The sequence below is a fragment of the Arthrobacter sp. FW306-2-2C-D06B genome, assembly GCF_021789175.1.
Taxonomy (GTDB): Bacteria; Actinomycetota; Actinomycetes; order Actinomycetales; family Micrococcaceae; genus Arthrobacter.
On sequence record NZ_CP084560.1, the window covers coordinates 2625045 to 2682715 of the forward strand.

48 protein-coding genes (2 of these 48 cut by a window edge) are annotated in these 57671 nt (G+C 64.3%); 20 read left to right on the forward strand and 28 right to left on the reverse strand.

Annotated elements, in window-relative coordinates; translation table 11 throughout:
• The 10 genes from LFT47_RS12285 to LFT47_RS12330 all read right to left on the reverse strand — a co-directional run.
• On the reverse strand, positions 1-988 hold the 5' portion of the coding sequence (locus LFT47_RS12285; protein ID WP_236811140.1) for a gluconeogenesis factor YvcK family protein. 29 nt of this gene lie to the left of the window's left edge; the window shows 988 of its 1017 coding nt (coding positions 1-988); the start codon lies at positions 986-988; its stop codon lies off the left edge, out of view.
• On the reverse strand, positions 988-1911 hold the full coding sequence (gene rapZ / locus LFT47_RS12290) for an RNase adapter RapZ (RefSeq protein WP_234749478.1): 924 nt from the start codon (positions 1909-1911) through the stop codon (positions 988-990). The genes LFT47_RS12285 and rapZ overlap by 1 nt, the downstream gene beginning before the upstream one ends.
• Positions 1912-1998: 87 nt before the next feature.
• The gene (uvrC, locus tag LFT47_RS12295; protein WP_236811141.1) at positions 1999-3996 is read right to left on the reverse strand and encodes an excinuclease ABC subunit UvrC; all 1998 of its coding nucleotides are present in this window, start codon (positions 3994-3996) and stop codon (positions 1999-2001) included.
• Positions 3997-4054: 58 nt separating this feature from the next.
• Entirely contained in the window at positions 4055-4723 is a 669-nt protein-coding gene (locus LFT47_RS12300; protein ID WP_059389285.1) for a lysophospholipid acyltransferase family protein, read from the reverse strand.
• Complete coding sequence (locus LFT47_RS12305; RefSeq protein ID WP_236811142.1) at positions 4710-5414, reverse strand: HAD hydrolase-like protein; 705 nt, start codon at positions 5412-5414, stop codon at positions 4710-4712. The genes LFT47_RS12300 and LFT47_RS12305 overlap by 14 nt, the downstream gene beginning before the upstream one ends.
• Positions 5415-5526: 112 nt before the next feature.
• Entirely contained in the window at positions 5527-8454 is a 2928-nt protein-coding gene (gene uvrA, locus LFT47_RS12310) for an excinuclease ABC subunit UvrA (RefSeq protein WP_236811143.1), read from the reverse strand.
• A gap of 65 nt (positions 8455-8519) precedes the next feature.
• The gene (locus tag LFT47_RS12315) at positions 8520-8897 is read right to left on the reverse strand and encodes a GntR family transcriptional regulator (RefSeq protein ID WP_236811144.1); all 378 of its coding nucleotides are present in this window, start codon (positions 8895-8897) and stop codon (positions 8520-8522) included.
• Positions 8894-10681 (reverse strand): ABC transporter ATP-binding protein, encoded by a 1788-nt coding sequence (locus LFT47_RS12320; protein WP_442863469.1) that lies wholly within the window; start codon positions 10679-10681, stop codon positions 8894-8896. The genes LFT47_RS12315 and LFT47_RS12320 overlap by 4 nt, the downstream gene beginning before the upstream one ends.
• A gap of 89 nt (positions 10682-10770) precedes the next feature.
• The gene (locus tag LFT47_RS12325; RefSeq protein ID WP_236811146.1) at positions 10771-12513 is read right to left on the reverse strand and encodes an ABC transporter ATP-binding protein; all 1743 of its coding nucleotides are present in this window, start codon (positions 12511-12513) and stop codon (positions 10771-10773) included.
• Between the two features lie 138 nt (positions 12514-12651).
• The gene (locus LFT47_RS12330) at positions 12652-13431 is read right to left on the reverse strand and encodes a trans-aconitate 2-methyltransferase (RefSeq protein ID WP_236811147.1); all 780 of its coding nucleotides are present in this window, start codon (positions 13429-13431) and stop codon (positions 12652-12654) included.
• Positions 13432-13488: 57 nt separating this feature from the next.
• On the opposite strand from LFT47_RS12330, the gene LFT47_RS12335 reads away from it, so the two are divergent.
• The 3 genes from LFT47_RS12335 to LFT47_RS12345 are packed head-to-tail and all read left to right on the forward strand — an operon-like array spanning position 13489 to position 17925.
• On the forward strand, positions 13489-16065 hold the full coding sequence (locus tag LFT47_RS12335; protein ID WP_236811148.1) for a DEAD/DEAH box helicase: 2577 nt from the start codon (positions 13489-13491) through the stop codon (positions 16063-16065).
• Between the two features lie 20 nt (positions 16066-16085).
• On the forward strand, positions 16086-16586 hold the full coding sequence (locus tag LFT47_RS12340) for a GNAT family N-acetyltransferase (RefSeq protein WP_236811149.1): 501 nt from the start codon (positions 16086-16088) through the stop codon (positions 16584-16586).
• Positions 16579-17925, forward strand: coding sequence for an alpha/beta fold hydrolase (locus LFT47_RS12345; protein WP_236811150.1), 1347 nt, complete (start codon positions 16579-16581; stop codon positions 17923-17925). Before LFT47_RS12340 ends, LFT47_RS12345 begins: the two co-directional genes overlap by 8 nt.
• Before the next feature lie 24 nt (positions 17926-17949).
• Here LFT47_RS12345 and LFT47_RS12350 read toward each other — a convergent pair whose 3' ends face one another.
• From LFT47_RS12350 to coaE, 5 genes are all read right to left on the reverse strand, one after another.
• Positions 17950-19317 carry an MFS transporter gene (locus tag LFT47_RS12350; RefSeq protein WP_236811151.1) on the reverse strand — a complete coding sequence of 456 codons (1368 nt, stop codon included), beginning with the start codon at positions 19315-19317 and terminating at the stop codon, positions 17950-17952.
• A 73-nt stretch (positions 19318-19390) separates the two neighbouring features.
• Positions 19391-20425 (reverse strand): TerC family protein, encoded by a 1035-nt coding sequence (locus tag LFT47_RS12355; protein WP_236811152.1) that lies wholly within the window; start codon positions 20423-20425, stop codon positions 19391-19393.
• A gap of 179 nt (positions 20426-20604) precedes the next feature.
• The gene (uvrB, locus tag LFT47_RS12360; protein ID WP_236811153.1) at positions 20605-22692 is read right to left on the reverse strand and encodes an excinuclease ABC subunit UvrB; all 2088 of its coding nucleotides are present in this window, start codon (positions 22690-22692) and stop codon (positions 20605-20607) included.
• A gap of 29 nt (positions 22693-22721) precedes the next feature.
• Positions 22722-23051 (reverse strand): hypothetical protein, encoded by a 330-nt coding sequence (locus LFT47_RS12365; protein WP_236811154.1) that lies wholly within the window; start codon positions 23049-23051, stop codon positions 22722-22724.
• A gap of 9 nt (positions 23052-23060) precedes the next feature.
• The gene (gene coaE, locus LFT47_RS12370) at positions 23061-24281 is read right to left on the reverse strand and encodes a dephospho-CoA kinase (RefSeq protein WP_236811156.1); all 1221 of its coding nucleotides are present in this window, start codon (positions 24279-24281) and stop codon (positions 23061-23063) included.
• 22 nt (positions 24282-24303) lie between these two features.
• On the opposite strand from coaE, the gene LFT47_RS12375 reads away from it, so the two are divergent.
• Positions 24304-24993, forward strand: coding sequence for an IMPACT family protein (locus tag LFT47_RS12375; RefSeq protein WP_236811158.1), 690 nt, complete (start codon positions 24304-24306; stop codon positions 24991-24993).
• 324 nt (positions 24994-25317) lie between these two features.
• Here the strand turns inward: LFT47_RS12375 and rpsA are convergent, their stop codons facing one another.
• From rpsA to polA, 4 genes are all read right to left on the reverse strand, one after another.
• The gene (rpsA, locus tag LFT47_RS12380) at positions 25318-26793 is read right to left on the reverse strand and encodes a 30S ribosomal protein S1 (RefSeq protein WP_236811160.1); all 1476 of its coding nucleotides are present in this window, start codon (positions 26791-26793) and stop codon (positions 25318-25320) included.
• 166 nt (positions 26794-26959) lie between these two features.
• The gene (locus LFT47_RS12385) at positions 26960-27886 is read right to left on the reverse strand and encodes a polysaccharide deacetylase family protein (RefSeq protein ID WP_236811162.1); all 927 of its coding nucleotides are present in this window, start codon (positions 27884-27886) and stop codon (positions 26960-26962) included.
• 45 nt (positions 27887-27931) lie between these two features.
• Positions 27932-29236 carry a GNAT family N-acetyltransferase gene (locus LFT47_RS12390; RefSeq protein WP_236811170.1) on the reverse strand — a complete coding sequence of 435 codons (1305 nt, stop codon included), beginning with the start codon at positions 29234-29236 and terminating at the stop codon, positions 27932-27934.
• A gap of 81 nt (positions 29237-29317) precedes the next feature.
• Positions 29318-31960, reverse strand: a complete 2643-nt coding sequence (polA, locus tag LFT47_RS12395) for a DNA polymerase I (protein ID WP_236811172.1) — start codon at positions 31958-31960, stop codon at positions 29318-29320.
• Positions 31961-32141: 181 nt separating this feature from the next.
• Between polA and LFT47_RS12400 the strand changes: the two genes are divergently transcribed.
• Complete coding sequence (locus tag LFT47_RS12400; protein WP_236811174.1) at positions 32142-32609, forward strand: hotdog fold thioesterase; 468 nt, start codon at positions 32142-32144, stop codon at positions 32607-32609.
• Here LFT47_RS12400 and LFT47_RS12405 read toward each other — a convergent pair.
• The 4 genes from LFT47_RS12405 to LFT47_RS12420 form a co-directional block, all read right to left on the reverse strand.
• Positions 32562-33158: a dihydrofolate reductase family protein gene (locus LFT47_RS12405; RefSeq protein WP_236811176.1), complete on the reverse strand. Its 597-nt coding sequence runs from the start codon at positions 33156-33158 to the stop codon at positions 32562-32564. The genes LFT47_RS12400 and LFT47_RS12405 overlap by 48 nt on opposite strands.
• A 36-nt stretch (positions 33159-33194) precedes the next feature.
• Positions 33195-33416 carry a hypothetical protein gene (locus LFT47_RS12410; RefSeq protein WP_236811178.1) on the reverse strand — a complete coding sequence of 74 codons (222 nt, stop codon included), beginning with the start codon at positions 33414-33416 and terminating at the stop codon, positions 33195-33197.
• Positions 33413-34627 carry an inorganic phosphate transporter gene (locus LFT47_RS12415; RefSeq protein ID WP_236811180.1) on the reverse strand — a complete coding sequence of 405 codons (1215 nt, stop codon included), beginning with the start codon at positions 34625-34627 and terminating at the stop codon, positions 33413-33415. Before LFT47_RS12415 ends, LFT47_RS12410 begins: the two co-directional genes overlap by 4 nt.
• A gap of 167 nt (positions 34628-34794) precedes the next feature.
• Positions 34795-35292, reverse strand: a complete 498-nt coding sequence (locus LFT47_RS12420; RefSeq protein ID WP_236811182.1) for an HAD domain-containing protein — start codon at positions 35290-35292, stop codon at positions 34795-34797.
• Between the two features lie 121 nt (positions 35293-35413).
• On the opposite strand from LFT47_RS12420, the gene kynA reads away from it, so the two are divergent.
• From kynA to LFT47_RS12435, 3 genes are read left to right on the forward strand one after another with little or no spacing between them, the layout of a single operon-like run.
• Complete coding sequence (gene kynA, locus LFT47_RS12425) at positions 35414-36298, forward strand: tryptophan 2,3-dioxygenase (RefSeq protein ID WP_236811184.1); 885 nt, start codon at positions 35414-35416, stop codon at positions 36296-36298.
• A gap of 46 nt (positions 36299-36344) precedes the next feature.
• Positions 36345-37583 (forward strand): kynureninase, encoded by a 1239-nt coding sequence (gene kynU, locus LFT47_RS12430; RefSeq protein WP_236811186.1) that lies wholly within the window; start codon positions 36345-36347, stop codon positions 37581-37583.
• Positions 37580-38431, forward strand: a complete 852-nt coding sequence (locus LFT47_RS12435; protein ID WP_236811188.1) for a PaaX family transcriptional regulator — start codon at positions 37580-37582, stop codon at positions 38429-38431. Before kynU ends, LFT47_RS12435 begins: the two co-directional genes overlap by 4 nt.
• A gap of 16 nt (positions 38432-38447) precedes the next feature.
• Here LFT47_RS12435 and LFT47_RS12440 read toward each other — a convergent pair whose 3' ends face one another.
• Positions 38448-40238 carry a S8 family serine peptidase gene (locus LFT47_RS12440; protein WP_236811190.1) on the reverse strand — a complete coding sequence of 597 codons (1791 nt, stop codon included), beginning with the start codon at positions 40236-40238 and terminating at the stop codon, positions 38448-38450.
• A 309-nt stretch (positions 40239-40547) separates the two neighbouring features.
• Here LFT47_RS12440 and LFT47_RS12445 point away from each other — a divergent pair, with 309 nt between their 5' ends.
• The 5 genes from LFT47_RS12445 to LFT47_RS12465 are packed head-to-tail and all read left to right on the forward strand — an operon-like array spanning position 40548 to position 44809.
• Positions 40548-41633: a LolA family protein gene (locus LFT47_RS12445; protein ID WP_236811192.1), complete on the forward strand. Its 1086-nt coding sequence runs from the start codon at positions 40548-40550 to the stop codon at positions 41631-41633.
• Positions 41630-42616, forward strand: a complete 987-nt coding sequence (locus tag LFT47_RS12450) for an ABC transporter ATP-binding protein (protein WP_236811194.1) — start codon at positions 41630-41632, stop codon at positions 42614-42616. The genes LFT47_RS12445 and LFT47_RS12450 overlap by 4 nt, the downstream gene beginning before the upstream one ends.
• 16 nt (positions 42617-42632) lie before the next feature.
• Positions 42633-43493 (forward strand): ABC transporter permease, encoded by an 861-nt coding sequence (locus tag LFT47_RS12455; protein WP_236811196.1) that lies wholly within the window; start codon positions 42633-42635, stop codon positions 43491-43493.
• A gap of 27 nt (positions 43494-43520) precedes the next feature.
• Positions 43521-44141 carry an L-threonylcarbamoyladenylate synthase gene (locus LFT47_RS12460; protein ID WP_059389303.1) on the forward strand — a complete coding sequence of 207 codons (621 nt, stop codon included), beginning with the start codon at positions 43521-43523 and terminating at the stop codon, positions 44139-44141.
• 2 nt (positions 44142-44143) lie between these two features.
• Positions 44144-44809 carry an alpha/beta hydrolase family protein gene (locus LFT47_RS12465; protein WP_236811198.1) on the forward strand — a complete coding sequence of 222 codons (666 nt, stop codon included), beginning with the start codon at positions 44144-44146 and terminating at the stop codon, positions 44807-44809.
• Between the two features lie 3 nt (positions 44810-44812).
• Here the strand turns inward: LFT47_RS12465 and LFT47_RS12470 are convergent, their stop codons facing one another.
• From LFT47_RS12470 to hrpB, 3 genes are all read right to left on the reverse strand, one after another.
• A complete protein-coding gene (locus tag LFT47_RS12470; protein WP_236811200.1) occupies positions 44813-46990 on the reverse strand; it encodes an elongation factor G-like protein EF-G2 in 2178 nt (725 codons plus the stop codon).
• 112 nt (positions 46991-47102) lie between these two features.
• Positions 47103-47855: a M50 family metallopeptidase gene (locus LFT47_RS12475; protein ID WP_236811202.1), complete on the reverse strand. Its 753-nt coding sequence runs from the start codon at positions 47853-47855 to the stop codon at positions 47103-47105.
• Between the two features lie 70 nt (positions 47856-47925).
• Positions 47926-50622, reverse strand: a complete 2697-nt coding sequence (gene hrpB, locus LFT47_RS12480) for an ATP-dependent helicase HrpB (protein ID WP_236811204.1) — start codon at positions 50620-50622, stop codon at positions 47926-47928.
• 113 nt (positions 50623-50735) lie between these two features.
• Between hrpB and LFT47_RS12485 the strand changes: the two genes are divergently transcribed.
• The 4 genes from LFT47_RS12485 (at position 50736) to LFT47_RS12500 (ending at position 53210) form a co-directional block, all read left to right on the forward strand.
• A complete protein-coding gene (locus LFT47_RS12485) occupies positions 50736-50921 on the forward strand; it encodes a hypothetical protein (RefSeq protein ID WP_236811205.1) in 186 nt (61 codons plus the stop codon).
• Positions 50922-51129: 208 nt separating this feature from the next.
• The gene (locus LFT47_RS12490) at positions 51130-51960 is read left to right on the forward strand and encodes a slipin family protein (RefSeq protein ID WP_236811206.1); all 831 of its coding nucleotides are present in this window, start codon (positions 51130-51132) and stop codon (positions 51958-51960) included.
• 91 nt (positions 51961-52051) lie between these two features.
• Positions 52052-52462: a hypothetical protein gene (locus LFT47_RS12495; protein ID WP_236811207.1), complete on the forward strand. Its 411-nt coding sequence runs from the start codon at positions 52052-52054 to the stop codon at positions 52460-52462.
• Positions 52463-52598: 136 nt separating this feature from the next.
• Positions 52599-53210, forward strand: coding sequence for a DUF305 domain-containing protein (locus LFT47_RS12500; RefSeq protein WP_236811208.1), 612 nt, complete (start codon positions 52599-52601; stop codon positions 53208-53210).
• Between the two features lie 90 nt (positions 53211-53300).
• Here LFT47_RS12500 and LFT47_RS12505 read toward each other — a convergent pair whose 3' ends face one another.
• Positions 53301-53543 (reverse strand): hypothetical protein, encoded by a 243-nt coding sequence (locus LFT47_RS12505; protein ID WP_236811209.1) that lies wholly within the window; start codon positions 53541-53543, stop codon positions 53301-53303.
• A gap of 234 nt (positions 53544-53777) precedes the next feature.
• On the opposite strand from LFT47_RS12505, the gene LFT47_RS12510 reads away from it, so the two are divergent.
• The 3 genes from LFT47_RS12510 to LFT47_RS12520 all read left to right on the forward strand — a co-directional run.
• On the forward strand, positions 53778-55343 hold the full coding sequence (locus LFT47_RS12510) for a CehA/McbA family metallohydrolase (RefSeq protein WP_236811210.1): 1566 nt from the start codon (positions 53778-53780) through the stop codon (positions 55341-55343).
• A 125-nt stretch (positions 55344-55468) separates the two neighbouring features.
• Positions 55469-56512: an NAD(P)-dependent alcohol dehydrogenase gene (locus LFT47_RS12515; RefSeq protein ID WP_236811211.1), complete on the forward strand. Its 1044-nt coding sequence runs from the start codon at positions 55469-55471 to the stop codon at positions 56510-56512.
• A gap of 236 nt (positions 56513-56748) precedes the next feature.
• Positions 56749-57671, forward strand: the 5' portion of a protein-coding gene (locus LFT47_RS12520) for an MFS transporter (protein WP_236811214.1). 439 nt of this gene lie beyond the right edge of the window; only the first 923 of its 1362 coding nucleotides appear in the window; it begins with the start codon at positions 56749-56751; its stop codon lies beyond the right edge, outside the window.

Below are 57671 nucleotides of genomic sequence, written 5' to 3' on the forward strand. Positions count from 1 at the left end.
CCGATGCCAGACGCAGCGGGTCGTGGACTGGACGGCGGCTCGACGCCCCCACTTTACCCAAGACCACCTCTGCACCAATCATCCCGGCAGCGCGTTCGAAGTCCTTGAGGTCCGATATCGAGGTCGGATCGGCCAGGACGACGTCCACGCTGAACTCCGGCGCGTAGTGGCGCAGGGCATCCAGATGATCCGAGGCGGACATCCCGGAGGTTTCCTTGGTGTCCATGGCCAGGTTCATGGTGAGGCAGCGTTTGGCGGGAGTGTCGCACAAAGCCTGGCGCATTTCGGGCAACAGCAAATGCGGCAACACCGAGGTGTACCAGGAGCCGGGACCCAGAATGATCCAGTCCGCAAGCTCGATTGCAGTCAGCGCTTCGATGCACGCGCGCGCGTCCTCCGGGAGGAGCCTCACGTTTTCGAGCGATCCGGCAACGGCGCACTTGGCCTGGCCTTTGACGACCTGGAACTCGTACCCGCCCCCTGGCAAGGGCACACGGACGTCGCCCTCGATGTTCAGCGGCTGGGTGGACATCGGGAGGACCTGGCCACGGGCACCCAGAAGGGCGCCTGCCCATTTCAATCCCGCCACTGCGTCGCCCAGAAGCTCCCAAAGAGTGACGATGAGCAAGTTCCCCATGGCGTGATCGTCCAAGGAGCCTTGGCGTCCGCTCGGAGTCTTGAAGCGATGCTGCATGACGTCCCGCCAGGTGCGTCCCCAATCGGTGTCGTCACACAGGGCGCTCAGCGCCATCCGAAGGTCGCCGGGCGGAAGGACGCCGTACTCTTCGCGCAGCCGCCCGGAGGATCCGCCGTCGTCGGCAACGGTGACAATCGCGGTGAGCTCGGAGGTCAGGAGCCGCAACGCCGACAAGGACGCGGAAAGCCCGTGTCCGCCGCCGAGTGCCACAACCGAGGGGCCCTTGGCGGGCTGGCTGCCCGGGGCGCCCTTCGGCGGAACCAGCGGCAGGGGTCCGGTCAGGACCCCCATTATTCGCGACCCAGATCGCGGTGGCTTGTGGTGACGGTGACCCGCGGATACTGCGCGAGCCGCTTGGAAAGTTCGACGGCGACCGCGACCGAACGGTGCTTCCCGCCCGTGCAACCAACAGCGATGGTGGCGTAGTGCTTGTTTTCTGTCCGATAGCCGTCCAGGACGGGCTCCAAGGCAAGGACATAGCGGTCAACGAAGTCCTTCACACCCGCGGCACCCAGCACGTAATCGCTGACATCGGCGTCGAGCCCCGTATGCGGACGCAATTTCGGGACCCAGTGCGGATTGGGGATGAAACGTGCATCCGCCACGAAGTTGGCGTCCACGGGCAGTCCGTATTTGAAGCCGAAGCTCATGACGTTCAAGCGCAACGCCACAGGGCCCGTGTCGGTGAAAAGCTCGGTGATGGCGGTAGCCAGGCCGTGGACGTTGTACGTACTCGTGTCCAGGACCACGTCAGCCGATTCCCGGAGTTCCTTCAGGACGTCGCGTTCCGCCGCGATGCCGTCCAGGATCCGGCCGCCACCCTGGAGCGGATGCGGACGGCGGCCCTGCTCGAAGCGCCGCACCAGGACGTTGTCGCTGGCATCAAGGAAGAGGACGCGGAAGGTGATTCCGCTGGCGCTGAGGGCGCCGAGCGCCGTCCTGATATCGGTGAAGAGTCCTTTGCTGCGCACGTCCACGACGACGGCGAGCTTGGGAATGGACTGGGGCGCGTGCGAGACGATTTCGGCAAGCGTCCCCAGCATCTGCGGCGGGAGGTTTTCGACGACGTACCAGCCGTGGTCTTCCAGGGCGTCCGAGGCGGTGCTGCGGCCTGCTCCGGACATGCCAGTCACCACCAGCAGTTCCGCTTCGACAGGCTTGACGGGGATGAGACCGTCCTGCTCCGCGCCGGATCCTGCTGTTGACTCTGACATCAAGTTTCCCCGTTTCTGAGATGGTCCAAAGTTTCTGGGATGGTCCATAGGCGGACCCCTTGAGGAGGGGTCCGCCTATTACCCTAGCTAAATTTCAAGGATTTCGCCGGTGGTCATGTTCACGGCAGGAGCGGCCTCTCCGGAGGCACCGGCTGCCGCCAGATGGCTGACGACCGCTTCCGCCAAGGCCGGGCCGATCCCCTTCGCGGCCGTGAGCTCGAGGGCCGTTGCCGCCTTGATCTTCTTGAGGGAGCCGAAATGCGCCACGAGCGCCTTCCGTTTGGCCTCGCCGAGGCCCGGAACGCCGTCGAGCGCGGACACCGTCATGGCCTTTCCACGCTTCTGCCGGTGGAAGGTGATGGCGAAGCGGTGGGCTTCGTCGCGGATGCGCTGGAGCAAGTAGAGCCCCTGCGATGTGCGGGGCAGAATCACCGGGAAGTCGCTGTCCGGCAACCAGACTTCTTCGAGCCGCTTGGCCAGGCCCACGACGTAGACGTCGTCGATCCCCAGTTCCGCGAGTGCGCGCGCGGCGGCATTCACCTGGGGCTGCCCGCCGTCGACGACGACAAGGTTGGGCGGATAGGCGAATTTCGCCTTGGCTCCCGTGAGGGCGGCATCATCCGGCGACGACGGTTCCGCTGCGGCGGGGTTCGGAACCTCTCCGCTCTTGGGAAGCTGGGCGGACTTATCCTGCAGGTAATGCCTGAAGCGCCTGGTCAGGACGTCGTGCATCGCAGCGGTGTCGTCGCTTGCCGCCGCACCCGTGATGGAGAACTTCCTGTAGTCGGATTTCTTGGGGAGGCCGTCCTCCACCACCACCATGGAGGCAACCACGTTGGTGCCCTGCACATGGGAAATGTCGTAGCACTCGATCCGGAGCAGGGGCACGGGAAGATCGAGCGCTTCCTGCAGTTCCTGGAGCGCGAGGGAGCGCACGGTGATATCGCCCGCCCGCCGGACTTTGTGGAGCTTCAGCGCCTGCTCGGCGTTTTCGCGGACGGTGGACATCAGGGCAGCCTTGTCCCCGCGCCGCGGCACCCGGATATCCACCTTGGCGCCCCTGAGGCCGCCGAGCCATTCAAGCAGTTCGTGGTGGTTGCTCGGAATCTCCGGCACGAGGACTTCGCGCGGAATACGGCCCTGGTTGTCGCTGTCCTCTCCGTAGACCTGCTGCAGGAGGTGCTCGATGAGTTCCGGGGTGGTGGCGTCTTCGACTTTTTCCACCACCCAGCCCCGCTGGCCGCGCACCCGGCCACCCCTGACGTGGAATACCTGCACGGAAGCCTCGAGGTCGTCCTCGTGCAGGGCGAAGACATCCGCGTCGGTGTCTTCGGAGAGCACGACGGCGTTGCGCTCGAACACTTTGCGGAGGGCGATGATGTCGTCCCGGAGCCGGGCTGCCCGTTCGTAGTCCAGCTCGGCGACGGCGGCGCCCATGTCCTTTTCGAGCCGGGTGATGAAGCGTTTGGCTTCGCCGCCCATGAACGAGCAGAAGTCTTCTGCGATGGCCCTGTGCTCTTCGGCGGTGACTCGGCCGACACACGGGGCCGAGCATTTGTCGATATAGCCCAGCAAGCATGGCCGGCCACTGGCCTGGGCGCGCTTCAAGACGCCTGGACTGCAGCTGCGGACCGGAAAGACCCGCAGCAAGGTGTCCATGGTTTCGCGGATTGCACCGGCCGTGTACGGCCCGAAGTAGCGGGTGCCCTTGCGGCGCTCCCCGCGCATGACCTGGACCCGGGGGAGCTTCTCCCCCATGCTCACGGCGAGGTACGGATAGGTCTTGTCATCGCGGAAGACGACGTTGAAGCGGGGCTTGAATTCCTTGATCCAGGTGTATTCGAGCTGAAGCGACTCAAGCTCGCTGCCCACCATCGTCCATTCGACGCTGCTGGCCGCGTGCACCATCGCATGCGTCTTCGGCAGCAAGCCCGCAGGGTTGGCGAAGTACGAGTTCAACCGGGAGCGGAGGTTCTTCGCCTTGCCAACGTAGATGACACGGCCGTGCGGATCCCGGAACCGATAGACGCCGGGAGTGGTGGGGATTTCTCCCGTCTGGGGTCGATAACTCGCTGGATCTGCCACAGATCCAGTCTAGTAAGGGAATCGCACTCCCCCGTACGGGCCGGCCAGCACGCCGAAGCTACTCCGCGGACTTGCTCTGGTTGTAGCTGGTGGAACGTTCCTGGCCGCTCAATACCGCAATGGCATCCATGATTTTGTCGGTGACTTCGCGCCTCGCCGGCAGGGAATGGTCCGGACCTGTCTTCTCGAAGTACAGCGGCTCGCCGACCTTCATGGTGAAATGCTGCGGACGGACGGTGTTGCGGTCCACGGGTTGCAGCTTGTCCGTGCCGATGAGGCCGACCGGCACCACAGGCGCCCCCGTGGTCAGGGCAAGCCAGCCGACCCCGGTACGCCCGCGGTACAGCAAGCCGTCCCGGGAGCGGGTGCCCTCGGGATAGATGCCAATGCCCCGGCCATTCTCCAGGATGTCCAGGAGGGTCTTGAGGGCCTGCACACTGGCTGCTTGCTCTCCGCGTTCCACCGGAATGGATCCAACCGCCTGGAAGAACGCCTTCATCGCGCGGCCTTTGAACCCTTTGGTGGTGAAGTACTCGGCCTTGGCAAAGAAGCCCACCGGGCGCGGCATCAAGGCCTGGACGATCACACTGTCCAGAAAGGACAAATGGTTCGGGGCCACAATGAATGGCCCTTCCTTCGGCACGTTTTCCAACCCGATGACCGTGGGCCGGCAGGTGCTGGAAATCAGTCCGCGCGTGGTCCAGCGGATGACATCAAAGGCTTCCATCGTTCTGCACCTCGCTCAGGGCCGCCGCGCGGACAGCGTCAAGTTCTTCGATCTTCTTCAGCAACTGTGCCGCGGTGTCCACAACGGCGACGGCGCCTGCCTCCTGAAGCTCGCCGTCGGGCGCAAATCCCCAACTGACCCCGATGCAGTCAAGGCCATTGGCCATGGCACCGGCAACATCCTGGTGGCGGTCTCCGACCATCACCGCAGGCTGGGAACGCAACGTGGCCAGCGCGGCACCAACAATTGCCACCTTACCCGGAGCTGTATTGGCGGCCATTGACTCGTCGTCCGGCGCACCGCAGATGGAGGCAAAGAAGCCGGCAATGCCGTGGTGCTCCAACACGATGTGCGCCAGGCCTTGGGGCTTCTGGGTGGCCACGGCAACCGGCCGCCGCGACTCTGCGAAGAACTGCAGGAGCTCACGGATACCAGGATAGAGCCGGCTTTGAGCGATTCCGATGGAACGGTAATAGCTGCGGTAGAGCCCAATGACCTCGTCGACTTTTCCTGTGGGAACCCCGGCAATGTGTTCCAGGGAATCGCTGAGCTTGGGTCCCACCATGGAGTCCAGCACGCCTTGATCCGGCACTCGGAGGCCCATTTCGCCCAGGGCCGCGGCGATGCCGCCTGTTATGCCACCTGCAGGATCGACAAGGGTGCCGTCCAGATCAAAGATTACGGGCACCATTGTTTGAGTCACCGGGTTAGTTTCTCACGAGTTGAGGCATGCCTGAAACTCACATGCCGGCCAGGGAATACTTCGATCGCCCCCGAAATATTCCCCGGCCGTTCACACAGGACTAGCCAAGAATCTCCGCGAGGAAGGTAGCGGTATGGCTTTCCGTGGACTTGGCAACCTGTTCCGGCGTGCCCGTTGCCACGATGCGCCCGCCGCCTGAACCGCCATTGGGACCAAGGTCCACGATCCAGTCGGCGGACTTGATGACGTCAAGGTTGTGTTCGATGGTGATGACCGTATTGCCCTTGTCCACCAGCCCCTGCAGCACCATGAGCAGCTTGCGGATGTCCTCGAAGTGGAGGCCTGTAGTGGGTTCGTCCAAAACATAGACGCTCCGGCCGTTCGAACGCTTCTGCAGTTCCGAGGCCAGCTTCACGCGTTGCGCCTCGCCACCGGAAAGCGTAGTGGCGGGCTGACCGAGCCGCACATAGCCGAGACCGACGTCGACGAGGGTGTTCAAATGCCGGGCGATGGGGGTGAAAGCGGCAAAGAACTCGGCACCCTCCTCGATGGGCATGTTGAGGACGTCCGCGATGGTCTTGCCCTTGTAATGGACCTCGAGGGTTTCCCGGTTGTACCGGGCGCCATGGCACACCTCGCACGGAACATACACGTCCGGCAGGAAGTTCATCTCGATCTTCAGCGTGCCGTCGCCGGAGCATGCTTCACAGCGGCCGCCCTTGACGTTGAAGGAGAAGCGGCCAGGCTGGTATCCGCGGACCTTGGCTTCGGTGGTTTCCGCGAAAAGCTTCCGGATATGGTCGAAGACGCCGGTGTAGGTGGCGGGGTTGGAACGTGGGGTCCGACCGATAGGGCTCTGGTCCACGTGGACCACCTTGTCGAGGTGCTCAAGGCCTGCCACGGAACGATGCCGGCCGGCGACTTGCTTTGCACCGTTGAGCTTGTTGGCGAGAACCTTGTAGAGGATCTCGTTCACCAGGGTGGACTTCCCTGAACCACTGACGCCAGTGACGGCCGTGAAGAGGCCCAGCGGGAAGGCGGCATCAACGTTGTTCAGGTTGTTTTCGCGTGCGCCGATGACTTTGAGCTCGCGCTTCTTGTCATACTTGCGCCGCTTTGCCGGAATGTCGATCTTGCGCCGTCCGGACAAATAATCGCCGGTCAGCGAGTTCGTGTTTTCCAGGAGTTCCTTGTAAGAACCGGAGTGCACCACTTGGCCACCGTGCTCGCCGGCGCCAGGTCCGATGTCCACCACCCAGTCGGCCTCCTGGATGGTGTCTTCGTCGTGTTCAACGACTATCAGCGTGTTGCCGAGATCGCGCAACCTGGTGAGCGTTTCGATGAGGCGGCGGTTGTCCTTCTGATGCAGCCCGATGGACGGCTCGTCCAGGACATATAGCACGCCCACCAAGCCGGAGCCGATCTGCGTGGCAAGCCGGATGCGCTGGGCCTCACCGCCGGACAAAGTCCCGGACGGCCGTTCGAGATTCAGGTATTCGAGCCCCACATCGAGCAGGAACGTCAGGCGTGCCTGGATCTCCTTGAGAACCTGGTGGGCAATCTGGGCCTCGCGGTCGGTGAGAGTGAGGCTGCCGAGGAAATCGGCGCAGTCACGCATCGGAAGGGCTGCCACTTCGGCGATGGACTTGCCGTTGATCAGAACAGACAGCGACGCCGGATTAAGCCGGGCACCGTTGCAGGCAGGGCAGGGAACTTGCCGCATGTACTCTTCGTAGCGGTCGCGCGCCCAGTCGGAATCCGTCTCGCCGTGCTTGCGGTGGACGTACTGGATCGCGCCTTCGAAGCCGGTGCTGTACTTGCGCTCCCGGCCGAACCTGTTGCGGTACTGGACAACTACTTTGTGGTCCTTGCCATGCAGCACCGTCTGCCGGACTTCCTGCGACAGCTTCTCCCACGGGGTATCCATGGAGAAGTCGAGCTCCAAGGCCAGGCCCTCCAGGAGCCGGTTCCAGTACTCCGTGGTGGCAGTACCCAGCGACCAAGGCGCGATGGCCCCCTGGTTCAAGGACAGTTCCGGGTTGGGGACCACCAATTCTTCATCGACTTCAAGCTTGGTGCCGATGCCGCTGCAGGCGGCACATGCGCCGAAGGGGTTGTTGAACGAAAAGGAGCGGGGCTCGATTTCGTCGATGGCCAGCGGGTGCTCATTAGGGCACGCAAGGTTTTCGGAGAAGGCCCGGATCCGTGCGGGGTCCTCGGCGTCGAGATCCACGAACTCGACCAGCACCCGGCCTTCCGCAAGTCCGAGCGCGGTTTCGATCGAGTCGGTCAGCCGTTGGCTGATCCCTTCCTTGACCACCAGCCGGTCCACTACCACTTCAATGGAATGCTTGAATTGCTTGCCGAGCTTGGGCGGATCGCTGAGCTGGACGAGATCTCCGTCCACCCGGGCGCGTGAGTATCCCTTGGCGGTGAGCTCTTTGAACAGCTCGACGAATTCACCTTTGCGTCCGCGGACAACGGGAGCAAGGATCTGGAAGCGGGTGCCGGATTCGAGTTCCAGCAGCTGGTCGACAATCTGCTGCGGCGTCTGGCGCGTGATCGGTTCGTGGCACACCGGGCAATGCGGCCGGCCGACTCGTGCCCAGAGAAGGCGCATGTAGTCGTAGATCTCGGTGATGGTGCCCACGGTGGAACGCGGGTTTTTGCTCGTCGACTTCTGGTCGATCGAGACCGCCGGGGAAAGGCCCTCGATGAAATCCACGTCCGGTTTGTCCACTTGGCCCAGGAACTGGCGGGCATAGGCCGACAATGACTCCACGTACCGGCGCTGGCCCTCGGCGAAGATGGTGTCGAAGGCCAAGGACGACTTGCCTGATCCTGACAAGCCCGTGAAAACGATCATGGCGTCACGGGGTAGGTCAAGATCGACGTTGCGCAGGTTGTGTTCACGCGCTCCCTTGACCACGAGCCGGGACAGGTCATGTCTCACCGGCGTGGCAGGTTGATGCGCGGTAACGCTTGCGAAGGATTCGACGGCGGGGACTTCAGCTACGGCTTTAGGCACCCACTAATGCTAATCGAAAACTTCTTCGAATTTCCATGTGGCTTCCCACAGCCTACCGACGGGTATCAATCGGCGTCGTAGGCGGCCGCCAGAAGCTGCACGGCCTCCGCGAAACTGGCGCCCTGCGCTTTGGCCGCCGCCGAGTAGCTCGCAGCCACGGCTGCCAATGCGCCCCAGCGGTCATCCCGGGCGCACACCACGGTTCCATTGCGGCCGCGGGTGGCGACTACCCCGGCAGCTTCAAGTTCCTTGTACGCCCGGGCCACCGTGTGGGGGGCGACATCCAACTGTTCGGCCAGGCTGCGCACCGCGGGAAGTTTGGCACCGACAGCCAAGGTACCGCCGTCGGCCAACTCGATGATGCGGAGCCGAAGCTGTTCGTACAGGGCGACCGTGCTGGACTGACTGGGACGCCACGAACCGGGAAACTCAAGCGGACTCATGAGGCTTCCCGCTCCCCCTGGCCGGCGCGATGCTTCGCGGACTTCACCGGCATCGCGGCGAGTTCGCCCCCACCGGCGGCATACTGGGCTTCGTGCAAGTGGGTGTAGTGCCCGCCAAGCTCCAATAGCGAATGATGGGTGCCGTGTTCAACGATCCGTCCGTGGTCCATGACGAGAATTAGATCAGCGTCGCGGATGGTGGACAAGCGGTGCGCAATGACGAATGACGTCTTGTTGCTCCGCAGCCTGTGCATCGCTTGGCGGATAAGGACTTCCGTGCGGGTATCCACCGAACTTGTCGCCTCGTCCAGGATCAGGATGGGGCGGCCCGAGAGCCGTGCGCGCGCGATGCTGAGCAACTGCCTCTGGCCCTGGCTGAGGGGATCGCCTCCGTTGCTGAGCATCGTTGAGTAACCGTTGGGGAGCGAGCGGACAAAATGGTCAACATGGCTCGCCTCGGCTGCGGCCACGATCTCTGCCTCGCTGGCGCCCGGAAGTCCATACTCAATGTTCTCCCGGATAGTGCCGGTGAAAATCCACGGATCCTGGAGAACGACGCCGAAATTCCGGCGGAGTACATCACGTCCCATGCCGGCGATGTCCACGCCGTCGATGGTGATCCTTCCGGAGCCGAGTTCGTGGAAACGCATAAGGAGGCTGATCAGCGTGGTCTTCCCCGCTCCGGTGTGCCCGACGATTGCCACCGTCTGTCCCGGTTCCACGTGGAAGGACAGGTCCTCGATCAGGGGCGCGTCCGGCCTGTAGCTGAAGGAGATGTGTTCGAAGGCAACCCTCCCCGAAGGGGAATCGAAGCCCGAACCGGCGTCGGTGCGGGCACTGGAGCCCTCTTCCGACAGTTCGGCTGTCAATTCGGCAGCGTCCAACAGCTCGAAGACCCTGCCGGCGGAAACTGCGCAGGACTGCAGGACCTGGGCCATTCCGCCGATCTGGCCCAGCGGCTGGCTGAAGAGCCGGTTGAATTGGATGAACGCTTGAATGCCGCCGATGCTCATCCTCCCGGCGAGGAACTGGAGCGCACCAACAATCGCAACCCCCACATAGCTGGCGTTAGACACGAACGCCATGAGGGGTACCAGCAACCCTGAAGCGAACTGTGCCTTGGAACTGGCGGCGTACAGGCCGTCGTTGTGGTCGGCGAAGCGGACCGCCATCGACGACTGGGCGTTGAAAAGCTTGATGGTCTCATGACCGGTGGCGGTCTCCTCCACGAGGGAGTTCACGTCCCCTGTGGCTTCCCACTGCCGGACGAAGTATTTCTGCGAGCGTCGGGTCACGACTATCGACGCGAGGGCGGACACGGGAACAGCCATCAGGGACACGACCGCGAGAAGCGGCGAGAGCAGCAGCATCATCGCGAGGGAGCCGATGACCATCAGTGTTGAGGTCAGGAGCTGGGAAAGGAGCTGATTGAGCGTCTGCGACACGTTGTCGAGGTCGTTCGTGGCCCGGCTCAGGACCTCGCCCCGGGAGCGGCCGTCGTAGTAGGCCAGGGGAAGCCGGTGCAGTTTGGCTTCCACGGCTTCGCGGAGGTCGTACGCGAGCCGCTGCACGGCGAGTGCGTTGAGGCGGCCCTGCGCCCAGCTGAGCAGCGAGGTGACGCAATACATGCCTGCAGCCACAAGCAACAGGAAGACGAAGCGCCCGGCGTCGAACTGCGCTCCGAACACGGCGGCCACGATGACGTCGGTGGCGTCGCCGAGTATTTTGGGGGCGGCGACATTGAGCGTGACAAAGCCGCAGATGCACAGGATCCCCGTGGTCATGATTCCCCGGGATGGTTTCATCAAGCCCACCAGTCGGAGGAGCGAACGCGACGGTTTCGCCGGGACGGCGAGGTGCTCGCCTTCGCTGCTCACGCGGCTTCTTCCGTTTCCATCTGGGACGCTACGATTTCCCGGTAGGTCTCCGAGGACTCAAGAAGTTCGTTGTGAGTTCCTCGTGCCACCAGGCGGCCCTCGTCGATGAGCAGTATCTGGTCCGCCGACACCACGGTATTGACGCGCTGGGCCACGATGATGACGGTTGCCCCGCGGAGTTCCGGTTCAAGCGCGGCACGGAGTTTCGCTTCCGTCACTGTGTCCAGCGCCGAGAAGCTGTCGTCAAAGAGGTAGACCGATGCGGGGCGCAGGATCGCGCGTGCTATGCACAAGCGCTGTCGTTGACCGCCGGAGAGACCGGAGCCGCCTTGGGACAACGTGGTTTCCAGTCCTTGCGGCAACTCGTTCACGAAATCCGCGGCCTGGGCCGTCTCCAGGGCATGCCACAATTGCGAATCCGTCGCGGACGGCAGTGAAATCCGCAGGTTCTCGGCGATGGTTCCGCGGAACAGCCAGGTCTCCTGGGGCACGACGCCGAGCTGGTCGCGCAAGGCACCGAGGGGAACGGCGGAGATATCCCGGCCATTGAGCGAGATGGTTCCGCTGCTCGCCTCAAGCAGTCTCGGCACAAGGCTGACGATGGTCGACTTGCCGCTTCCCGTGGAGCCGATGACCGCCGTCGTGGTTCCCGGCGCAGCATGGAAAGTGATGCCTTCCACCACGGGGGTTTCGGCTCCCGGGTAGGCGAAGACGACGTTGTCGAAGCGCAGGCCCTCCGCCGAAGGACGGGCCACCGCTCCCCCGGCAGTGGTCCCCGGCAGGACCTTTTCAGATTCCGTAGTGAGCACTTCGGTGACCCGTTCAGCACTGACAGCCGCCCGCGGTGCCGTGCTTAGCACGTACATCGCCATCATGATCGCGAGGAGGATCTGCATGATGTAGGCGATGAACGCAGTGAGCGCACCGAGCTGCATGTCCCCGGCAATGATGCGGTGGCCACCGAGCCAGACCACGCCTGCGGAAGAGAGGTTGACCACGGTCATGACAAGCGGAAGCATGGCCGCGACGATCCTGGCGGAACGGAGGTTGTTCTTTGTCAGGGCGTCGTTGGCGGCTTCGAACCGCTTCATCTCAAACGGCTGGCGGACAAAGGCCCGGATGACCGCGGTCCCCAGGATCTGTTCGCGGAGCACGCCGTTGATCCGGTCCACCAGGCCTTGGCCTTCGCGGTACAGCGGGACGAGCTTGCGGACAATCAGCAGCATGATGACCAGCAGCACGGGAACGATGGCGAAAACGATCCAGGACAAGGCCACGTCCTGTTCGACTGCCAGGATCACGCCGCCGATGCCCATGACCGGCGCTGCCACAAGCATGCTGAAAACGAGCACCGTGATGTTCTGCAGTTGCAGGACATCATTGGTGGTCCTGACCACGAGGCTGGCCGGCCCGAAGGCTGCCACGTCCTGGTCGGGCAGGGAGTGGATCTTGTCGAAGAGTTCTTGCCGCAGCCCGCGGCCGATCTTCATGGCGACAATCGCTCCAAGGTAGCCTGCGAGCACGGCGGCAAGCACCTGGATCACCGTGAGAACCAGCATCCAGGCGCCCAGGCGCAGAATCACCTCGCTGTTACCGGCGACTAGGCCGTCGTCGACGATCTTGGCATTGAAGGTGGGCAGGAGGAGTGTGGCGCCGGTCTGGACGAGCTGCAGGAGAACGATGGCCAGCACGTGGGCCTTATAGGGAGCGAGGCGCTGCAACAGCAAGGATGCCAGCACACTGCCTCCAATCGTTGGCCTCCGGAGCAGCGGATTCCGCACGATGCCACCCCGAGATCGCGTTGCCATTGTAGTTCAGAACACAGTGCGAATCCTTGCAATTGCGGCACTTCCGGCGTCCTTTGGACGTGGGTCCGCTCAGCCTTGCTTTTGTGCCACCGCAAAAATCCTGCGGAAGGCAAACACGGTCCCGTGCCTGCCCCGTGGATATGCCTCGCGGAGCGCGGCCGCGTATTCGATTTCGAAGTCGCGTGCTTCGTCTTCGGGAAGGGCCGCTAACACTGGACGCAGGCCGGTCCCGCGCACCCACTCCAGGACAGGATCGGCTCCCGGCAGAAGTTGCTGGTAAATGGTTTCCCAGGCGTCGGCGTCGCATCCGGCGTCGAGCATGATCCGCAGGTAGTCGGCCGGTTCCCCCACCGCGTCGTCATGGCGCAGCACACCGGACAGCCTTCCGGACCACTTCGGCGAGGCGGCCAGGTCGCGCATGAGCACGTGGGAAGGCGCGCCGAAGTTTCCGGGGACTTGGAGCGCAAACCATGCGCCCGGTTTCAGCGCTCCGAGCCAGGTGGCGAGCATTGTCAGGTGCCCCGGCACCCACTGCAGAGCTGCATTGCTGACCACGACGTCGGTGTCCGTTTCCGGTGTCCAATCGGCAATGTCGGCCCGCGCGAACGAAAGCCCCGGTTGCGCGGCAGCGAGGACCTGGGCTTTGGCCAGCATTTCCTCGGAGGAGTCCAGCCCGACGACGGCTGCATCCGGCCACCGCGTCGCGAGGGTCGCCGTCAAGTTCCCCGGTCCGCAGCCCAGATCAACGACGTTCCGGGGGTCCTCCGCCAGGATCCTCGAGGTCAGGTCAAAAAACGGCCGGTCGCGGTGATTGCCGAACTCGACGTACTTGGCTGGATCCCACTTCACTGCGTCCTCCATTGTCGGTCTCCGTGGTGCGCTCCACCCACACTAAGCTGGAAGGCAATGAAACTTCTTGAGCAGCTCGCGGTAACATCCAACGCCGGAACATCCAACGCTGGAACCTCCAACGCCGGATCGGGCAGCGGACGCGTTGACCCGGACGAAATCTACGCACGCTTCGTCGAGTGGACGGAAAGCCGCGGGCTTCAGCTCTACCCTGCCCAGGACGAAGCCATCATGGAACTCGCGTCCGGTTCCAACGTCATCCTGGCAACCCCCACCGGTTCGGGTAAGTCCCTTGTGGCGATCGCCGCGCACTTCGAGGCGATGTCCCGGGGCTTGCGCAGCTACTACACCGCCCCGATCAAAGCTTTGGTGTCCGAGAAATTCTTCGCCCTCTGCGACATTTTCGGAGCCGAGAACGTCGGCATGATCACCGGTGATTCGGGAGTCAACCAGGATGCACCCATCATTTGCTGCACCGCCGAAATCCTCGCCAACATCGCTTTGCGCGAAGGCAAGGAAGCCGAGCTTGGCACGGTCATCATGGACGAGTTCCACTTCTACTCCGATCCCCAGCGCGGTTGGGCGTGGCAAGTGCCGCTCCTGGAACTCCCCCAGGCGCAATTCCTGCTGATGTCGGCCACCCTGGGAGACGTCAGCCGTTTCGAAACCGGCCTGAGCGAACTCACCGGACGGTCCACTACCACCGTCAGTTCGGCCGAACGGCCCATCCCGTTGCACTACTACTTCCAGGAAACGCCGGTCCACGAAACCCTCGAGGAACTGCTGGGCACCAAGCAGGTTCCCGTGTATGTGGTGCATTTCAGCCAGGTCGAGGCCATCGAGCGGGCCCAGAACCTCATGAGCGTCAACATGTGCACACGCGAGGAGAAGGACAAGATTGCCGAGCTGATCGCCGGTTTCCGGTTCGCCGCCGGCTTCGGCAAGACCCTGAACCGGCTGGTTCGCCACGGCATCGGCGTCCATCACGCCGGCATGCTGCCCAAGTACCGCCGCCTCGTCGAGCAACTGGCGCAGGCAGGACTCCTGAAGGTCATCTGCGGCACCGACACGCTCGGCGTCGGGATCAACGTTCCCATCCGCACAGTCCTCCTGACTGCCCTCAGCAAGTACGACGGCGTCCGCACCCGCCTGCTGAACTCCCGGGAATTCCACCAGATCGCCGGCCGAGCGGGCCGCGCAGGCTACGACACTGCCGGAACAGTTGTGGTGCAGGCTCCCGAACACGTCGTGGAGAACGCGAAGGCGATGGCAAAGGCCACCGCGAAGTTCGGTGACGACCAGAAGAAACTGCGGCAAGTCGTGCGGAAGAAGCCGCCGGAAGGATTCGTCTCATGGGGGCAGCCCACCTTCACCCGTTTGGTGGAGTCCGTGCCGGATCCGTTGACCTCGAGTTTCACCGTGACACACGCCATGCTGCTCAACTTGATGGAGCGCCCCGGCGACCCGTTCGCCGCTGCCCGCCGTCTCCTCACCGAAAACCACGAGGCGCGGCCCGCCCAACTGCAACTTATGAAGAAGGCCCTGAGTATTTACCGCGAGCTGTTGGCAGCCGGAGTGGTTGAACGCATTCCCGAGGCCGAGCAGGAGAAAGAAGGCCGTTCCGTCCGGCTGACGGTTCACCTGCAAGCCAACTTCGCCTTGAACCAGCCGCTTTCACCGTTTGCCCTTGCCGCGCTCGAGCTCCTGGATCCGGAGTCGCCGTCGTACGCCTTGGACGTCGTGTCCGTGATCGAAGCGACCCTTGAGAAGCCCCGGCAGATCCTCTCCGCTCAGCAGAAGAAGGCACGCGGCGAGGCCGTCGCCGCGATGAAGGCCGACGGCATCGATTATGACCAGCGCATGGCCATGCTTGAAGCGGTCAGCTACCCGCAGCCTCTCGCGGAAATCCTCGGCGAAGCGTTTGAGGTGTACCGCAAGGCCGCGCCCTGGGTGGGCGACTTCGAACTGGCTCCCAAGTCGGTGGTCCGGGACATGTACGAGCGCGCCATGAATTTCGGTGAATTCGTCCAGTTCTACGGGCTGGCCCGCTCCGAGGGGATCGTGCTGCGGTATTTGGCCGATGGCTTCAAGGCCCTGCGCCAGACGGTCCCCCAGGACTCGCTCCGCGAAGACCTCGAGGACCTCATCGCCTGGCTGGGTGAACTGGTCCGCCAAGTTGACTCCAGCCTGCTCGACGAGTGGGAAGAGCTCACCTCCGGGGTGGCTCCGACGCCGCACGACGCTCCGCCTCCTCCCCCGCCGTCGCTCACGTCCAACATCCGCGCCTTCCGGGTCATGGTCCGCAACGAAATGTTCCGGCGCGTTGAGTTGTTCGCGGACGAGGACGCCGCCGCCTTGGGCGAGCTCGACGCCGGCAGCGGCTGGGATGCTGAGCGCTGGGAAGACGCCCTGGACGACTACTTCGACGAACACGACGATATCGGAACCGGCCCCGATGCCCGGGGCCCGGGACTCCTCATGATCACCGAGGAACCCGGCATCTGGCGGGTGCGGCAGATTTTCGATGACCCGGCCCGCAACCATGACTGGGGCGTTTCCGCCGAAGTGGACCTGGCAGCCTCGGACGAGAGCGGCACCGCTGTCGTCAGGGTGACCTCGGTCAACCGACTCTAGGCGCCTAGTAAGCTCGAATCATGAGTGTTATCCGCCCTGCCACAGTGTCCGACGTCCCCGCGATCCTGCAGATGATCCATGAGCTTGCGGTCTACGAAAAAGAGCCCGACGCCGTGAAGAACACGCCGGAAATGCTCACGGAGGCTTTGTTCGGCGCCAATCCTCGGGTGTTCGCGCACATGGCGGAAAACGCAGCCGGGGACGTCCAGGGATTCGCCTTGTGGTTCCTGAACTACTCCACGTGGGAAGGCGTCCACGGGATCTACCTCGAGGACCTCTACGTCAGGCCCGATGCACGGGGCGAGGGCCACGGGAAGGCGCTCCTGCAACATCTGGCCGCCACCGCCGTCGAGCGCGGCTACGCTCGGGTGGAATGGAGCGTCCTGGATTGGAACGAACCGTCCATCAACTTCTACCGCGGCCTCGGCGCGGTACCCATGGAAGGCTGGTCCACGTTCCGGCTGACCGGCGAAGCCCTGGGGGCCTTTGGCAGCAATGACAAGGTGATGGCTCGTGGCTGAGCGCGTGGTTGAGGGCGTCGCCCACACCGTCCGCGCACGCCACGAATTCCGGGGTGTCCGCACTACGGAGCACTTCTTCACGGTTCCCCTCGACCATTGGGCGTCCGAAGGTGAGGATGCTCCCGGCACCGCGGACACGATCACCGTCTTCGCCCGGGAGTTCGTCTCCGCGGAGCACTCGGAGGCGGACGCGGCGCGGCTGCCGTGGCTGCTCTACCTCCAGGGCGGGCCCGGCGGACGCGGAACCCGGACCACGTCTTTGTCCGGTTGGATGAAGGCTGCCGCGAGGAGCTTCCGTATCCTGATGCTGGATCAACGGGGCACGGGCCTGTCCACTCCGGCGGACCGCAATACCTTGCCACTCCGGGGCGATGCCGCGGCGCAGGCGGACTACCTCACGCATTTCCGGGCAGATTCGATCGTGGCCGACGCCGAACTCATCCGGAAGGCCTTGGACTCGGAGCCGTGGACCGTCCTGGGCCAGAGCTTCGGCGGTTTCTGCGCGCTGACATACCTGTCCTTCGCGCCGGAAGGTTTGAGCGAAGTACTGATTACAGGAGGGCTGGCCCCGTTGGAAGGTCCGGCCGAGCGCGTCTACCGGGCCACCTTCCAACGGGTTGCGGAACGGAACGCGGAATACTTCGCGTGGTATCCGGAGGACCGCAAGCTGGTTACCCGGATTGCGCGGCATCTGGAATCCACGGAGGAGCGGCTGCCCAGCGGAGAACGGCTCACCACGGAACGCTTCCAAATGGTGGGATCGTTCCTGGGCGGGAACGCCCGCGTGGATGCCCTGCACACCCTCCTGGAGGATGCCTTCGTGCCCTCCCAGGACGGAGACCGCCTCTCGGACGCGTTCCTGGAACAGGTCCACGGGCTCGTTTCGCGGGCATCGAATCCCCTATACGCGGTCTTGCACGAGTCCATCTACGGCCAAGGGCAGGCCACCGACTGGGCGGCGTGGCGGGTGCGCTCGGAATTCCCCGAGTTCCAGCCCGACGTCGCGGAGCCGCTCCTGACGGGCGAAATGGTCTACCCCTGGTACTTCGAACAGGATCCGGCGCTCGTACCCCTGCAGGAAGTAGCCGAGCTGTTGGCCGCCAAGCGAGACTGGAAACCCCTCTACGATGTGCCCCGGCTGAACGCAAACACTGTGCCCGTCGCGGCTGCCGTTTATCGCGACGATATCTATGTGGACTTCCAGCTCTCCTTGGAAACCGCAGCCGCCGTCCGCGGATTGCAGGCCTGGACCACAGGCGACTTTCATCACGATGGCATCGGCGAAGACGGGGAAGGAATCTTCAACCGGCTCCTCGGGATGGCCCGCGGCAAGGGCTGAGGTATTTCCGCACCAGCAGGCTGTTCAGCTCACAGGACTGCTCAGCCTGCTGGCCGGAAGCTTCGCCAGAGCGACTGCTGCAGTCGCCAGCACGGCCACCGCGAGGACGCCTGAAGCCATATTGAGCCCTTGGTATCCCACCCAACTCAGCACGAAACCCGAGAAGCCTCCGCCGAGGGCACCGGCCGCGCCCATGAATGTGTCCGAGACTCCTTGGACCATGACGCGTTGCGACTGCTCGACGCTCTCTGCCAGAAGGGTTGACCCCGAAATCGTTGCGGCCGACCATCCAATACCGAGCACGACCAGCCCAACAGTGACCAACACGGGGTCCTGCTGGCCGAAGCCTGCCACGGCGACGGCCACCGCCAGCAGCAAGAAGCCAAGCACGATCGTCTGTGTCCTGCCTACCCGGTCCGTCAGCCACCCCATCACCGGAGACAAGGCGAACATCCCCGCGATGTGCATCGAAATGGTGAATCCGATGATCACCAAGGCGTCGGTGCCCATGGCATGGCCGCCGTCGTGACCCATATGATCTCCAGCCGCCCCGCCTGACACGAGCTCCTGCAAGTGCAGTGGCGTCATCGACATCACGGCGACCATGATTCCGTGCGCTGCAATGACGGACGTCAAGGCCAGCATGGCCTGCGGAGACGACCGCACCGCCCGGAATCCCACCATCAGCGGACGACGCGGGGGCCTTCCTCCTCCGGCGTGGGCACCAGCGCGTCCACCGCCGTCGTGCGTCCTTTCGGCCAGCCGCCGGGCCAGCAACAACGGATCGGGGCGCAGTCCGATCATCAGCAGCACCGCCGCCAGCAGCAATCCGGCAACGGAAAAGACGAATGGCCCGGCGATCGCCGGCAGGCCCAAAGCCTCTCCGACGACGGCGCCCGGCTGGATGAGGTTCGGACCCGCCACTGCGCCGATGGTGATCGCCCAGACAACCGTGGCAAGCGACCGTCCGCGATGTTCCGGCGCAGCGAGATCGACGGCGGCGAATCGCGCCTGGAGGTTCGACGCCGTGCCAAGTCCGAGGAGGGCGGCACCAAGGAGGAGCACCGCGAAAACCCCGGTGGCCGCCGACACGATGATGGAAATAGCTCCGAGCATCGCGGCCAGGAGGCCGGTAACCAATCCGACGCGACGCCCCCTGCGCTGGGCAAGGCCGGCAAGTGGCAAAGCGGAGACCGCTCCGGCGAGCGTGAGGACAGTGGTGACAGACCCCGCCCAAGCACTCGATCCACTGAGCTGGACAGCAAGCAGCGATCCGATGGACAACGTGGCGCCGTTGCCCACACCACTCAGCAACTGTGCCGTGCTGAGCAATCGGACGGTGCGCCGCTGCACTGCTGCAGTCTCGAGTGTTTTAGGGGAAGTCAATGCCATTTCACGAGCATATCCTCGCCAAACTCGGAACCCGGCCACGGCTGTGACCGGGTTCCGACGCGTTCCGCCGTCGTTAGTGGCCGGAGACGTTGTTCATGCTCTTGCGTGAGTCTTCCTCAAGCCGGGCGTCCAGTTTGGACTTGCTGGCGGCCGGGGTCAGGAGGCTCGCGACAACCGCCACAACGATGGTGCCGATGATGACGGCCAGGGACACATAGGTCGGAATCTCGGGGGCCCATTCAATATGGTGGCCGCCGTTGATGAAGGGCAATTCGTTGACGTGCATGGCGTGCAGGACCAGCTTGACGCCGATGAACGCGAGAATGACCGACAACGCGTGCTTGAGGTAGATCAGCCGGCTCATGAGCCCGCCAAGCAGGAAGTACAGCTGGCGCAGGCCCATCAGGGCAAAGATGTTGGCAGTGAAGACGATAAACGCGCTCTGAGTCAGTCCGAAGATCGCCGGAATGGAGTCCACGGCGAACAAGAGGTCCGTCATACCGATCGTCACAAAGACGATCAGCATGGGTGTAAACAGTTTCTTGCCATTGACCGTGGTCCGCAGCTTGCCGCCGTCGAACTTCTCCGACATCGGGACAACCTTGCGGATGCGGGCGATCAGCGGGTTTTCGGCGCCGTCTTCCTCGTCTTCGCCGTTGTCCGTGGCCTGCTTCCACGCTGTCCACAGGAGGAACGCTCCGAAGATGTAGAAGACCCAGCTGAACTGCTCAATCACGACGGCGCCCAGGGCAATGAAGATGCCGCGCAGGACGAGGGCGATAATGATGCCCACCATGAGTACCTCTTGCTGGTACTTACGGGGCACCGAGAACCGCGCCATGATGATGATGAAGACAAAAAGGTTGTCGATACTCAGGCTGTATTCGGTCACCCATCCGGCGATGAACTGGCTGCCATGCTCCGGGCCGGCGAAAGCGAACATCGCTCCGGCGAACACCAAGGCGAGGGTGACATAGAAGGCGACCCAGAGGCCTGCTTCCTTCATGGAGGGTTCGTGCGGACGCTTGACCACCAGGAGAAGGTCGACAAGGAGGATGATTCCGAGAACGACGAAAGAGCCGATCTCAAACCAGGCGGGGAGTTGCATTTAAAATGCCTTTCGCAGGTACGCCAAAACGGCGTAAGTCTCTCCGACCTGCCTGCGTCTCCAGCCCAAGGGCAAATAGCGCTTAAACGGCGATCCGCTGGGCCCGGCGAGGCGTCTGTGCCTTGCGTGTTGACGGACCTAGCGCTTGGGATACTCCCCTACGTAGGCCCAACTTTACCCTAGGCGTGCCCGGCGGACTGCATTTGGCGCAGTTCGCGCTTGAGGTCGCCTACCTCGTCACGTATCCTCGCAGCGATCTCGAACTGGAGTTCGGCGGCGGCCGCGTGCATCTGCTCGGTCAGCTGTTCGATCAGGCCCACCAGGTCCTCGGCCGGCGCCGCGGCCAGCCCATCTTGCCGGACCTTCGAAGCACCGTTGCCCTTGCCGGTCCGGCCGCCCTTTCCGGCTGCGGCGAGCAATTCGCGGGTGTCGGCGTCTTCACGGGCAAGCTGATCGGTGATGTCCGCGATCTTCTTGCGCAACGGCTGGGGATCGACACCGTTGTCCGTGTTGTACTTGACCTGGATTTCCCGGCGGCGGTTGGTTTCCTCGATGGCCTTGGCCATGGAGTCCGTGATGCGGTCGGCGTACATGTGGACCTGGCCTGAGACGTTTCGCGCGGCGCGCCCGATGGTCTGGATGAGGGAGGTGGCCGAACGCAGGAAGCCTTCCTTGTCGGCGTCGAGGATGCTGACAAGTGACACTTCGGGCAGGTCGAGGCCCTCACGGAGCAGGTTGATGCCCACCAGGACGTCGAAGCTGCCCATGCGGAGTTCGCGGAGCAGCTCCACGCGCCGGAGGGTGTCGACGTCGGAGTGCAGGTATTGGACCTTGACCCCGTGGCCCAGAAGGTAGTCGGTGAGGTCCTCGGCCATGCGCTTGGTCAAGGTGGTGACCAGGACGCGTTCGTCGCGCTCCACGCGCGTCCGGATTTCGCCAAGCAGGTCGTCGATCTGGCCTTTGGTCGGCTTCACGATGACTTCGGGATCGATGAGGCCGGTAGGGCGGATGATCTGCTGGACGGTCCCATCGGCCTTGCCGAGCTCGTACTTGCCGGGGGTCGCGGAAAGGTAGACGGTCTGGCCCACCCGTTCCAGGAATTCATCCCATTTGAGCGGCCTGTTATCCATGGCGGAAGGAAGCCGGAAGCCGTGGTCCACGAGGGTCCGCTTGCGCGACATGTCGCCCTCGTACATGGCGCCGATCTGTGGAACCGTGACGTGGGATTCGTCGATGACCAGCAGGAAGTCGTCCGGGAAGTAGTCGATGAGGCAGTGCGGTGCCGTGCCGGAGCCGCGGCCATCGATGTGGCGTGAGTAGTTCTCGATGCCGTTGCAGAAACCCATTTGCTGCATCATCTCGAGGTCGTAGGTGGTGCGCATGCGCAGCCTCTGGGCCTCCACCAGCTTGTTCTGGCTTTCAAGGACCTTGAGCCGCTCCGCGAGCTCTTCCTCGATAGCTGTGATGGCGCGCGACATGCGTTCCGGACCGGCGACATAGTGCGAGGCCGGAAAGATGTACATCTCGGTTTCCTCACGGATGACGTCGCCCGTGACCGGATGCAGCGTGTAGATATTCTCGATCTCGTCGCCGAAGAACTCGATGCGCAGAGCCAGCTCTTCGTACATCGGGATGATTTCCACGGTGTCTCCGCGGACGCGGAAGGTGCCGCGGTGGAAGTCCATGTCGTTGCGGGTGTACTGCATGCCGACAAACTTGCGCAGGAGATCGTCCCGGTTCATTTCGGCGCCCTTGGTGAGCGTGACCATTCCGGCGATGTATTCCTCCGGCGTGCCGAGGCCGTAGATGCAGGACACGGTAGCCACCACGATGACATCCCGGCGGGTCAGCAGCGCGTTGGTAGCCGAGTGCCGCAGCCGCTCGACTTCCTCATTCACGGAGGAGTCCTTCTCGATGAAGGTATCCGTCTGGGGAACGTAGGCTTCGGGCTGGTAGTAGTCGTAGTACGACACGAAGTACTCGACCGCGTTGTTGGGCAGCAGTTCCCGGAACTCGTTGGCAAGCTGCGCGGCCAGGGTCTTGTTCTGGACCATCACCAAAGTGGGCCTCTGGACCTGTTCGATCAACCAGGCGGTGGTGGCACTCTTGCCTGTACCAGTGGCACCGAGCAGCACGACGTCTTTCTCGCCGTTGTTGATCCGTTCGGTCAGCTCCGCGATAGCGGCCGGCTGGTCGCCTGCCGGCTTGAATTCACTAATGACCTCAAACGGCGCAACGACTCGATTGATCTCTTGGGCAAGACTCATGAATCCAATGTACCCCCGCCCGCGGACAGTTACTGTCCGCGTTTTCCGGTGGAACCGTCACCTCCGCCGGGCCGCGTCCAACTGTCGTCCAGCCGGCCCATGATGGAACGGAACATCTTGACGGCGAACCACACTCCGGACACAAGCCAGACGGTCCACGCGAGCCAGAAGGCTGCGCCCGGTACGAGGACCCGCCACGTGGGCGGTCGCATTCCGGCGACGAACTCCTCGCGGCCGCCAGCCAGGAACCACAGCAGCGCGGCCCCGGCCATGAGGACGATGCCGGCCCACGCCAACGCGCGAACGGCACCGAGCCGCTGCCCCTCAAGATGGGGCGTGATTCTCAGTTTCCCGGCCATGCGTGGCGCCTAGCCTTGCGCCATGGAGTACGACGGCGGCTGCCACCCGCTGCTCCTGGCCCAGGCATCCATGAGCGGCCAGGCCACCTCGGTGAACCAGGGCTCCTTGGCCTCCGCATACTCCAAGGTCCGGTGGTCGCCGCCGTGGAGCGCGGCAAGCTCTCGTTTCATGTCCGCATACATACGGACGGCGTCGGAGTTGGCGCGGAGCCAATCCCGGAACAACAACGCATAACGCCAGCCAGGACTTCCAAGCACCCGGACATGGACATTCGCGGGCCGCCCGGGGTCTGCGTTGCAATGGAAGCGCTTTTGCCATGCCGATGGATCCAGGTCCGGCGGCTTGGGTGTGTCACGGGCGGAGGCCTCCTGCAACGGGAAACCGGCCTCACCCAAGGCCCGGGCCATCCGGTCCGCGGCTTCCAGGGATGACACATTTACCTGCAGGTCGATGACGTCTTTGGCAGGAAGGCCGGGTACCGCCGTCGAACCGATGTGGTCAGCGCCCAAGACCTCCGGAGATGCCCGCAGTATCCTGGCAAGCAGTCTTTCGGCTTGGACCGGCCAGTCGGGGTTTGGCGGGGACAAGACGGGTCCGCCGGCCCGCGGTGCCGGGCGGCCGGCTGCAAGATTGCTGGCAAACGGTGCCAATCGTTCTTTCCAGAGGCTCTCCACGAGCCCAGTGACATCCTCAACGGTTCCGGAGTTGTCCAACACGATGTCGGCCGCCGCCAACCGTTCGTCCCTGCCGGCTTGAGCGGCCATGCGGGACACCGCGTCCTCGACAGTCATGCCGCGGATCTCCGTCATGCGACGGATCCGCTCTTCGTCCGACGCATCGACCACCAGCACCAAATGGAAGCTGCTGCCCTGCCCGGTCTCGACCAGGAGCGGAATATCCTGGACGACGATGTCGCCCGGTTTGGCAGTCGCGAGCATCGCGGCAGCCTTCTCCCGGACGCGCGGATGGATGATCGCGTTGAGCGCCTCCCGGCGATCCGGCTCAGCGAACACAATCGCGCCGAGGCGTGCCCGGTCAAGGCGCCCTTCGGCGTCGACAATGTCTTCACCGAACTCGGCCACGACGCCCGCCAAGCCCGGCGTGCCCGGTTCCACGACCTCGCGGGCCAGCGCATCGGCGTCGATCAAGAGGGCGCCCAGCTCCCTGAGCCGGGCGGATACGAGCGATTTGCCGGAGGCGATCCCGCCGGTAAGTCCAATCTTCAGCACCCCTCCACACTAGACTGGGTCGGTGGCAGAACAGGACGAAAGCCGGGCGACCGCGTACACAACGTTGGCACTTGGAGACGATTTCCGCCACGAACTCGAGATCAGGCGTTCGCGCTTCATCACCGTGCTGCGCCGCGCCCCCGACGAAGACGCCGCCCGCGCCTTGGTAGCGGAATTGCGCAAGGAATTCCATGACGCCCGGCACCACTGTTCGGCATTCGTCCTCGGTCCCGATCGCGTCATCCAGCGTTCCAACGACGACGGCGAGCCCTCAGGAACCGCCGGCATCCCCATGCTTGAGGCGCTCATCAAACGCGAGACACTGCCCGGGGTGACTGACCTCAGCGACGTGAGTGCCGTCGTCGTGCGCCATTTTGGCGGGATTCTCCTGGGCGCCGGCGGACTGGTCCGTGCATACTCCGAGTCAATCTCTGCCGCATTGGACTCCGCACCCCTGGTTCAGCGACGCCGCCTGCGGATTTGCGACATCCCCGTGACCCACAACGCGGCCGGAAAGCTTGAAAACGACCTGCGCTCCGCGGGCTACGTCATGGCCGAAACAAGCTATGAGCCCTCGGAGACGATCCTGCGCGTGGCCCTGCCTGATGATGCAATCGCAATCGCCGACGCCGGTGAGCGGCTGGCATCGCTGACCGGGGGCGCCTCGGGACTCCAATTGCGGGGAACGGAATGGGTCGACCTCCAGGCCTGAGCTTCCGCGCCGGGGACATGCCCTCCCCTGACCGGCACCACTGGACATAGTGGGTAAATGTCCAGTCCTTGCTCCCAACGAGGGGCATGTCCAGTGGGAAGCCGGGCCAAGGGGGAAGGGACATGCTCTCCCCTGGTCACCAGCACTGGACATAGTGGGCATATGTCCAGTCCTTGCTGCGAACGAGGGGCATGTCCAGTGGAGACCGGGCCAGGAGGAGCCCAGGCAGCAGCGAAACACGGTTAAACAAAGCAGCTCCTGCGATTCGTAAATGAATCGCAGGAGCTGCTTTTATCCCGGCCCGGAAATCCAGGCCAGTGGCAATTAGTTGCCGGTCAGCTTCTCGCGCAGAGCTGCGAGGGCCTCGTCGGATGCCAGGGTGCCCGCGTTGGACTCGGCGACAGCCGGCTCGGAGGAGTAGCTGGTGGTGCCGGAGTCGCTGTCGCCGGAAGCGGCAGCAGCGGCGTCGTCAGCAGCGTGCTGGGAAACCTGCTTCTTGTGAGCTTCCCAACGTGCCTGGGCGTCAGCGTACTGCTGCTCCCAAGCGGCGCGCTGCGTCTCGTAGCCCTCGAGCCATTCGTTCGACTCGGGGTCGAAGCCCTCGGGGTACTTGTAGTTGCCCTCTTCGTCGTACTCAGCGGCCATACCGTACAGAGCCGGGTCGAACTCGGTGCTGTCGGCGTCAACGCCCTCGTTAGCCTGCTTGAGGGAGAGGGAGATACGGCGGCGCTCGAGGTCGATGTCGATGACCTTGACGAAGAGCTCGTCGCCAACGGAGACGACCTGCTCGGCAAGCTCAACGTGGCGAACAGCCAGCTCGGAGATGTGAACGAGGCCTTCGATGCCGTCTTCGACGCGAACGAACGCACCGAACGGAACCAGCTTGGTGACCTTACCCGGAACAACCTGGCCGAGGGCGTGGGTGCGGGCGAAGGTCTGCCACGGGTCTTCCTGGGTGGCCTTGAGGGACAGGGACACGCGCTCGCGGTCCAGATCCACTTCGAGAACCTCGACGGTGACTTCCTGGCCAACCTCGACGACCTCGGACGGGTGGTCGATGTGCTTCCAGGACAGCTCGGAAACGTGAACCAGACCGTCTACGCCGCCAAGGTCCACGAATGCACCGAAGTTGACGATGGAGGAAACGACGCCGGGACGAACCTGGCCCTTTTCCAGCTTGTTGAGGAACGTGGAGCGAACCTCGGACTGGGTCTGCTCGAGCCACGCACGGCGGGAAAGAACAACGTTGTTGCGGTTCTTGTCCAGCTCGATGATCTTGGCTTCGATCTGCTGACCGATGTACGGAGCGAGGTCGCGGACGCGGCGCATCTCGACGAGGGATGCGGGCAGGAAGCCGCGCAGGCCGATGTCGAGGATAAGACCACCCTTGACAACCTCGATGACGGTACCGGTGACGACACCGTCTTCTTCCTTGACCTTCTCGATGTCGCCCCAGGCACGCTCGTACTGAGCACGCTTCTTGGAGAGGATCAGTCGGCCTTCTTTGTCTTCCTTGGTGAGCACCAGGGCTTCGACCTGATCGCCAACGGAGACGACGTCCCCGGGGTCAACGTCGTGCTTGATGGAAAGCTCGCGGGAAGGGATGACACCTTCGGTCTTGTAACCGATGTCGAGCAGAACTTCGTCGCGGTCAACCTTGACGACGATACCTTCGACGAGGTCTCCGTCGTTGAAGTACTTGATGGTCGCGTCGACAGCTGCGAGGAAGTCCTCAGCGGTACCGATGTCGTTGATCGCGACTACGGGGGTACCGGGCTTCTCGGTGGAGGTGATGGTCATGTAGTAGGGGCTCCGTTGTGGATAGAGTATCGGTCAGGCAAACCGCCCGCTTTCCGTCGCCGGTCCGCAGGACACGGCAAACGCCGGGTCATCCTGAATTGTGGATTGTAAATTTGCGCGCACGTAGTATGCGCCCGTTCATTCTAGTCGTTTGCCTCAAGGAGGGTCAAAGCGGCAGCGTGTCACCCAGCCGAGCGAACGTCACGCCACGGTCCAGCAAGCCCGGAAGGGCGCGGGCATATCCCTCTGCGGTGCCACCGGCGGGCTGGTTGAAATGCGAGATCACAATCTGGCCGGCGCCGTGTCCTGCGGCAATTTTCCCCACTTCGCCCGCGACTGTCGGGGCCGGGAAGGTCGCGCCGCCGTCGCCGTTCACGGTGAAGCTCACCGGAACCAGTCCGAGGGCATTCGTGATCGCCGCCGCGACGTCGTCATAGTAGGCGGTTCCCGCCCTGAAAAAGCGGGGAGCTTTGCCGCAGAGCCGCTCCATGACCTCCTGGTTGCCCATGATTTCGTCATACACTTCCCCGGCATTGGCCGTGCCCGGGATACCGTACGCCGAGCGCCCGTTGACCGAGAGGGGCTGGTGCCGGTAACCGTGGTTGCCGAGTTCGAACAAGGGATCGGCCGCGAGCTCGGCCGCCAGCCCGGGGTTGGCCTTGATCCAACGGCCATTGACGAACAAAGTGGCGGGAACGTTCAGCTTGCGCAAGGTCTTGAGCAAAGGTTGATCGCAGGCCGAGCCCTGGGGGCCACCGCAAGCATCAAACGTCAAGACCGCATGCGTGGATGCGGTCTTCGCTACCACGCCAGCGACTGCAAGCCCCCATTCGACGGGCTTTCGCCCGGAGAATTCCGCCACAACCTGGGATCTCGACGGCGGTGCCGTCTCGGGCACGACCGGAAGCTGGCCCACCTCTTCCGCGACCGGCGTTGAAACCGTTGCGGGGCGTGGCGCCGGGGCGGCTACCGGTTGTTGGGCACAGGCGGCCAGGCCGGTCATCGCGAGTCCGGCGGCGGCCGCCAGCAAGGACCGCCGGCCCGGCAGCCCTGTTGGGCCGGAGGAGTGGTCCCCCGGCTGGAATTCCCCCATGGAATCCTCTTCTGTTGTAGATCGTGCGTGCGTGTGGAGATGCGCCTAGAAGTGCGTCAGGCAATGGGCTGGACGTTCGACGGCGAACATGTGCTGGGCAGCCAATGCCGCCCCTGGCGTGTGCTCGCGGATCCGGCCAGCCGAAGCCAAGGTTACAGGATTGACGGCACCCAAATAGACAGACCCCAAATCGGTGACATCCATGCTCAGGTCCGGGCTCCCGCCATCAGCCGTATTGACCGTGACGGCGCCGCCGTCGGACGTCAATTCCCACGTACCGTCGGCGAAACCGAGCGGGTCCCGGACTTCGAGCACCAACCGTCCGTCTGCGCCGTAGCGGCGGGCTGACAAGGCTGCAGGGACGTCCAGGACACGCAGCCACAACATGTCGCGATAGTCGGAAGACGTGACGCAGCGTCCGTCCTCGAGTGCCCACGCGAGGGGGTCTTCAACGGGAGCGTCAGGCCAGGAGACCTGGTCGACGAGATCGATGCTGCCCAGGAATTGCCACAGTTCCAGGTACGCGAAGTCCGTTACGGCGACGAGGTCCACGATTTCTACCGTGTATGGTTTCGTGTCCCAGCCGGCGAACTTGTAGGACACGTAGCCGTCAATGGTGCCGTCCGGTGCGTAGTGGAGCGCACACTTGATGGCCTTGTCTTCAGTCCCGTCGCGCTTCATCGCCCCGGACACGTGATGGCGGTAGGAGTCCTGCCTCACGATGGACCCGGGCGTACGGTGGTGGACCCGTTCGAATACCTCGGGCGCGAGTTCGAGAAGGACCCTCGGATCGGCAATCTCCACCCGGCCAACGGGCTCGTGACGGATCCGGAACTTCGGACCGGTGTCCACCTTGATGCTCCGCTCGAAGGTTGCGACGCCAAAACCAAAGCGGCCGTAAATGGATGCCTCGGACGCGGTCAGGGCCGCCATGGCGAAGCCATCGTCCTTGGCATCGGCCAGATCGGCGGTCATCATCCCCCGCAGGATGCCATGGCGCCGGTGCGTTCCGCGGACAGTAACAGCCGTGATCTGGCGCGTCCGCAGTTCCCGGCCGAAGCCAACATTCAGCTTGTTTTCCAGCGTTCCAAAGGTAGCCACCGGAAATCCCGGGTTGAGCGCGTGCAACGGTGGTTCGTCATTAACGTAAACGCCCGTCAGCTCCCGGTCGTCCGCTTGGTACATCGCAAGAATCTGGTCGATGAGCTCATCGCTTCGTTGCTCGTCATGGAATCCGAAGCCAACGGCCCGGAGCCAATCACGTGCTTGTCCGTAGTCCGGGTTCTCCTTGTCGACGGAACGAAAGCGCTTGACGTTGTATTTTTCGTTTGTTTCCTTGGGATCAGCCACGTCCCGAGCCTAGCCAGACAGCATGGGGCACGCCACCATATAGGCGGCGTGCCCCTTGCCTGCGTCTACACAGCGCGTTTCCTAGTGCCCGGCGTCGTACCAGCTGGAGCCGACTCCGAGCTGCACGTCCAGCGGCACCGAGAGCTCGGCTGCGGTCCCCATTTGTTCGGTCACGAGCTTTTCGACGGCTTCCCGTTCACCATGGGCAACCTCGAGCACGAGTTCGTCATGGACCTGCAGCAGCATCCTGGACTTCAGCCCCTGGCTGGTCAGCTCGGCCGAAACGCCGAGCATCGCCCGCTTCATGAGGTCCGCCGCCGAACCCTGGATCGGCGAGTTCAGTGCAATGCGCTCGGCGATCTCGCGGTGCTGGCGGTCGGTGCTGGTCAGGTCCGGAAGATAGCGGCGGCGGCCTTCGATCGTGGAAGTGTAGCCATCGATCCGGGCCTGCTCCACGACACCACGCAGATAGTCGCGCACGGCGCCGAAGCGGTCGAAGTAGTCCTTCATGAGGGTCCTGGCTTCGTCGACCGAGATTTCCAGTTGCTTGGACAGACCGAACGAAGTCAGGCCGTAGGCCAATCCATAGGACATGGCCTTGACCTTGGAGCGCATGGCACTCGTGACCTCTTCCGGTGCCACGTTGAAGATGTGCGAGCCGACATAGCGGTGCAGGTCCTCGCCCTCCTTGTACGCCTGGATGAGCCCTTCGTCGCCGGACAGATGCGCCATGATACGCATTTCGATCTGCGAGTAGTCGGCCGACAGCAGGCATTCGTAGCCCTCACTGACCACGAAGATCCCGCGGACGCGACGACCTTCCTCGCTGCGCACCGGGATGTTCTGCAGATTGGGATTGTTCGAGGAAATACGCCCCGTCGCCGCGACGTTCTGCGCGTACGTGGTGTGGATCCGGCCATCCTCGGCCACGGATTTCTTGAGCGTCTCCAGCATCTGGGCAAGCTTGGAGGATTCCCGGTGGGCCATGAGCTGCACCAGGAACTCGTGGCCGGTCTTCTCCAGGAGGGCCTTCAGCGAGGCGGCGTCCGTTGTGTAGCCGGACTTGATCTTCTTGGTTTTGGGCAGGCCAAGCTCTTCGAAGAGGACCGTTTGCAGCTGCTTGGGCGATCCGAGATTGACCTCGTGGCCAATGGCGGCAAATGCCTGCTCCTGGGCGTTGTCGATCACCTTGGCGAGGTCCGCGAGCTGTTCGTTCAGGCGCTCCATGGAGATGGCAATGCCCGAAAGTTCCATCTGGGCCAGGACCCGTGCGACCGGCAGCTCCAAGGTGGCCAGGAGCGCCTCGGCCTTGCGCTCTGCGAGCTCGCTTTCGAAGTGCTTGCTCAGTGCGTGGACGACGGCGGCCTGCTGGACGAGCGCACCGGCCGCGGCACCGTCTGGCCCATCGCCGAGTTCGAGTTCCAGCTGGCCGGTTGGCGCCACCGCAGCCGTGACAGTGATCCGCAAGTGGTGCTGGGCAAGCTCGGCGAGCTCGTAGCTGCGGCGGTCCGGCTGGATCAGGTAGCCCGAAATGGCAGTGTCGTCCACTACGCCTTCCAGGCCAAGACCACGGTGGTGCAAGGCCTTCAAAGCATCCTTGAACTCGTGCATGACTTTGGCTTCTTCGGGGTCTTGAAGCCACTTGGCCAAGACGGCATCGGCCGCCGCGTCCAAGGACGACAGCTCGATGTAGGCAGCCCCGTCGGCGCGCACGATCGCGAGGGCATCGGCGTCGTCGCCAATCCGACCCGGGACCAACTGCACGGCGACGGCGGAACGGCTCCCCGCACCGGCGGCGAAGAACTCCGCCAGGGCGGCGGCGTTGTCCAGGATCTTGTAGTCGGGCGCGTCGATGGTTTCGGGAGCCGCGCCGGCGGTGTCGTCGCCGTAGAGTGCGAACAGCCGGGTGCGGAGCGTCCTGAATTCGAGGGTGTCGAACAGAGTCTCGACCTCCTGGCGGTTGGGGCGCGGTTCCTCGAGGTCGGCGAGTGTCACGGGGAGTTGGAGGTCGTGAAGGAGTCGGTTGAGGCGCCGGTTGCGCTTCACGGCGTCGATGTTTTCCCGGAGGGCTCCGCCTACCTTGCCGCCGATGGAATCCAGGTTCTCCAGGATCCCTTCCAGGCCACCGTAGAGGTTGATCCACTTGGCTGCGGTCTTGGGGCCGACGCCGGGAACGCCGGCGAGGTTGTCGGCGGACTCACCCACCAGAGCGGCGAGATCGGAGTAGCGGGACGGCGGAACGAAGTACTTCTCTTCAATGGCCGCCGCGTCCATGCGCGGAATGTTTGAAACGCCCTGTTTCGGGTAGAGAACGAACACGTTGTCCGTGATGAGCTGGAAAGCGTCACGGTCCCCCGATACCAGGAGGACTTCGAAGCCCGCGGCATCGCCCTGCGCCGCGAGGGTGGCGAGGATGTCGTCAGCCTCGTAGCCGGGCATCTTGATGGTCTTGATCCCCCACGCTTCCATGACTTGATCGATGAGATCGATCTGCCCGCGGAATTCCGACGGCGTCTCGTTGCGGCCAGCCTTGTATTCGCTGTAGTCCGCCTTGCGGAAGGTCGTGTCGTCCGAGACATCGAAGGCCACCGCGACGTGGGTGGGCTTCTGGTCCTTGATGAGGTTGATCAACATCGAGGTGAAGCCATGCACGGCATTGGTGTGCTGGCCCGAGGATGTGGCGAAGTTCTCTGCCGGCAGAGCATAGAATGCCCGGAACGCCATGGAGTGACCATCAAGGACCAAGAGCCGCGGTCGGCCACCTGCCGCCGTGCCCGCAATGGTAGTCGAAGGGTCTGGTGCCGTTGCGGTGGCAGTTGAAACTGCGCTTGCCGTTGGCGTTGGCGTTGACGTTGGAACTGAGTCCGGTTTGGTTGTTTCGCTCACAGGTGCCAGCCTAGTTGCCATGATGGACAATTTCACGCCGGGCCCGTTCGCTGAAGAACTCAATGCGGCCGGTGTTCCGCAGGAGTTGCACGGTTGGCTTTCCCGCTATGGCGTGGGCTCGCTCGTAGCCAAGATGGGCATCAAGTTCCTTGAACTGGGCCCGGAACGGACCGTCGCCACCATGCCGGTGGAGGGCAATACCCAGGTTGCCGGCATCCTCCACGGCGGAGCCCATGTAGTCCTCGCCGAAACCTTGGGCTCCTTCGCGGCGGCCCTGCATGCCGGAGCCGGACGCCACGTGGTGGGAATCGAGGTGGGCGCAACCCACCATCGCTCCATAGCAAGCGGCCTGGTCACCGGCACATGCACAGCCATCCACTTGGGCGGCACGCTCGCCACCCACGAAATCGTCATGACCGACGAACACGGCCGACGGTTGTCAACTGCCCGGATTACCAACATGATCCGGGAGAACAGGGCCCGCTGACCCGGCACGCGCGGGAAATCTGTAGCGCAGCTCGACCGCCGCGCCACCAAGGGTGCGGGTCGAGCTCAACTCGAGCGGCGCCGTCGGGCTCTCGACAGGCAGCAAGCGCTTACCGGAACCCAAGGCGACGGGGATCAGGGTGACAATCATCTCGTCGAGCAGTCCGGCCTTGGCGAACTGGGCCACCAGGTTTCCACCGCCCACCAGCCACACGTTCTTGTCACCGGCGTCGGCAACCAGGTCCGGGGCGAATTCCTCAACCTCGCCACGCACGAAGGTGACATCCGCACCGGGCGGCGCGGCGTATTCGCGGTGGGTGAAGATCCAGCATGGAACACCCGGATAGGGCCATTTGCCCGGTTCGTGTTCCATGAGCCAGCGATAGGTCTGGCCGCCCATGACGATGCAGCCGATCCCCGCCATGAAGTCTTCGTAGCTTTCGGTGACGCCCTCGGCCTCTTCAAACTGGAGCAGCCAACCGAGATCGTCTTCTTTCGTGGCGATGAACCCGTCAAGCGAGGATGCCACGTAGTACTGGAAATCCGCCATGGCCCCACCCTACCCATGAGGCAGCGCCGTTCACAGCTACTTCGAGAAGTAAGGGACGATCAGGTAGATCCCGAAAAGCACGGCGATTCCGCAGGCCGCGAAACACAGGTAGGCAAGGGACCGGACCATGACCGGTGACTTCTGCCGTGCGTCGCCCGCGATGGCAGTGAGACGGACACCGAGCGAATACAGCACTACCAGGACCAACGCCGCCACAAGGGTCGCGCCGGCTACCCGCACCAGATCCAACCACTTCATGCCAGGGTGTCCTTACTCGTGCTGTTGCTCAGACTTTTTTCTCTCGAGTTCTTCTTGCGGAAGCGTACCGCCGTGCCGGCTTCCTCGACCTCGACGGCGTTGTGGTGGCCCACGTGCGACTTCCTCGAGTAGATGAACATGTAGACGACGACGGCGGTGCCCACGACGGCGGCGATAACCACTCCGACGGTGCCGGTGCCGATGAGGAAGGCGGTCAGGGCGCCCACGATGGCAGCGGCAGGTAAGGTGAAGAGCCAGCCGGTGGCGATGCGGCCCACAGTCCCCCAGCGCACCGTGGTGCCCTTGCGTCCGAGCCCCGAGCCGATGACCGAACCCGAGGCCACTTGCGTAGTGGAGAGCGCGAAACCGAGGTGGGAGGAAGCGAGGATGGCCGAAGCGGTGCTGGCTTCCGCTGAGAAGCCCTGCGCCGGCTTGACGTCGGTCAGCCCGGAGCCCATGGTCCGGATGATGCGCCAGCCGCCGGCGTAGGTCCCGATGGCAATGGCGAGTGCACAGGCCCCGATGACCCAGAACTGCGGGCCGCTGCCGGCAGGCTGGGTTCCGGCGGCGATCAAGACGAGGGTAATGATGCCCATGGTCTTTTGCGCGTCGTTCGTACCGTGGGCCAACGCGACCAGGCTGGAGGTGAAGATCTGGCCGGTACGGAATCCGCCGCGCTTCTGGGTCAGCTTGTCGCCGGTTTCGGGGTCATGCCGTGACGTCAGGGCGTAGGCCAGCTTGGTGCATAGATAGGCCACGGCACCGGCAAGCAGGGGCGAGAAGATGGCCGGAAGGATGACCTTCTGGAGCACGGTATCGAAGTTGACGGAGTGGAATCCGATGCCGACGATGGCCGCACCGATGAGGCCCCCGAAAAGCGCGTGCGAAGAACTGGAGGGCAGCCCCTTGAGCCACGTGAACATGTTCCACAGAACGGCCCCCATCAGCCCGGCGAAGATGATCTCCGGCGTGATGTGGATACCGTCTGTGCCCTCGCGGATAAGGCCTCCCGAAATGGTCTTTGCCACTTCGGTCGACAGGAACGCACCTACGAGGTTGAGCACCGCGGCCAAGGCAACAGCCGTCTTGGGCTTGATGGCACCCGTGGCGATCGGAGTCGCCATGGCGTTGGCAGTGTCGTGGAACCCGTTGGTGAAGTCAAAAAATAAGGCCAGCGCTATGACAAGCGCGACCATGAAGGTGATTCCCACCTGGTGCCCAATCTGCAGAGTCGACGATGCGCAGTTTCACTTCCCCGGTCCTGCCTGAAACTAACAGTTCAGCGAGCGTTCATCTGACTGTACTGGCGGAATTAACCATGGCGGGCGTGAAACCCTAAGAATCCTACGTGCCATTCCCGGCATGGCCAAACATCGAATCATCCAAGGAATTGCCGAACGGCCGCGATATCGCTCCGTGACAGGCCGCGCCGCGGGTCCGGTGAGATCCAAAGCACACGGCTGCCGAGGAACTCGGCCCAGGACCGGGCCGTGGCCTCATGGTTCAGCTGATCATCCATCCACACGATGCGTTCGGCTCCGGAGTCGTGGACGTCCTTTTGCAAAACGTCCAGCTTCCACCACTCGGCGGTCTGGTCCCAATCGTCGCTGGTCAGGACGGGCCAATGCTCGCCATGGAGGCCGATGGCCGGGCACAGGAATTCGGGCGCGAGCCGCTGCCACGTCGTCAGCCAAACAAACCTCGCGGCGGGATGCGCGGCCAGCTGGTTGAGCTCGTCAACCAGTTCGGAGGCGTAGACGACGTCCAGGATTCCGGCGTCGGCGATTTTCCATTCAGTACCCCAATCGGTGAAGCCCATGGGACCGAAGGGGTTCACCACGCCGTCGACGTCCAGATACAGCGACACGGTGGTCATGCAGCCCCCTCCCGGACGTGCCAACAAGGCCAGCGTAAGGCACGCGCTGGTGTCAGTGCAGTCCGGACCTTCCAGAAATTCATTTTCTTGACGTTCGTCACAAGAGTGATAATCTCAATGCATGGAAAACAGCACCGGCCACTCCGAAGAGAGCATCAGGGCCCAAAACATCAGGCCCATCGAGGATTCGGTCCGCACCGACTTCAGCCAGGCCATGTCCTACGGAGGGTATCTGGACCTGGACCGCCTGCTCACCGCCCAGCACCCGTTGAGCACGCCGGAACACCATGACGAATTGCTGTTCATCATCCAGCACCAGACCAGCGAACTGTGGCTCAAGCTCGTCCTGCATGAACTCCTCGAAGCCCGCCGGCTCCTTGATGCGGACAACCTGGGCAAGGCCCTCAAATGCATCGCACGCGTCAAGGCGATCCAGCGGACCATGACCGAACAGTGGTCTGTCCTGGGCACGCTCACTCCCCGCGAGTACTCCGAATTCCGGCGCTTCCTGGGCAGCTCGTCTGGCTTCCAGTCCCACCAGTACCGGGCCGTCGAATTCCTGTTGGGCAACAAGAACCGCGGCATGCTCCGGGTCTTCGAGAGCGATCCGGCGGCGCACAGCCAGCTCAGCACGCTCCTGGAGGAGCCGACCCTTTACGATGCCTTCCTCGCCGTGCTGGCGCGGGCCGGTTATGCCGTTCCCGCCGAAATTCTGGAACGTGACACCAGCGAACCGTGGACGTTCCGGAAGGACCTCGTCCCGGTCTTCCAGGAGATCTACGAATCGGAAGCTACGCCGTGGGGATTCTACGAAGCTTGCGAAGACCTCGTAGACATCGAGGACAACTTCCACGCCTGGCGCTTCCGCCATTTGCGTACGGTGCAAAGGACCATCGGATTCAAGGTCGGCACGGGAGGCTCGTCGGGCGTCGACTTCCTCAAGCGGGCCCTTGACCTCACCTTCTTCCCGGAGCTCTACGCCGTCCGCACCGAGATCGGCAACTGAACAGCAACCCTCCTCCATCAACCCCAAACTTTTCTTCAGGAGAGACATGAACAGCGCGCAGCAAACGCAACGGCCGACGTCGGACGAGCTCGACGCCGCGGATCCCCTCGCCAGGCAGCGTGAGGCCTTTTACGCCCCGGCGGAGGGCCAGCTCACCGCATACCTCGACGGGAACTCGCTCGGCAGGCCGCTCAAAGCGACGTCGGCGAAGCTCGCGGCCTTCGTCGAAGAGGCGTGGGGCAGCCGCCTCATCCGTGGATGGGACGAACAGTGGATGGACGAGCCCACCACGGTGGGCGACCGGATCGGCGTCGTCACCCTGGGGGCGGCCGCCGGCCAGGTCACCGTGGGAGATTCCACTTCGGTGATGCTCTACAAGCTCATCCGGGCAGCGGTCGACGCCCAACCCGGTCGTGATGAGATCGTCGTGGACCGGGACAACTTCCCCACGGACCGTTTCATCATCGAGGGCATCGCCGCGGAGAAGGGCGCCACCATCAAGTGGGTCGCTTCAAATCCGGCCGGCGGCGTCCGGACCACAGACCTCGAGGGACTGCTCAGCGAGCGGACCGCCGTCGTCGTACTCAGCCACGTGGCTTACCGTTCCGGCTTCCTGGCGGATGCCGCGGCGATCACAGCGATGGTCAAGGAAGCCGGTGCTCTCATGCTCTGGGACCTGTGCCACTCCGTAGGCTCGGTGCCTCTCGAACTCGACACCTGGGGTGTGGACCTTGCCGTGGGCTGCACCTACAAATACCTCAATGGCGGCCCGGGCTCCCCAGCGTTCGCCTACGTCAACGCTTCGCAGCAGGACCGGCTCCACCAGCCGATCTGGGGCTGGATGGGCGCCGACAACCCCTTCGGCATGACGGAAAGCTACAAACCGGCACAAGGGATCCGAAGCTTCATCACCGGCACTCCGCCGGTGCTGGCCATGCAACCGCTCAAGGACATGGTCGAGCTGATCGCATCAGTGGGCATGGATGCCGTTCGGGAGAAGTCAGTCAAGCTGACGGAATACGCAATCGCCTTGGCTGAGGACATGCTGGTCCCCCTGGGCGTCGAAATTGTCAGCCCGCGCAACACCGCGGAGCGTGGCTCGCACATCACGGTGGACCATCCCTTGTTCGGCGAGGTGACCCAGGCACTCTGGGAACGCGGTGTCATTCCCGATTTCCGTCCCCCGCACGGACTGCGGATCGGCCTCTCGCCGCTCAGCACCAGCTACGCGGAGGTTGAGCTGGGAGTGACCGCCATCCGGGACGCCCTCACCGAACTCCTGTGAGCGCTGTCCTCGACGACATGGATTCCCGGCCCGGGAGTACCACGTCGTTGCTTCGCACGGTCATCGGCCTGTACCTGCGCGATGCCGGTGGATGGATGTCCACGAGGCACATCATCGCCCTCATGGAGGCTCTTGATGTCACCGCGGCTGTTTCCCGGACGGCATTGTCACGGTTGAAGAAGAAGGAAATCGTCGTTCCTCAGCTGCGTCATGGTGTCCCCGGCTTCGCTGTCACCGAGGGCGCCGCATCGATGCTTGCCCGCGGCGACAGGCGGATATTCAACCCCCGCCACATGTCCTCCGCGGACCGCTGGTGCCTCGTGTCCTTTTCCATTCCGGAAACGGAACGGGAAAAGCGGCACCAATTGCGGCGGCGATTGCACTGGATCGGCTGCGGCACGGTGGCAGCCGGGCTGTGGATCTGCCCGGATTCGCTTCGGGAGGAAGTGGAGGAGATCCTGGAAGACCTGGAGCTGCGCGGCATGGCCACGCTGTTCGTCACGGACACTCCCCTGCTCGGCGGCAGCCTCCGCGATGCCGCATCCGCATGGTGGGACCTGGATGCGGTGGCAGAACTGCATCGCGACTTCATCCGGCATCATGGTTCCGCGGCCGGCGACGGGCCGGGTAAAGGCTCCGACGACGGCCCCGCCTCGGCAGAAACCTTCGCGCGTTATGTCCGATGCATCGACCGCTGGCGGATCATTCCGTACTTGGATCCGGGACTGCCGGCGGATTTCCTTCCCGAGGATTGGCCCGGCATGGCTGGAATCGCCCTCTTCGAGCGCCTCGGGTCCGCTTATTCACGACCGAGCGCGGACTTCGTGCGGAGGACGCTGGAAGGGTAGCGGGACGAGTTCCTCCTCAGCCGTAGGTGACAGTCGTTCCCGCTGTGGGGGACCATGCGATGCGCCCGCCTTGGTAGTTCTGCACTACCCCGCCGTTTCCGGCCGGGTATTCGTTCGTCGTGGGGTAGCCGAGCGGGCCGTTCTCGTAACCTGTTGCCGCCCAAGCGGCACGGATGCCCCCGATACTCACGTGCGCCCCGGTCGCAGGAGACCAGACAATCGCACCCCCCTGATACATCTGGTAACAACCGCTGTCCCGCAGCCCGCACACTTCGTTCGTGGTGGGGTAGCCGAGCGGGCCGTTCTCGTAACCTGTTCCCGCCCAAGCCGCACGGATGCCCCCGATACTCACGTGCGCCCCGGTCGCAGGAGACCAGACAATCGCACCCCCCTGATACATCTGGTAACAACCGCTGTCCCGCAGCCCGCACACTTCATTCGTCGTCGGGTAGCCGAGCGGGCCGTTCTCATAACCTGTTCCCGCCCAAGCCGCACGGATTCCCCCGATACTCACGTGCGCCCCGGTCGCAGGAGACCAGACAATCGCACCCCCCTGATACATCTCGTAGCAACCATCGTTGCGCAATCCACAGACCATCACAGAGGCCGCCGCACCGAGACTTGGGGATGCGGCAGCCGCCGTCGTGATCGCCGTCGCTGCGTCAACAGAGGCAGGTGTGGGTGCCGCCGAAAACAGCAGGCGGTTCGGAGTGCCCGGGCTGGAGCCGGAAACGACGCCGGACGAGGCTTCAGAAAGCAGGAGCGTCCCGACGGCGGACGGAGACAACCGCGGGTACAAGGACAGCAGTGCCGCCACTGCGCCTGTGACGTGCGGAGCCGCCATGGACGTTCCGCTCATGACGGCCGTGGCGGTGTTCGATGCGATCCCTGCTGACGTGATGCCCACTCCGGGAGCATAAAGGTCCACGCAGTTGCCGAAGTTGGAAAAGGACGCCTGCCGGTCCCAGGAGTCGCTCGCGGCGACGGTAAGCGCGTCCAGGACCCGTGCGGGGGAAGTATTGCAAGCGTCCGTCGTGGCATTGCCTGCCGCAACGACCGCAGTGATGCCCTTGGAGATGAGACCCTGCACTGCGGCGTCGACCATGGGGCTGGGAGGGCCGCCGATACTCATATTGGCCACGGCCGGTGTACCTGCAACGTGGTTTGCGGCAACCCAATCGAGTCCGGCAATCAAGTCGGAGGTGTACCCGCTGCCCGTGCAGTCGACGACGCGCACGGGCACAATCGTGGCGCTTTTGGCAACGCCGTACGTCTGGCCCGCGACAATTCCGGCGACGTGGGTGCCGTGGCCATCGCAGTCGTTTGTTCCCTGGCCGTCGGCTATCGCAGTCCAGCCGTTTGCCACCCTGCCACCGAACTCCGTGTGGCTTGCAAGCACACCACTATCGATCATGTAGGCGACCACCCCGGCACCCGAAGCGATCGGCGTATAGGTGCCGGATAACGGCAGGGTGCGCTGGTCGATCCTGTCCAATCCCCACGGCGCGCCTTGCTCGGTTGCCGACATCTTGAGCGGTGCGTCAACCTCGACGGCGGCAACCTGCCCGGAACGCTTCAGCTCATCCGCTTGGGCCGGCGTAGCGGTTACGACGGCTCCCTGCATCGCATTCGTAAAAGTCCTTGCGACCGTGACATTGCTGGAACGCAAGGATTGCGCCCCCGCCGCGGCATCTGTTCCAGCCGCATACTTCACGATGTAGCGGGAATGTCCATCGTCCTTCGCACTGCTTGCCAGGTTTGATGGGATCGGCGAGGCGGTTCCTGCGGAGACTCCGGAAAAGGCCACGGCGAAGGTAGCGAGCAGCAGCGACAGGATATGACGAGAAACGGACGCGGGACGAATTTTGGACTTCCTTCGGGTGTCGGGCCGGACGCTCAAACCAGGAGCTAGCTGGACCAAGCTTAGTTTGCGCAGACCCCTCGATGAGGAAACTGCGGTGATCCTTGGTTGAACTTTGGATTCTTTGGGAAAAGTCGCCGGACGCGGCCCGAAGTGAAAATATTCCCGCCTCAACGGGGCACGTGATCACTCCGGACACCAGGCGTACTCTGGAAGCATGAACTTCCCCGATGGTGGACGGTTCGCGAGGTTGCCATGACCCGCCCTTGGTTGCGTTGGTTGCCGGCCGCGCTGGTTCCGGTAGCGCTTGCCGCTGCTGCCCTGGCTGGTTCCTACCAGGCGGGAGCTGCGACGAGCCTGCCGCACAAAACGGCAGAGGAAATCATCGCGATGATCGGCCGCGCCGACGTCCACTCCTTGTCCGGTACCCTTCAACAAAATTCCGAACTGGGACTCCCCCAGCTGCCCTCCGTCGGGCCGACTGCAACCCAGGGTCCGGCTTCGGTCATCGAGCTTTTGAGCGGTTCACACACGGCCCGGGTCTACCTGGACGGCCCCGCCAAGGCCAGGTTCCAGGTGATGGACATGCTCGCCGAGCGCGACCTCGTCCGCAATGGCAACGATCTCTGGCTCTACAACTCGGCCGACAACAGCGCGGCGCACATGACGATGCCGGCTGAACCGGCGCGCACAGCGGCCCCGCACGCGACACCGACCCCGGGGGTAACCACTCCTGACGTCGTCGCGCAGCACTTCCTCGCCGCCGTCGGGCCCACCACGGACGTGACAGTGGGCGACGGAACCACCGTCGCCGGCCACACGGCCTACCAATTGGTGATCAAGCCGCGCAGTACCGCGACGCTCGTCGATTCCGTGACGATCGCCGTTGACTCCGCCTCGGGCCTGCCGCTCGGCGTCGATGTGCGGGCGCGAGGCCAGGCCGCAGCGGCCTTTTCGCTCTCGTTTACTGATCTGAGCTTGTCGACGCCCGACGCCGCGCTGTTCAGTTTCACGCCGCCCCGCGGTGCCGCGGTTGAAGAGAAAGCAACCCCGCAGCTGCGTGCCCTCCCGGGGAAGACCGGGCAGGCACCGGAGGCAAAGGCAACAGCCGGCCGGCCAACGATCACCGGCACCGGCTGGGACGCAGTGATGGCCCTGCCCGCGGGCACGGTCCCCGCTGATGTCCGCTCGGCTGCGATGTTGGCCCAGCTCACCCAGCCGGTAGCGGGCGGCCGCGCCCTGACCACCAGCCTGGTAACTGTCTTGATGCTCGACGACGGCCGCGTCTTCGCGGGAATGGTGCCACTCGAGCGGTTGCAGTCAGCAGCCGCCACGAAATGACGGAGGCGGCCGCGCCAGCTGAACTGGCGATCGAGACCCAAGGCCTGAGCAAGCGCTTCGGGCACCGGGCCGCCGTGGACGGCGTTGACCTTGCAGTTCCCCGCGGTTCGGTCTTTGGCTTCCTCGGTCCGAACGGCTCCGGCAAGACCACCACCATCCGGTTGCTGCTTGGCTTGGCGGCCGCAACGAACGGCCGCATCCGGGTACTCGGCGGCGAAATGCCGCGCCAACTGGCAACAGTCCTGCCCAATGTTGGCTCGCTGGTGGAAGGCCCGGCCTTCTACCCTTTCCTGTCGGGGGCGGCGAACCTCCGGCGCTTGGACAGCGCCGATCTTCATGCCTCGCCGCGGACCCGGGCCGCACGGGTGGATGAGGCGCTCGAGAGGGTGGGGTTGTCCCATGCCGCAGGTAAGAAGGTCCGCGCGTATTCCCTCGGGATGAAGCAGCGGCTGGGGATCGCGCATGCCCTGCTCCGTCCGAGGGAACTGCTTGTCCTCGATGAACCCACCAACGGCCTGGATCCGCAAGGGACCCGGGAGGTGCGCAGCCTGGTCCGCTCGCTGGCCGCGGGGGGCACCACGGTGTTCGTTTCCAGCCATCTCCTCGCGGAAGTGGAACAGATGTGCACCCACGTGGGAGTCATGAGTGTGGGCAAACTCGTGGCGCAGGGAACCCTGCACGAACTGCGCGCCGCGGGAAGATCCACGATCCGTCTCCACACGCCCGATATCGAAGCCGCCGTCCGCGTCCTCTCCCGGCTGGGCCTGCAATCGGAATTGTCTGTTCCGCCGCCCGGCTCCTACGGTCCCGATGGCCGGAGCCTCGTCAGCACCGGTCCACCGGGGCACGAGGTGGCTCCCGAGGCGATCGTGGCTGCCCTCGTGTCCGACGGCGTCCGGGTCCGGGGCTTCGGCGTGGAGAACGCCAGCCTGGAGGAGCGTTTCGTCTCCCTTACCGGAGAGGGTTTCGACATTGCCGGCTGAACATGAAACCAGGCCCATGACCGCCGCGTCGGGCGGCCTTTCATCAAACACCCGGCCATCAAGCTCGTGGTCACTCATGGCCTCGGAGCTCTCGGTGCTGTTCAGGCGGCTGCGGACTTGGGCCATGCTCCTGGCGCTCGCCGCGATTCCCATCCTTATCGCCGCGGCGGTCAAGCTGAGCTCGCATCCCGTGGCGCCGGGGCGGGGTCCGCCCTTCCTGGACCGGATCACCCAAAACGGGCTTTTCGTCGGCGTGACGGCGATGATCGTTTCCGTGCCCTTGTTCCTGCCGCTCACGATCGGAGTGGTGGCTGGTGACACGATTGCCGGAGAAGCAAACCTTGGCACGCTCAGGTACTTGCTCGTCGCCCCGGCGGGACGCGTCCGCCTCCTGTTGATCAAATACGCGTCTGCCGCGGCGTTCTGCCTGGCAGCGACCCTGACGGTGGCCGCCGCCGGCGCGCTGGCCGGCGTCGCACTCTTCCCGGTGGGTCCCGTCACCCTGCTCTCGGGCGACACTATCGGCGTCGGCGAATCAGTGGTGCGTTCCCTGCTGATTGCTGCATACATCGCAGTGTCCTTGTTGGGCCTGTCCGCCATCGGGCTGGCAATTTCCACTTTTACGGACGTGCCGGTCGGAGCCATGGCTGCAACCATAGTGTTGTCCGTGGTGTCGCAAGTGGCCGACAACCTGCCGCAACTGGAGTGGCTGCACCCGTGGCTGTTCAGCCATTACTGGTTGGGTTTCGCCGATCTTTTGCGCCAACCCATCTCGTGGACGAGCTTCGGCGACAATGCCCTGCTGCAGGCGGGCTACATCGTGGCGGCCGGTGCGCTGGCTTATGGCAAATTCACGAGCAAGGATGTCCTGTCCTGAAGTAGGGCCTGCCCGTAAGCTCGTGGCATGGCAAGATTCTTCGATGTCCACCCGCAGGACCCCCAACCACGCGCAATCGCCCAGGTGGTGAATATCCTCCAGTCCGGCGGCCTCATCGCCTACCCCACCGATTCCTGCTACGCCCTCGGCGCGCAAATCGGCAACAGGGAAGCCCTCGACCGGATCCGCTCGATCCGGCAGCTCGACAGCAAGCACCATTTCACCTTGGTCTGCAAGGATTTCGCGCAGCTCGGCCAGTTCGTGATGATCGACAACGACGTCTTCCGCAGCATCAAGGCCGTCACGCCGGGAAGCTACACGTTCATCCTGCCGGCCACGAAGGAAGTGCCGCGCCGTCTCCTGCACCCCAAGAAAAAGACTGTAGGCGTGCGGATTCCGGACCATAATTTTGTCCAGGCCCTGCTCGCCGAACTGGGCGAACCGCTCCTTTCCAGCACCTTGCTGCTGCCGGACGAGGAGGAACCTTTGACTCAAGGCTGGGAAATCAAGGAACGCCTGGACAATCTGGTGGAAGCCGTCATCGATTCCGGAGACACCGGCGCGGAGCCTACTACCGTGGTGGACTTCTCGAGCGGCACGGCGGAAGTGGTCAGGCGCGGCACCGGCGATCCCTCGCGATTCGAGTGAGCATGCGCAGCGCCGATTCCCATGTCACGATCGACGTCGACGGTACAGTGATCTCCGGTATTTACGCCCGCCCGCACAAGCCATTCGCAACCCTCGTTCTCGCCCACGGGGCCGGGGCGGGCATGGAGCATCCGTTCCTTGGCGGCCTCGCGCACGCGTTGAACGACGACGGCGTCGCTACCTTGCGCTTCAACTTCCCCTACCGGGAAGCCGGCAAGAGGTTCCCCGACCGGCCACCGGCGGCGATCACGGCGTGGCGAGCCGCCATGGAGATAGCGGCGTCGCGCTCTGAGGGCGAACCGTTGTGGGCGGCCGGCAAGTCCTTCGGTGGCCGCATGGCGTCGATGGCGGTCGCCGAAGGAATGTCCGCGGCCGGACTCGTCTACCTCGGCTACCCGCTGCACCCGCCTGGAAAACCGGAGAAGCTCCGCGATGAGCACCTCTATGGGCTCACACTGCCGATGCTCTTCCTGCAGGGAACCCGGGACACCTTCGCGACGCCGGAGCTGCTTGAAGACGTGGTGGCCCGGATTGGGCCCACTGCGACCATAGAGTGGTGGGACGGCGGCGACCATTCCTTTGGACGCGTGGGAGTCAAGAAGAGTGCAGCGGACATCGGCGCGTCTCTCGCGGCCCCGGTGTCAGCATTCCTTCGCAAGAACGGCTGAGCCTCAGGCTTTCGCCGAGGCGACGGCTATGCCGGGCGGCAGCGGCTCGTGGCGCATGTACTCCCGGCGGAATCGTCCGCTGCCGGCCGTCAGCCCCCGCAACACGATCGCGTACCGCAGCAGTTCCTGGTCCGGGACTTCGGCGCTGATCTCAGTACGCTCTCCGCCCACGGATGTCGTCCCGGTGACGCGTCCGCGGCGCGAGGACAGATCGCTCATGACCGCACCCACATGCTCGTCGGCCACAAGTACCGTCACGGCCGAAATCGGTTCGAGGAGTTGGATGCTGCTGGCCGCGGCGGCCTCCCGCAAGGCCAACGCGCCGGCCGCCTGGAAAGCCGCGTCCGATGAATCGACGCTGTGCGTCTTGCCGCCTACCAGGATCACCCTGATGTCGACCACCGGGAAACCTGCCCGCACCCCCTTGCCCATCTGGGCCCGGACGCCTTTCTCGACCGACACGACATACGTTCCGGGGATGACCCCGCCCACAATCCTGTCGACGAATTCGAACCCTCCCCCGCGTTCGAGGGGTTCCACTTCGATGTCGCAAATCGCGTACTGTCCGTGGCCGCCGGATTGCTTGACATAGCGCCCGTGGCCGGCGGCCTGGGCGGCGAAGGTCTCCCGGAGCGGCGTGATGACGCCCACGGTCTGGAGCTTCACCCCTTGCTCGCGCAGCCGGTCCAGGACAGCCTCTGAGTGGGCCTCGCCCATGCACCACAAGACCAGCTGGTGCGTCTCGGAGTTGCGCTCCACCCTCAGGGTAGGGTCTCCAGCCGCTACCTTGGCCAGGCTCTTGGACAGCGCATCCTCATCGCCGTGCGAAGCCGCTTCGATTGCGACAGGCATCAGCGGCTCGGGCATATCCCAGGTTTCCACGAGCAATGGAGCCTCGCGTGCGGAAACCGTGTCTCCCGTCTCGGCACTCGCCACCTTAGCGAGCGCGCAGATGTCCCCGGCCACGGCGAACTGCACTGGCCGAAGGCTGGCCCCCAACGGAGAGTAGAGGTGCGTGATCCGCTCGTCACTGTCGTGGTCGGGGTGGCCGCGCTCGGCCAGGCCGTGGCCGCCGACATGAACGGCAGAGTCCTCGCGAAGCGTCCCTGAGAAGACCCGGACGAGGCACACGCGTCCCAGGAACGGGTCAACCGTAGTCCGCACCACTTCGCCAAGGAGCGGACCATCCGGATCGCATGTCAGGGGTTCGACAGGTGTCCCGCCCAAGTCAGTTACCGCCGGGAGGCTACGCTCGGTCGGAGAAGGAAACGCCCGGGTCAGCACTTCGAGCAGTTCGGCCGTGCCGACTCCGGTCACGGAGGAGCTTGCCAGGACCGGAAAGAACGTCCCGCGGACGATCGCGGTCTCCAAATCTTCCACAAGGGTATCGATGGGGACCTCCTCGCCGCCGAGGTACCGGTCCATCAAGGTCTCATCCTCGCTCTCGGAAATGATGCCCTCTATGAGTTCCCCGCGGACACCCTCCGCGCCGGCCAGTTCGGCCGCAGTCGCGGGACGGACCGCAGCTCGTGGCTCCCCGGAGGTGTACTCCGACACCGAGCCCGAAAGCAGCCCGAGCACGCCCGAGACAGCGTCACCGTTGCGGACCGGCAAGTGAAGGGGCAGGACGGAATCGCCGAAGGCGGCGCGGCATTCGGCCAGGACCCCGTCGTAGTTCGCCCGCGGATGGTCCAGCCGGCTGATCACCACTGCCCTGGGCATGCCAACGCGCTCGCATTCACCCCACAGGGCGGTGGTTCCGACGTCGACCCCGTCAACCGCCGACACCACGAACAACGCCGCATCCGCAGCACGGAGCCCCGCGCGCAGCTCGCCCATGAAATCGGCGTAGCCCGGGGTGTCGAGAAGGTTCACTTTGACGTCGTCGAAGACCAGGGGCGCCGCGGAGAGTCCGATGGATCGCTGCTGGTGGATGGCCGTCGCTTCGGAGTCGCTCACGGTGGTGCCATCTACGATCGAACCCATGCGGGTCACGACGCCGGCAGCGTAAAGGAGTGATTCAAGCAGCATCGTCTTGCCCGCGCCGGAACGGCCAATCAGGACGACGTTGCGGATGTTTTCGGGCCGATCGGCCGGCGTCGAGGAAGGGTCCGCCCGTCGAAGATCAGGGTTGGTCCGGTTCGACCCCTTCGTCGCACTGCCTGGGCCTTTCACCGACATGAGCACCTCCTGGAATAGAAGACGAATCCCCGCGTCCTTTGCTAACCGATTCCACACCCTGGACCGGCCCACGGCAAGAGCAATCGACCCCGCCTGCGCCGAAACCGCAGGCTTAGGAGAGCATGCCCCATACCAGGCGAACTGAAAAGGCCGTGCTTGCCGCAATGACAACAGCGAAGGCCACCAGCCACAGCAAGGACGGTACCCCCGTGGTACGGGCCAGGATGTAGGCATCCGACGAGGCGAGCCGATCCCGCCGACTGGTGTGGACCGAAACCACCTTGAACCAATCACGCACGGCGCCCACCTCGAGGGCTATGCCGAGTCCGAGCACCACATGGCTGACCGTCGAGGCGTTGGCGAACATGACAAGGAGTTGGGCAATCGCCGCGCTCAGGACCGCGACGAAGATTCCGGTGAAGTTCCGCAGGAAGATCAGCGCGAGCAGCAATACCAACGCGCCCATGGACATGGCCGCTCCCGACCGCCCTGCCGACACGCACCAGATGAGCGCCACACCCACCACCGCGGGACTCGGATATCCCCAGAAACCGGACCAGGCTGCGCCGAACTTGCCGCGCCCGCTGCTCAGGAGCTGACCCGAGTGGTCCAGCCCGATCTTGAGCCCGTGGACAACCCGCCCCGTCATGAGGGCGGCGAACGCGTGGCCCAGTTCATGCACGAAGGTCACGTAAAGGCCGAACCAACGCCATGTGGCCCGCGGGATGCTCAGTACGACGGCCGCAGCCAGGATGCCCAACACCACCGGGGTCGCCAGGTTCGGCACCTCTGCCGTCGTGAATCCCCGCAGCACGGCCTGCCACCAGTCGTTGGCCAGGTCAGAGGGACGCAATTCAATGTTCATCACCGTCGCATCCTAAGGAAAGAGCCTGTGAATCCCTCCCAGGCCGCTGGAAGCGCCGGCGAGGCCGCGGTCACATCTTCCGTTTGGTCTTGGCTGTGGCGGGCGCCGTCCACGGATCTTCGGGCCAGGGATGCTTCGGATAGCGGCCGCGCATTTCTGCACGGACCTGCGCATACGGGCCGGACCAAAAGGAGGACAAGTCGTCGGTCACAGCCAGGGGTCGCCTGGCCGGAGAAAGCAGGTGGAACAGCACCGGCACCCGGCCGTCGACCAAACGGGGCGTCTCGGCCCAGCCGAAGCACTCCTGCAACTTCACGGCCACTACCGGCCGGCCGTCGTCGTCCGCCGCGTCCGGATAGTCGATCCGCACCCGCGAACCGCTAGGAACCTCAAGCCATTCCGGCACCAGCTCACTGAGACGGGCCGCTTCCGGCCACGGCAAAAGCCGCCGCAACGGCTCGGCCAAGTCGATCCCGCTCGTCGCAGCGCCTCCGGCGAGCGCTTCGAGCTCCGGTGCCAGCCACTTCTCCAACCGGGCCAGCAACGCGGGCTCGGAGACGTCCGGCCATGGATCGCCCAGTTCCCTGTGCACTAAAGCCAATCGCCGGCGCAACGCATCGGCAGCCGCCGACCATCCAATGGTCCCCAGACCTTCCTTCGCCAGCGCGCGGGCTACGGCGACGCGCCCGTCGTCGATGGAAGGGCGCACGGGGGTCGAGGAAAGCAGGATCGCTCCGAGCCGCCTTTCTTGCCTGGCGATGACGCGGCCTTGTTTGAATGCGGCTTCCACCGTGTCGCCCACGAGGTGGCTGGCCGCAGCTTCCGCGGCATCCGCTGCCAAGGGCGCGGCGGAACGGATGACGGCGCCGGTCCCTGCCGCGTCCCGGCCCTCCGCGCGGGACACTTCGGCGACGGCGAGCCATTCGTGGCCGGTGAGCGGACTGCCAGCCGGCAGCCCGGCCCGTGTACCGGACGTCAGCAGGTAGCGTTCCGGGCCGGCGCCTGGAACGCGGCGCGCCACGCGGTCCGGGAACGCGAGCGCGACAACGAACCCGAGCGCTTCCCCACGGCTCGCCGGTACGGTCAGGGAAGACCCGACGGCGGATCGCTCCTGGCGTGCGATCGCCTCCATCCGGCGGGCATCCTCCGCCCAACGCCGGGCCGCGGCGTCCTTGCCCGTCCGGAGCGTGGCCAGCAGGCGCGTCAGGTCGGCCCCCGGAGCCCGTTGATCGCCGGCCACGAGGGCGACCGCCTCGGCAGCCGCGCGGTGCCCGACTGTGGCGGCACCATCCAGCAGTGCTCTGGCAAGTCGTGGATCGGCGGGAATCCCGGCCAGGGTCTTTCCCACGTCAGTGGCCAGTCCGTCCGGGTCAATCGCACCAAGTTCCCGCAGCACTTCCATTGCATCGTCCATCGCGCCTTGCGGCGGCGCGTCGGGAAGTGCGAGCCCCCGGCCACCCGGCGATCCCCAACAGGCCAGGACGAGCGCGGCGCCCGTCAGGTCGGCGGCCGCAATTTCCGGTGTCGGGTGGGCCGGTGCGGCTCCGTACGCTTTTTGCTCGTAGCAGCGGATCACCCGTCCGGGCCCTTGGCGTGCCGCGCGTCCGGCGCGTTGTTCGGCGGAGGCACGGGAGCACGAGACCGTGACCAGGCCGGACATGCCGCGGTTGGCGTCACGCCGCAGTTCACGGGACAGCCCCGAGTCGATGACGAGCCGGACTCCCGGAACTGTCAGGGAGGATTCGGCCAGGGCGGTCGAGACGATGATCCGGGGAGTTCCGCCGGGCTCACGGCCGGAAACCGCCCGGTCTTGTTCCGCCGGACTTGCCTGGCCGTGAAGCTCCAATACCTCCGCGTCCGGTGCAGTCGCAGCCAGGCGGGCGCGCAGCCGGGAAGCGACGTAGGAGACCTCCCATGCACCGGGGACGAATACCAGGGCGTCGATGTCCGGATCGGCTGAGAGCGTGTCCGTGTACGACGCCGCGGCAGTGTCCGCCACATGGTCCAGGAAGGTGCGGGTCACGCCGCGTCCGTCCAACCGTGGCACCGACGCGGGCGCCCAGTCCACCTTCAGGGGATGGAGCGCGGACGGACAGTCGACGACGGGTGCCGGCCCGCCGCCGTCGTGCTTTCCGTCGGTGTCTTCTCCGGCGCCTCCCATCAACGCGGCAAACCGTGGCGCGTCGAGGGTTGCCGACATCGCGACGAGGGTGAGGTCGTCGCGCAGCTCACGGACCTCGATGAGCATTCCGAGCAACAAGTCTGTCTCCAGGCCGCGTTCGTGGACCTCGTCAAGGATCACGGCGTTGACGGCCTCAAGGCCCGGATCCGCGAGCAGGCGGCGCAGGAGGATTCCCGGAGTGACGAACTCTATGATGGTCCCCGGACCAGCCTGGCTTTCACCGCGGACCGTGTACCCGACGCGATCGCCGAGCCGGCTTCCGTCGAGTGCGGCGAGGCGCCGAGCGGCTGAGCGCGCTGCGACCCGCCGTGGTTGGGTCACGATCACCCGGGGGCATTCTTTCCCTGTGACGGCGCCGGCCGCGGTGTCGATGAGCGCGATATTGGCAAGCAGGGGCGGCACGAGCGTCGTCTTGCCGGTCCCCGGGGGCGCCTGCACGACGGCGGTTCCTACCGTTCCTCCGGCAGCGAGGACTTTGGCGAGTTCCCCCAGCGATTCTCCGAAGACCAGTCCCGTGCCGATCGTGTCCAGGTCGAAAGGACGGTATGCGAGCGCGGCGTTCCGGGGGACAAGTGGGGATTTCACTCCTCCATTGTGCCTATATGCGGAGTGCCTATATGCGGATCCGCGCCTGAAAGGTGGACTGCTTGCCGGATCGGGAGGACGATTAAAGGGCAGTTGCTAGAAGGAGGTCTGTGATGTGCTACGGCTACTACAAGGATTTCCGGCGGGACACCAGGAAAGATGCCTCGCAGGAACCCGAGGAACGCCCTGAGCCCAAGGTGGACGCGAAGGACTTCATGTTCTGGGCCTTCCCACGCCGCCACCGTGAGTTCACGAATGATCCGGAGCCGGTAATCGACCGGACCCGCGAAAGGGTCTAAGCCACGAAATTGGAAGGAACGTCCCCCAGGGGCGTTCCTTTCATTTGTGGCCCTACAACTCGGCGAATCCAAGGTGTGTACTGGAGATACAACGTAAGCGGGTTCGCCTGCCTCGCTGCGGAAATTGGGCTCCCCTTTCCCTCCATCGCCACCGAAGGATCTCTGCCATGAACGCATCAGCACTAAGCGATGAAGCCGGTGGGCGGCCATGACAGCGGACGCCATCACATGGCTCATTGTCTTGTTCGTCCTGCTGGTCATCTGGTTCGCGATGGCCGTCCACATTGTCACGCAGTATGAGCGCGGTGTCCTGTTGAGGCTGGGGAGGGTCCAGGGCCTCCGGACTCCGGGGCTTGTGATCATCATCCCGTTCGTCGACCGGCTGAGGAAAGTCTCCCTGCGGATCGTCACCATGCCTATCCAGTCCCAGGGCATCATCACCCGGGACAACGTCAGCCTGGACATTTCCGCCGTCGCGTATTTCCGGGTGGTGGACGCTATCAAATCGGTCCTCGCCATCGAAAACGTCTACGCCGCAATCGACCAGATCGCACAAACCACGCTGCGCAAGGTAGTGGGCCAGCACACGCTCGACGAGACGCTCGCAGAAACGGATGTCATCAACGCCAACATCCGCCAGATCCTGGATGGACTGACCTTGGAATGGGGCGTCGAAGTGACCCTCGTGGAACTCAAGGACATCCAACTGCCGGACAGCATGAAGCGCGCCATGGCCCGCCAGGCCGAGGCCGAACGTGAGAAGCGCGCCAAGATCATCGCCGCCGAAGGCGAATCCCTGGCCGCCGCCGCCCTGGGCATGGCTTCCGACACCATGATGGCCCACCCCTTGGCCCTGCAGCTGCGCAACCTGCAGTCCATGGTGGAGATCGGCGTGGACAAGAACACCACCGTCGTGTTTCCGGCGCCCTTGATGAGCACCATCGGCGAGCTCGGAGCGTTCCTTGCCCGCGAAGCGGCCGCCGCGAAAGCCGCGCAACCACCGAGGACCATGACGGGCCGGACCATGGCGGCAGGGTGAAGGCAGCCGGCTGAAACTGAACGGCGCCCGCGCTCGTTGAACCCGTCGTAAGCTGAGAACCCAGCGTACAAGCCGCAGAAGGAGGAAGACCATGACCGACCCCCTACGGGGCCGCGCCACTGCCTTCCTCCTCCGGATCAGCCTGTTCGCAGGACTGCTCTCGGTCATCGCCGGAATCCTCGGGATGCATGTCATGGCGGGTGGGCACAGCATGCACGCCACCGCCGCGGCGAGCCCGGCCGCCGTCGTGAGCCAGCAAGCAGTCCACCACGCGGCTACGCCACCCGCACCGTCTTGCACAAGCCCGGGCACCTGCACGGAGATGTCGGCCCTGCACGCCGTCTGCGTGCCTGCTCCGGGCCATAACACCTTGACAGCACCCCTACCAGGTGTCCCGCCCTATCCCAATGCGGTCACGGCGGAGGCTGGCGCCCAAGTCCCCGGCTACTCGCACCGCCCGGGAAGTCCTTCCCCGGGCGATCTCTGCATCAGCCGCACGTAAAATCCACAGCCGCACCGGGCTGCCAGCCCGCTGCACAAGACTCCACCCTGACGCGCCGCCCACGCGGTGGGCTTGCTGTGCGCGTCCCGCGCAGCCGTACCTCTTGCAGGCTGACTGATTGAAGGACCCCAAAACCATGAGAAAAAACCTGACCATGACCACCCTTGCCGTTGCCACGGCCATCTCGCTCGCCGGTTGCTCGGCCGGAACCGGCGGCAGCATGCCGGGAATGAACCACGGAAGTGCCTCCCCGTCTGGTTCGGCCACGGAGAGCGTCGGTTCGACCGCGGCTGGAAGCCACAACGCGGCGGACGCAGGGTTCGCCCGGATGATGATCCCCCACCATGCCCAGGCCGTCCGGATGAGCGACGTCGTGCTCGCCAAGACCGGACTCCCTGCCCCAGTGACTGCGCTCGCCGGCAGGATCAAGGCAGCCCAAGGCCCGGAGATCGAGAAGATGACGGGCTGGCTCAAGGACTGGAACGAGCCGGCCGGGATGTCGGGTGACCACAGCATGAACGGAATGGTGGGCGACGAGGACTTGAAGAACCTCGAGGCCGCCCAGGGCCGCGAAGCAGCCAGGCTGTTCCTGACCCATATGATCGCCCACCACCAAGGTGCCGTGGCCATGGCGAAAAATGAAGGCGCCGATGGTAAGAACGCGGACGCCCTCAAACTCGGCAAGGACATCGTGATGGCGCAGGAGGCCGAGATCAAGGAAATGCAGGAGCTATTGGGCGCTCTCTAGCCCAAAGCACCTTCTATCCCAAAGCACCGGCCCACCTGGTTCTTCAGTGTGGGCCGGTGCCGGTGGCCTGGATGAGGGCGTCTTTCGGGCCTATGCTGTGACGCCCAGGGAGGTTTCTTCGGCCGCGAACAGCGCTTCCGCCACATCGTCCCTGAGGTGGTACTCCCTGGCGTCGACCGGATACACGGAACCACTGACCACGTAGTAACCGCGGCCTTCGCCTGGCCCGCCGGCCGCGGCATCTATGGCGGCGATCATCCCCGGCTCCAGGGGCTTTTCGTTGCCTGCCTCGCGCAATCGAGCGAGGTCTTCGACCTCAAGGCGACTGATCAAACCCGGAATATCGCACATCTGAAAACACCGTCCTGTTCGGTACATGGGAATGGTTTGCGCCGTCGCCCCAGCCCTTGGTGCATGCCAAGAACAGTAAGGCCGGGCGTCGCTCATGGCAAGGGTCCAAACATGACCAGTCCACTCAATGGACGCCGCTTGCCTGCGCCCCCGGTTTCATGCGCCGTTCTTGGTTCCGTTGCCTACTGTTCAGTAACGGTAGGCAACATCGAGGGAGTGACTTCACCATGCAAAGCCCATTCGGGCGAAAATGTCTCCTTCTCCTCTACCCGGCGCGGCTTCCTGGCCGCCGCACTGACCGGCGCGGCCTTGACCTTGGCCCCGGTTTCGTTCGCGGCAGCCGCTACCGGAACCAGCAAGACCAAGACGATCACCGGCCATCTGGATCCGGGCGCCGCAGACTTCGTCTATTTGCCGATCGAGGTCCCGGCCGGCGTCAACAAGATCAGCGTTTCGTACACCTACAGCAAGCCCCAGGTGGCCCCAGGCCTCCTCGGGAACGCCTGCGACATCGGAATCTTCGATGAGAAGGGCACCGACCTCGCCGGAAAGGGCTTCCGTGGCTGGTCAGGCGGATTCCGCACAGAATTCAGCATCAGCGCGGGAGGCGACACAACGCCGGGTTACCTGCCGGGACCCGTTGGGAAGGGCACATGGAACGTTGTTCTCGGTCCCTACCAGGTTGCCGAGCAGGGCCTCGACTACACCGTGAACGTCACCCTTGAATACGGACCCGACGTCGCCCCTTTCAAGCCCCAGTACCCGCCGCAGCAGATCGCCGGACGAGGCGCGGCCTGGTACCGAGGCGATGCGCACCTCCACACTGTCTACTCGGACGGAAAGCGCACCCCCGAGGAAGTCGCAGCCGGCGCCCGCGCCGCGCGCCTCGACTTCATGATCTCCACGGACCACAACACTCCGGCATCGCACGGTGTCTGGGGACCGCTCGCCGGCAACGACCTGCTCATCCTCACGGGCGAGGAAGTCACCACGCGAAACGGCCACTACCTCGCGCTCGGCCTGGAGCCGGGCGAATGGATCGACTGGCGCTACCGGGCCCGCGACAAGGGGTTCGAGCAGGAAGCCCAGCGGATCCACGCCTCGGGCGGCATCGTTGTTCCGGCCCACCCGTACTGCCCGTACGTCGCCTGCCGCTGGAAGTTCGGTTACGACGACGCCGACGCCGTAGAGGTATGGACGGGCCCGTGGACCATTGACGACGAGTCCTCCGTCAACACGTGGGACTCGATGCTGGCCCACTCCGTGCGCACGGGGGGCCGGTGGCTCCCCGCGATGGGCAACAGCGACGCCCACAGCGTCCCGCAGGTCATCGGATTCCCCCACAACGTGGTCAACGCAGCAGCGTTGTCCCGCGATGCCCTGCTTGACGGCATTCGTAATGGCCGGAACTGGATCGCCGAGTCGGCTGACGTCTCGGTGGACTTCCAGGTCACCTCCGGCGGCAAGAGCGCGACCGTGGGCGACCGGCTCAAGGTCGCGGCAGACGCCCCGGTCACGGTGACGGCGAAAATCGCCGGTGTGCCAAACGGCGTCGTACGCTTCATCACGGACGAAGGACAGACCCAGCAGGTGACGCTTCCGGCGTCGGGCCAAGGAACAAGCACGTGGGTTACCACCCCGCAGCTCGCGGCTTACGTGCGCGTGGAGGTCCGGCATCCTAAGATCGACGGAACGTCCGGTAGCGGCACGGAGATGGGAACGGTCATCCCGCTCGGTCCCATGGCGGCGCTCACGAACCCGATCTTCCTGGGCGCCAGCTAGTCCGCAACAGATCCGATTCAGTTGAGGGAGGCCCTGCCAGTACCCCTACCAGCAGGGACTCCCTCACTTCGGAAATCTCGTGTTGGGTGGATAGCGCCAATCCTCCGTCCACCAACAGGAGAAAAATGCTGACCGTAAATGCTTACGCCGCCCCGTCCGCGAGCGAGGCCCTCGTCCCCACCACCATTGAGCGCCGCGACGTCGGTGCCCATGACGTGCTGATCGAGATCAAATTCGCAGGCATCTGCCATTCAGATATCCACACCGTCCGCGGCGACTGGGGACCGCAATCCTACCCACTGGCCCCGGGTCATGAAATCGCCGGAATTGTCACTGAGGTTGGCACCGATGTCACCCGCCACAAGATCGGCGACCGGGTCGGCGTCGGCTGCATGGTCAACTCCTGCCGCGAATGCGGGAACTGCCGCAAGGGCGAGGAGCAGTACTGCCTGAAAGGCATGACGGGTACCTATGGCGCCGTCGACCGTGACGGGACGATCACCCAGGGCGGCTATTCCACCCACGTCGTCGTGACCGAGGACTTCGTGGTGCGGATCCCCGAAGGAATAGAGCTCGACGCCGCCGCTCCCCTGCTGTGCGCAGGCATCACCACCTATTCGCCGCTGCGTCACTGGGGTGCCGGACCGGGCAAGAAGGTCGCCGTCGTCGGACTCGGCGGGCTGGGCCACATGGCCGTCAAGCTCGCTCACGCGATGGGCGCCGAAGTCACCGTGTTGTCCCAGTCGCTGAAGAAGATGGAAGACGGCCTGCGCTTGGGCGCGGACAGCTACTTCGCCACAAGCGATCCGGCCACCTTCGAAGAGCTTGCGCGGTCCTTCGACCTCATCATCAACACGGTCAGCGCCCCGATCGACATCAGCTCCTACCTTCAGTTGCTGACGCTCGACGGCGCGCTGGTGAACGTGGGCGCACCGGCGGAGCCGCTCCCGGTCAATGTGTTCTCGCTCATCACCGGACGGCGCTCCTTCGCCGGATCTGCGATCGGCGGCATCCGCGAGACCCAGGAAATGCTCGATTTCTGCGCGGAGCATGGACTTGGTGCCGAGATCGAGGTGATCCCGGCCAACAAGATCAACGACGCCTACGAGCGCGTTCTCGCGTCCGATGTGCGGTACCGCTTCGTGATCGACAGCTCCACACTGGGCTAGGGGAGACGAGGTTCCCGAACTGGACCTGATCCGGCGGCCCTCGACCCGAATGCCCCTGCGGGCGCAAGCACCACGGCCCTTGGCCGCGTGTTGGCGCTCCGTGGGGGCTTTTGCCGTTCTTTAGACAACGTTCACCATCCAGTCGCCCCCTGATCACAGAAGCCACATAACGTTCTAATCGTTCTACGCGCGTAGACCTCGCATCCTCACCCCCATCAAAAGGACCTGAACGTGACATGAGTACTGTCGATTTCGAAAAACCCTCAGAACCAGACCTGCACTTCCAGACACCCGAAGGCCGTGCCCGGTTTCGTACCGCCACAATCTCCACGTGGCTCGGAACAACCATGGAGTACGTGGATTTCGCCTTGTACGGCCTGGCCGCAGGCCTGATCTTCGGCAACGTCTTCTTCCCGGGAAGCTCCCCCGTCATCGCCCTGCTGTCCGGCTTCGCTACATACGCCGTGGGTTTCCTCGCCAGGCCACTCGGAGCCATCTATTTCGGCCGCCTCGGGGACAAGCGCGGACGGAAGTTCGTGCTTGTCGCAACGGTGGCCCTCATGGGCCTGTCGACCACCCTGATTGGCCTCATCCCCGGCTACGACCAGATCGGCGTCGCAGCCCCGGCACTGCTGGTCCTGCTCCGCCTCGCCCAGGGCTTCGGTGCCGGCGCAGAACTTTCCGGCGGCGCCGTCATGCTCGCCGAATATGCACCGGCAAAGCGGCGTGGCCTGGTGGCCTCGATTGTTGCGCTCGGCTCGAATAGCGGGACGCTCCTCGCCTCAGCCATCTGGCTGTTGATTGTGCAGCTTCCCCAACAGGAATTGTTGTCCTGGGGTTGGCGCATCCCCTTCATTGGCAGTTTCATCATCACCGCGGCAGCACTCCTTATCCGCCGCTCAATGACTGAGAGCCCGGTGTTCCTCAAGCAGCAAGAGACCCTGAAGGACAGTTCCCGGCCCGAGGAGACACTCAAGGTAAAGGGCAGCTTCTGGTCCCGGCACAAAGCGTTTTTCATCATGCTCGGACTCCGCATTGGCGAGAACGGCCCCTCTTACCTCGCCCAGAGCTTTGTCATCGGATACGTCGCCAAAGTCCTGCTTGTCGATAAGTCCGTTCCGACGTCGGCCGTTCTCATTGCGTCCATCCTCGGTTTCGG

Excerpts from the sequence above, each read along its gene's own strand:
- kynU (WP_236811186.1), top strand. The coding sequence starts at position 36,345 with ATGAACAGCGCGCAGCAAACGCAACGGCCGACGTCGGACGAGCTCGAC.
- LFT47_RS12305 (WP_236811142.1), bottom strand. The coding sequence starts at position 5,414 with ATGGTGCCCGTAATCTTTGATCTGGACGGCACCCTTGTCGATCCTGCA.
- LFT47_RS12365 (WP_236811154.1), bottom strand. The coding sequence starts at position 23,051 with ATGGCCGGGAAACTGAGAATCACGCCCCATCTTGAGGGGCAGCGGCTC.
- LFT47_RS12300 (WP_059389285.1), bottom strand. The coding sequence starts at position 4,723 with ATGGAAGCCTTTGATGTCATCCGCTGGACCACGCGCGGACTGATTTCC.
- LFT47_RS12490 (WP_236811206.1), top strand. The coding sequence starts at position 51,130 with ATGACAGCGGACGCCATCACATGGCTCATTGTCTTGTTCGTCCTGCTG.
- LFT47_RS12475 (WP_236811202.1), bottom strand. The coding sequence starts at position 47,855 with ATGAACATTGAATTGCGTCCCTCTGACCTGGCCAACGACTGGTGGCAG.
- LFT47_RS12385 (WP_236811162.1), bottom strand. The coding sequence starts at position 27,886 with ATGGGGGAATTCCAGCCGGGGGACCACTCCTCCGGCCCAACAGGGCTG.
- LFT47_RS12445 (WP_236811192.1), top strand. The coding sequence starts at position 40,548 with ATGACCCGCCCTTGGTTGCGTTGGTTGCCGGCCGCGCTGGTTCCGGTA.
- LFT47_RS12405 (WP_236811176.1), bottom strand. The coding sequence starts at position 33,158 with ATGGCGGATTTCCAGTACTACGTGGCATCCTCGCTTGACGGGTTCATC.
- uvrB (WP_236811153.1), bottom strand. The coding sequence starts at position 22,692 with ATGAGTCTTGCCCAAGAGATCAATCGAGTCGTTGCGCCGTTTGAGGTC.
- LFT47_RS12320 (WP_442863469.1), bottom strand. The coding sequence starts at position 10,681 with ATGACCACGGGGATCCTGTGCATCTGCGGCTTTGTCACGCTCAATGTC.
- kynA (WP_236811184.1), top strand. The coding sequence starts at position 35,414 with ATGGAAAACAGCACCGGCCACTCCGAAGAGAGCATCAGGGCCCAAAAC.
- LFT47_RS12485 (WP_236811205.1), top strand. The coding sequence starts at position 50,736 with ATGTGCTACGGCTACTACAAGGATTTCCGGCGGGACACCAGGAAAGAT.
- rapZ (WP_234749478.1), bottom strand. The coding sequence starts at position 1,911 with ATGTCAGAGTCAACAGCAGGATCCGGCGCGGAGCAGGACGGTCTCATC.
- LFT47_RS12495 (WP_236811207.1), top strand. The coding sequence starts at position 52,052 with ATGACCGACCCCCTACGGGGCCGCGCCACTGCCTTCCTCCTCCGGATC.
- LFT47_RS12335 (WP_236811148.1), top strand. The coding sequence starts at position 13,489 with ATGAAACTTCTTGAGCAGCTCGCGGTAACATCCAACGCCGGAACATCC.
- polA (WP_236811172.1), bottom strand. The coding sequence starts at position 31,960 with ATGGCGTTCCGGGCATTCTATGCTCTGCCGGCAGAGAACTTCGCCACA.
- LFT47_RS12420 (WP_236811182.1), bottom strand. The coding sequence starts at position 35,292 with ATGACCACCGTGTCGCTGTATCTGGACGTCGACGGCGTGGTGAACCCC.
- LFT47_RS12350 (WP_236811151.1), bottom strand. The coding sequence starts at position 19,317 with ATGGCATTGACTTCCCCTAAAACACTCGAGACTGCAGCAGTGCAGCGG.
- LFT47_RS12515 (WP_236811211.1), top strand. The coding sequence starts at position 55,469 with ATGCTGACCGTAAATGCTTACGCCGCCCCGTCCGCGAGCGAGGCCCTC.
- LFT47_RS12400 (WP_236811174.1), top strand. The coding sequence starts at position 32,142 with ATGATGGACAATTTCACGCCGGGCCCGTTCGCTGAAGAACTCAATGCG.
- LFT47_RS12355 (WP_236811152.1), bottom strand. The coding sequence starts at position 20,425 with ATGCAACTCCCCGCCTGGTTTGAGATCGGCTCTTTCGTCGTTCTCGGA.
- LFT47_RS12340 (WP_236811149.1), top strand. The coding sequence starts at position 16,086 with ATGAGTGTTATCCGCCCTGCCACAGTGTCCGACGTCCCCGCGATCCTG.
- LFT47_RS12465 (WP_236811198.1), top strand. The coding sequence starts at position 44,144 with ATGCGCAGCGCCGATTCCCATGTCACGATCGACGTCGACGGTACAGTG.
- LFT47_RS12470 (WP_236811200.1), bottom strand. The coding sequence starts at position 46,990 with ATGTCGGTGAAAGGCCCAGGCAGTGCGACGAAGGGGTCGAACCGGACC.
- LFT47_RS12455 (WP_236811196.1), top strand. The coding sequence starts at position 42,633 with ATGACCGCCGCGTCGGGCGGCCTTTCATCAAACACCCGGCCATCAAGC.
- rpsA (WP_236811160.1), bottom strand. The coding sequence starts at position 26,793 with ATGACCATCACCTCCACCGAGAAGCCCGGTACCCCCGTAGTCGCGATC.
- LFT47_RS12410 (WP_236811178.1), bottom strand. The coding sequence starts at position 33,416 with ATGAAGTGGTTGGATCTGGTGCGGGTAGCCGGCGCGACCCTTGTGGCG.
- LFT47_RS12460 (WP_059389303.1), top strand. The coding sequence starts at position 43,521 with ATGGCAAGATTCTTCGATGTCCACCCGCAGGACCCCCAACCACGCGCA.
- LFT47_RS12500 (WP_236811208.1), top strand. The coding sequence starts at position 52,599 with ATGAGAAAAAACCTGACCATGACCACCCTTGCCGTTGCCACGGCCATC.
- LFT47_RS12315 (WP_236811144.1), bottom strand. The coding sequence starts at position 8,897 with ATGAGTCCGCTTGAGTTTCCCGGTTCGTGGCGTCCCAGTCAGTCCAGC.
- LFT47_RS12450 (WP_236811194.1), top strand. The coding sequence starts at position 41,630 with ATGACGGAGGCGGCCGCGCCAGCTGAACTGGCGATCGAGACCCAAGGC.